General features: G+C 57.9%; 56 protein-coding genes and 2 tRNA genes (2 of these 58 cut by a window edge). 23 read left to right on the plus strand and 35 right to left on the minus strand.

Annotation, left to right across the window (positions count from 1 at the left end; all coding sequences use genetic code 11):
- Together CAL20_RS21795 and CAL20_RS21800 are read right to left on the minus strand one after the other, a co-directional pair.
- Positions 1-150 carry the start of an MFS transporter gene (locus CAL20_RS21795; protein ID WP_094823198.1) on the minus strand. 1212 nt of this gene lie to the left of the window's left edge, so 150 of the gene's 1362 nt are visible here — the first part of the coding sequence; the start codon lies at positions 148-150; its stop codon lies beyond the left edge, outside the window.
- 31 nt (positions 151-181) lie between these two features.
- Positions 182-1414, minus strand: a complete 1233-nt coding sequence (locus tag CAL20_RS21800; RefSeq protein WP_094838997.1) for a metal-dependent hydrolase family protein — start codon at positions 1412-1414, stop codon at positions 182-184.
- 134 nt (positions 1415-1548) lie between these two features.
- On the opposite strand from CAL20_RS21800, the gene CAL20_RS21805 reads away from it, so the two are divergent.
- The 13 genes from CAL20_RS21805 (at position 1549) to CAL20_RS21865 (ending at position 14426) form a co-directional block, all read left to right on the plus strand.
- Positions 1549-2526: a LysR substrate-binding domain-containing protein gene (locus CAL20_RS21805; protein ID WP_256981696.1), complete on the plus strand. Its 978-nt coding sequence runs from the start codon at positions 1549-1551 to the stop codon at positions 2524-2526.
- Between the two features lie 249 nt (positions 2527-2775).
- Positions 2776-3516, plus strand: a complete 741-nt coding sequence (locus CAL20_RS21810) for a GntR family transcriptional regulator (RefSeq protein WP_094823200.1) — start codon at positions 2776-2778, stop codon at positions 3514-3516.
- Positions 3513-4304 (plus strand): ABC transporter ATP-binding protein, encoded by a 792-nt coding sequence (locus CAL20_RS21815; protein ID WP_094838998.1) that lies wholly within the window; start codon positions 3513-3515, stop codon positions 4302-4304. The genes CAL20_RS21810 and CAL20_RS21815 overlap by 4 nt, the downstream gene beginning before the upstream one ends.
- On the plus strand, positions 4301-5071 hold the full coding sequence (locus tag CAL20_RS21820) for an ABC transporter permease (protein WP_094823202.1): 771 nt from the start codon (positions 4301-4303) through the stop codon (positions 5069-5071). Before CAL20_RS21815 ends, CAL20_RS21820 begins: the two co-directional genes overlap by 4 nt.
- A 20-nt stretch (positions 5072-5091) precedes the next feature.
- Positions 5092-6078, plus strand: coding sequence for an ABC transporter substrate-binding protein (locus CAL20_RS21825; RefSeq protein ID WP_094823203.1), 987 nt, complete (start codon positions 5092-5094; stop codon positions 6076-6078).
- Positions 6079-6108: 30 nt separating this feature from the next.
- Positions 6109-7113 (plus strand): zinc-binding dehydrogenase, encoded by a 1005-nt coding sequence (locus CAL20_RS21830; RefSeq protein ID WP_217903951.1) that lies wholly within the window; start codon positions 6109-6111, stop codon positions 7111-7113.
- Positions 7114-7163: 50 nt separating this feature from the next.
- A complete protein-coding gene (locus CAL20_RS21835; RefSeq protein WP_094823205.1) occupies positions 7164-7589 on the plus strand; it encodes a PaaI family thioesterase in 426 nt (141 codons plus the stop codon).
- 83 nt (positions 7590-7672) lie between these two features.
- On the plus strand, positions 7673-9199 hold the full coding sequence (locus tag CAL20_RS21840) for a class I adenylate-forming enzyme family protein (protein WP_094823206.1): 1527 nt from the start codon (positions 7673-7675) through the stop codon (positions 9197-9199).
- A 76-nt stretch (positions 9200-9275) separates the two neighbouring features.
- The gene (locus tag CAL20_RS21845; protein ID WP_094823207.1) at positions 9276-10349 is read left to right on the plus strand and encodes an ABC transporter substrate-binding protein; all 1074 of its coding nucleotides are present in this window, start codon (positions 9276-9278) and stop codon (positions 10347-10349) included.
- Positions 10346-11683 (plus strand): acyl-CoA thioester hydrolase/BAAT C-terminal domain-containing protein, encoded by a 1338-nt coding sequence (locus CAL20_RS21850; RefSeq protein WP_094838999.1) that lies wholly within the window; start codon positions 10346-10348, stop codon positions 11681-11683. Before CAL20_RS21845 ends, CAL20_RS21850 begins: the two co-directional genes overlap by 4 nt.
- Positions 11680-12447: an ABC transporter ATP-binding protein gene (locus tag CAL20_RS21855; RefSeq protein WP_094823209.1), complete on the plus strand. Its 768-nt coding sequence runs from the start codon at positions 11680-11682 to the stop codon at positions 12445-12447. Before CAL20_RS21850 ends, CAL20_RS21855 begins: the two co-directional genes overlap by 4 nt.
- The gene (locus CAL20_RS21860; RefSeq protein WP_094823210.1) at positions 12431-13213 is read left to right on the plus strand and encodes an ABC transporter permease; all 783 of its coding nucleotides are present in this window, start codon (positions 12431-12433) and stop codon (positions 13211-13213) included. The genes CAL20_RS21855 and CAL20_RS21860 overlap by 17 nt, the downstream gene beginning before the upstream one ends.
- Positions 13214-13391: 178 nt before the next feature.
- Positions 13392-14426, plus strand: coding sequence for an ornithine cyclodeaminase (locus tag CAL20_RS21865; RefSeq protein ID WP_094839000.1), 1035 nt, complete (start codon positions 13392-13394; stop codon positions 14424-14426).
- A gap of 23 nt (positions 14427-14449) precedes the next feature.
- On the opposite strand, the gene CAL20_RS21870 is transcribed toward CAL20_RS21865, so the two are convergent.
- The 4 genes from CAL20_RS21870 to CAL20_RS21885 are packed head-to-tail and all read right to left on the minus strand — an operon-like array spanning position 14450 to position 17961.
- A complete protein-coding gene (locus tag CAL20_RS21870; RefSeq protein ID WP_094839001.1) occupies positions 14450-15430 on the minus strand; it encodes a cupin domain-containing protein in 981 nt (326 codons plus the stop codon).
- Positions 15414-16172: an ABC transporter permease gene (locus CAL20_RS21875; RefSeq protein ID WP_218830728.1), complete on the minus strand. Its 759-nt coding sequence runs from the start codon at positions 16170-16172 to the stop codon at positions 15414-15416. Before CAL20_RS21875 ends, CAL20_RS21870 begins: the two co-directional genes overlap by 17 nt.
- Entirely contained in the window at positions 16169-16945 is a 777-nt protein-coding gene (locus CAL20_RS21880; protein ID WP_094839002.1) for an ABC transporter permease, read from the minus strand. Before CAL20_RS21880 ends, CAL20_RS21875 begins: the two co-directional genes overlap by 4 nt.
- On the minus strand, positions 16942-17961 hold the full coding sequence (locus CAL20_RS21885; protein WP_094839003.1) for an ABC transporter substrate-binding protein: 1020 nt from the start codon (positions 17959-17961) through the stop codon (positions 16942-16944). Before CAL20_RS21885 ends, CAL20_RS21880 begins: the two co-directional genes overlap by 4 nt.
- A gap of 138 nt (positions 17962-18099) precedes the next feature.
- Here CAL20_RS21885 and CAL20_RS21890 point away from each other — a divergent pair, with 138 nt between their 5' ends.
- Complete coding sequence (locus CAL20_RS21890; RefSeq protein WP_094839004.1) at positions 18100-19284, plus strand: RNA-guided endonuclease TnpB family protein; 1185 nt, start codon at positions 18100-18102, stop codon at positions 19282-19284.
- Positions 19285-19398: 114 nt separating this feature from the next.
- On the opposite strand, the gene CAL20_RS21895 is transcribed toward CAL20_RS21890, so the two are convergent.
- From CAL20_RS21895 to CAL20_RS21905, 3 genes are read right to left on the minus strand one after another with little or no spacing between them, the layout of a single operon-like run.
- Positions 19399-20283 (minus strand): TauD/TfdA dioxygenase family protein, encoded by an 885-nt coding sequence (locus CAL20_RS21895; protein ID WP_256981698.1) that lies wholly within the window; start codon positions 20281-20283, stop codon positions 19399-19401.
- Positions 20284-20285: 2 nt separating this feature from the next.
- A complete protein-coding gene (locus CAL20_RS21900; protein WP_094839005.1) occupies positions 20286-21101 on the minus strand; it encodes a class II aldolase/adducin family protein in 816 nt (271 codons plus the stop codon).
- A gap of 5 nt (positions 21102-21106) precedes the next feature.
- Entirely contained in the window at positions 21107-21970 is an 864-nt protein-coding gene (locus tag CAL20_RS21905; RefSeq protein WP_218830729.1) for an ABC transporter ATP-binding protein, read from the minus strand.
- 481 nt (positions 21971-22451) lie between these two features.
- Between CAL20_RS21905 and CAL20_RS21910 the strand changes: the two genes are divergently transcribed.
- Together CAL20_RS21910 and CAL20_RS21915 are read left to right on the plus strand one after the other, a co-directional pair.
- The gene (locus CAL20_RS21910; protein ID WP_094839007.1) at positions 22452-23129 is read left to right on the plus strand and encodes a GntR family transcriptional regulator; all 678 of its coding nucleotides are present in this window, start codon (positions 22452-22454) and stop codon (positions 23127-23129) included.
- A 146-nt stretch (positions 23130-23275) separates the two neighbouring features.
- Positions 23276-23473 carry a YqaE/Pmp3 family membrane protein gene (locus CAL20_RS21915; protein WP_094839008.1) on the plus strand — a complete coding sequence of 66 codons (198 nt, stop codon included), beginning with the start codon at positions 23276-23278 and terminating at the stop codon, positions 23471-23473.
- A gap of 64 nt (positions 23474-23537) precedes the next feature.
- Here CAL20_RS21915 and CAL20_RS21920 read toward each other — a convergent pair whose 3' ends face one another.
- From CAL20_RS21920 to CAL20_RS21930, 3 genes are all read right to left on the minus strand, one after another.
- Positions 23538-23795 (minus strand): antitoxin, encoded by a 258-nt coding sequence (locus CAL20_RS21920; protein ID WP_306431405.1) that lies wholly within the window; start codon positions 23793-23795, stop codon positions 23538-23540.
- A 131-nt stretch (positions 23796-23926) separates the two neighbouring features.
- Complete coding sequence (locus CAL20_RS21925) at positions 23927-27952, minus strand: hypothetical protein (protein WP_094839009.1); 4026 nt, start codon at positions 27950-27952, stop codon at positions 23927-23929.
- A 1274-nt stretch (positions 27953-29226) separates the two neighbouring features.
- Positions 29227-29302 (minus strand) — tRNA-Lys (locus tag CAL20_RS21930).
- 306 nt (positions 29303-29608) lie between these two features.
- Between CAL20_RS21930 and CAL20_RS21935 the strand changes: the two genes are divergently transcribed.
- A complete protein-coding gene (locus CAL20_RS21935) occupies positions 29609-30448 on the plus strand; it encodes an NAD-dependent epimerase/dehydratase family protein (RefSeq protein WP_094839010.1) in 840 nt (279 codons plus the stop codon).
- A gap of 48 nt (positions 30449-30496) precedes the next feature.
- Here the strand turns inward: CAL20_RS21935 and CAL20_RS21940 are convergent, their stop codons facing one another.
- From CAL20_RS21940 to CAL20_RS21975, 8 genes are all read right to left on the minus strand, one after another.
- Positions 30497-32848, minus strand: a complete 2352-nt coding sequence (locus CAL20_RS21940) for an AsmA family protein (protein ID WP_094839011.1) — start codon at positions 32846-32848, stop codon at positions 30497-30499.
- Positions 32849-33041: 193 nt separating this feature from the next.
- Positions 33042-33497 carry a YkgJ family cysteine cluster protein gene (locus CAL20_RS21945; protein WP_094823228.1) on the minus strand — a complete coding sequence of 152 codons (456 nt, stop codon included), beginning with the start codon at positions 33495-33497 and terminating at the stop codon, positions 33042-33044.
- A 94-nt stretch (positions 33498-33591) separates the two neighbouring features.
- The gene (locus CAL20_RS21950) at positions 33592-34602 is read right to left on the minus strand and encodes a Bug family tripartite tricarboxylate transporter substrate binding protein (RefSeq protein ID WP_094823229.1); all 1011 of its coding nucleotides are present in this window, start codon (positions 34600-34602) and stop codon (positions 33592-33594) included.
- A gap of 71 nt (positions 34603-34673) precedes the next feature.
- Complete coding sequence (locus CAL20_RS21955; protein WP_094839012.1) at positions 34674-35627, minus strand: SMP-30/gluconolactonase/LRE family protein; 954 nt, start codon at positions 35625-35627, stop codon at positions 34674-34676.
- Entirely contained in the window at positions 35611-36411 is an 801-nt protein-coding gene (locus CAL20_RS21960; protein ID WP_094823231.1) for an SDR family NAD(P)-dependent oxidoreductase, read from the minus strand. The genes CAL20_RS21955 and CAL20_RS21960 overlap by 17 nt, the downstream gene beginning before the upstream one ends.
- Before the next feature lie 57 nt (positions 36412-36468).
- The gene (locus CAL20_RS21965) at positions 36469-37020 is read right to left on the minus strand and encodes a carboxymuconolactone decarboxylase family protein (RefSeq protein WP_094823232.1); all 552 of its coding nucleotides are present in this window, start codon (positions 37018-37020) and stop codon (positions 36469-36471) included.
- Positions 37021-37035: 15 nt separating this feature from the next.
- Positions 37036-37653, minus strand: a complete 618-nt coding sequence (locus tag CAL20_RS21970) for a DUF4286 family protein (protein WP_094839013.1) — start codon at positions 37651-37653, stop codon at positions 37036-37038.
- 264 nt (positions 37654-37917) lie between these two features.
- On the minus strand, positions 37918-38817 hold the full coding sequence (locus CAL20_RS21975) for an amidohydrolase family protein (protein WP_306431406.1): 900 nt from the start codon (positions 38815-38817) through the stop codon (positions 37918-37920).
- Positions 38818-38893: 76 nt separating this feature from the next.
- Between CAL20_RS21975 and CAL20_RS21980 the strand changes: the two genes are divergently transcribed.
- The gene (locus tag CAL20_RS21980) at positions 38894-39793 is read left to right on the plus strand and encodes a LysR family transcriptional regulator (RefSeq protein ID WP_094823234.1); all 900 of its coding nucleotides are present in this window, start codon (positions 38894-38896) and stop codon (positions 39791-39793) included.
- A gap of 14 nt (positions 39794-39807) precedes the next feature.
- On the opposite strand, the gene modC is transcribed toward CAL20_RS21980, so the two are convergent.
- From modC to CAL20_RS22005, 5 genes are all read right to left on the minus strand, one after another.
- Positions 39808-40896, minus strand: a complete 1089-nt coding sequence (modC, locus tag CAL20_RS21985) for a molybdenum ABC transporter ATP-binding protein (RefSeq protein WP_094823235.1) — start codon at positions 40894-40896, stop codon at positions 39808-39810.
- 44 nt (positions 40897-40940) lie between these two features.
- Positions 40941-41618, minus strand: coding sequence for a molybdate ABC transporter permease subunit (gene modB, locus CAL20_RS21990; RefSeq protein ID WP_094823236.1), 678 nt, complete (start codon positions 41616-41618; stop codon positions 40941-40943).
- Between the two features lie 25 nt (positions 41619-41643).
- Positions 41644-42408 (minus strand): molybdate ABC transporter substrate-binding protein, encoded by a 765-nt coding sequence (gene modA / locus CAL20_RS21995; protein WP_094839014.1) that lies wholly within the window; start codon positions 42406-42408, stop codon positions 41644-41646.
- A 122-nt stretch (positions 42409-42530) separates the two neighbouring features.
- On the minus strand, positions 42531-43088 hold the full coding sequence (locus CAL20_RS22000) for a hypothetical protein (protein WP_094839015.1): 558 nt from the start codon (positions 43086-43088) through the stop codon (positions 42531-42533).
- 15 nt (positions 43089-43103) lie between these two features.
- Complete coding sequence (locus CAL20_RS22005) at positions 43104-43598, minus strand: CesT family type III secretion system chaperone (RefSeq protein ID WP_094839016.1); 495 nt, start codon at positions 43596-43598, stop codon at positions 43104-43106.
- 144 nt (positions 43599-43742) lie between these two features.
- On the opposite strand from CAL20_RS22005, the gene CAL20_RS22010 reads away from it, so the two are divergent.
- Complete coding sequence (locus tag CAL20_RS22010; protein WP_094823240.1) at positions 43743-44435, plus strand: hypothetical protein; 693 nt, start codon at positions 43743-43745, stop codon at positions 44433-44435.
- Positions 44436-44499: 64 nt separating this feature from the next.
- On the opposite strand, the gene CAL20_RS22015 is transcribed toward CAL20_RS22010, so the two are convergent.
- The 9 genes from CAL20_RS22015 to CAL20_RS22055 form a co-directional block, all read right to left on the minus strand.
- Entirely contained in the window at positions 44500-45438 is a 939-nt protein-coding gene (locus CAL20_RS22015) for a siderophore ABC transporter substrate-binding protein (RefSeq protein ID WP_256981700.1), read from the minus strand.
- 128 nt (positions 45439-45566) lie between these two features.
- On the minus strand, positions 45567-46328 hold the full coding sequence (locus tag CAL20_RS22020; RefSeq protein WP_094823241.1) for a CPBP family glutamic-type intramembrane protease: 762 nt from the start codon (positions 46326-46328) through the stop codon (positions 45567-45569).
- 5 nt (positions 46329-46333) lie between these two features.
- Positions 46334-46930, minus strand: coding sequence for an aminoacyl-tRNA hydrolase (gene pth / locus CAL20_RS22025; protein WP_094839277.1), 597 nt, complete (start codon positions 46928-46930; stop codon positions 46334-46336).
- 130 nt (positions 46931-47060) lie between these two features.
- On the minus strand, positions 47061-47672 hold the full coding sequence (locus CAL20_RS22030; RefSeq protein ID WP_094823242.1) for a 50S ribosomal protein L25/general stress protein Ctc: 612 nt from the start codon (positions 47670-47672) through the stop codon (positions 47061-47063).
- 137 nt (positions 47673-47809) lie between these two features.
- Positions 47810-48760, minus strand: coding sequence for a ribose-phosphate pyrophosphokinase (locus CAL20_RS22035; protein ID WP_176456590.1), 951 nt, complete (start codon positions 48758-48760; stop codon positions 47810-47812).
- Between the two features lie 145 nt (positions 48761-48905).
- Positions 48906-48982, minus strand: a tRNA-Gln gene (locus CAL20_RS22040).
- Position 48983: 1 nt separating this feature from the next.
- On the minus strand, positions 48984-49913 hold the full coding sequence (gene ispE, locus CAL20_RS22045) for a 4-(cytidine 5'-diphospho)-2-C-methyl-D-erythritol kinase (RefSeq protein WP_094839017.1): 930 nt from the start codon (positions 49911-49913) through the stop codon (positions 48984-48986).
- Positions 49910-50488, minus strand: a complete 579-nt coding sequence (gene lolB / locus CAL20_RS22050; protein ID WP_094823244.1) for a lipoprotein insertase outer membrane protein LolB — start codon at positions 50486-50488, stop codon at positions 49910-49912. The genes ispE and lolB overlap by 4 nt, the downstream gene beginning before the upstream one ends.
- Complete coding sequence (locus CAL20_RS22055; protein ID WP_094839018.1) at positions 50485-52383, minus strand: tetratricopeptide repeat protein; 1899 nt, start codon at positions 52381-52383, stop codon at positions 50485-50487. Before CAL20_RS22055 ends, lolB begins: the two co-directional genes overlap by 4 nt.
- On the opposite strand from CAL20_RS22055, the gene mutM reads away from it, so the two are divergent.
- From mutM to CAL20_RS22075, 4 genes are all read left to right on the plus strand, one after another.
- Positions 52382-53209: a bifunctional DNA-formamidopyrimidine glycosylase/DNA-(apurinic or apyrimidinic site) lyase gene (mutM, locus tag CAL20_RS22060; RefSeq protein WP_094839019.1), complete on the plus strand. Its 828-nt coding sequence runs from the start codon at positions 52382-52384 to the stop codon at positions 53207-53209. The two genes, CAL20_RS22055 and mutM, sit on opposite strands and share 2 nt — an antisense overlap.
- Positions 53210-53498: 289 nt before the next feature.
- Positions 53499-54452 (plus strand): MBL fold metallo-hydrolase, encoded by a 954-nt coding sequence (locus CAL20_RS22065; RefSeq protein ID WP_094839020.1) that lies wholly within the window; start codon positions 53499-53501, stop codon positions 54450-54452.
- 94 nt (positions 54453-54546) lie between these two features.
- Positions 54547-56271, plus strand: coding sequence for an FAD-dependent oxidoreductase (locus CAL20_RS22070; protein WP_094839021.1), 1725 nt, complete (start codon positions 54547-54549; stop codon positions 56269-56271).
- A gap of 12 nt (positions 56272-56283) precedes the next feature.
- Positions 56284-56481 carry a DUF2783 domain-containing protein gene (locus tag CAL20_RS22075; RefSeq protein ID WP_094823249.1) on the plus strand — a complete coding sequence of 66 codons (198 nt, stop codon included), beginning with the start codon at positions 56284-56286 and terminating at the stop codon, positions 56479-56481.
- A gap of 46 nt (positions 56482-56527) precedes the next feature.
- Here CAL20_RS22075 and CAL20_RS22080 read toward each other — a convergent pair whose 3' ends face one another.
- On the minus strand, positions 56528-56978 hold the 3' portion of the coding sequence (locus tag CAL20_RS22080) for a LysR family transcriptional regulator (RefSeq protein ID WP_094823250.1). 446 nt of this gene lie beyond the right edge of the window; the window shows 451 of its 897 coding nt (coding positions 447-897); the start codon falls outside the window, past its right edge — the gene reads right to left on this strand; its stop codon occupies positions 56528-56530.

A 56978-nucleotide genomic window follows, 5' to 3' on the forward strand; every position in this document is an offset into this window, starting at 1 on the left:
GCCCCACTGCGTACGCAGCGAGGGAATGATAAAAGCGATGATGCCGGCGTCCAGCGCCTCAAAAGCCAGCCCGAGGCCGCCGATCATCAGCAGCTTGAAATGAAAGCGGCTGAACGGCAAGCGCTCCAGGCGCTCCGATATAGAAAACATAATGAAATCCGAGAGGGAATGATGAGGCCTGTCAGCAGGCGTTCTTGTAGACTTGGCCGCGTTGCACGATCAGCTTGATCGAGTCGGTGTCTGTGAGCAGTTCGACGTTTTCCAGCGGATTGCCGTCGATCAACAACAGGTCGGCGTAGGCGCCTTCGACCACTTCGCCCAGACGGCCCTCGTGATTGAGGATCTCCGCACCGATCAAGGTGGCTTGCTGAATGGCCTTGGCATTGCCCACGACGCGGCTGCGCAGCACCAATTCCTGGGACTGCATATAGTGGGTTTCGCCCAGCAGGTCGCTGCCAAAACCCATCTTCACGCCGACTTCTTCGAGGATTTCCAGAGCGCGCATGCCATGCGTGCGCACGTCGGCGATCTTCTTGACTGAATCGGCCGGCAAGCCATAGCGCTCGCCTTCGTTGGCCAAGCCCTCGTACGTTATGACCGTGGGCACCATGTAGACGCCACGCTCCTTCATGAGCTGAGCGGCTTCGTGATCGACGAGGTTGCCATGTTCAATCGTGCGCACACCGCACTTCACTGCGCGGATGATGGCGCGCGCGGTGTAGGCATGTGCCATGACGTACGTGTTGGCGTTGTCGGCTTCTTCTACGATAGCAGTCAGCTCAGCTTCGGAGAAACCCAGATTCTGAACCGGGTCATGCGGAGAAGACACTCCGCCCGACGCCATCACTTTGATCTGGGTGGCGCCATTGAGTATTTGCTCGCGCACCGCCCGGCGGCACTCATCAACGCCATCGACCACTTGGCCGATATTGCCGATTTTCCCGGCGCACGAGCAGGGATCATCCAGAATGTCATTACGTGCGCGGAAATCTGCATGGCCTCCGGTTTGAGACAAGGCCTTGCCAGAGCAGAAAACGCGTGGGCCATCGATCAACCCCGACGTCACCGCATCGGCCAGTGCCCAATCGGCGCCGCCTGCATCGCGCACCGAGGTAAAGCCCCGGTCCAACATGCCCTGCATGATGGGCAACGCACGCAACAGCGCCATGGTGTTGGACATGCTCGCCATGCGCCCCAGATTAAAGGACGAGGCCACGACGTGCACGTGGCAGTCGATCATGCCTGGCATGAGTGTCTTGCCCTGAGCGTCGATCACTTCAGCCTCCGGCGACACCACTTCTGAGCCGCCAATCCGGGAAATTAGCCCGTCTTCGATCAGCACATTCTGTGCCTCCTCGAGGACCAACGTACGAGTATTAAGGATCTTGCAATTTTTTACGACGACGGGCTTCATAACGGTAACGATTTAACCAGACAAAATACGACAGGCCGCACTCTACCGCTACAATCGCCTCGAAGGATATGGGGTTCCCCCTTAGAAATTCGACACAAATTTGAACAGCCATATGAGTTTTACTCATACGCCCCATGAGACGCCGCTGCCCCACTCTCTCTGAGCTGAACGCTTTTATCGCCTCGGCACGTCATTTGTCGTTCTCCAAGGCGGGAAAAGACTTGTTTGTGACACAGAGCGCCATCAGCCGGCACATCGCGACCCTGGAAAGTTATCTCGGGCACACACTTTTTTTGCGTACGCCCAACGGACTGCAATTGACGCGAATGGGGACGACCTACCTCAGCCTCATCAGGCCGGCAGTTCGCGCGCTTGAAAGCGCGACCTCCCAGGTAATGACAACTCAGCAATCCGCTCAGTCCCTGAGCTTATCGGTCGCCCCGACATTTGCATCACAGTGGCTGCTTCCCAAACTCAAGACCTTCAGGGCCATTCACCCGGATATCTCCATCAATTTTGTGCGCTATACCGTGGCGGACTATAAAAGCACGGAGCTCGACTTCGATGCGTCTATTGAATACGGCTACGGCGACTGGCCCGATGGCACGGCGACTTATCTGATCGGCCGCGAAACCCGGATCGTGTGCTCTCCCGATTATCTTGATCGGCAACGCATCAAACGCTTTGATGACATCAAGCGCTGCACGCTGCTCCAACACATCGAGATTCCCCAGGCATGGGAAGACTGGTTTACCAGCACCACGGGCGAATATAGCCGCGCCCGCTTTGGGCCCGGCTTCAATCTCTTCACCATGATCATCCAGGCCGCCGCATCCGGCTTGGGCGTTGCGCTCATACCGGATTGCCTCATCGAACGAGAGCTAGCCACAGGCGAACTCGTCGATGTGTTTCAGCAAACATTTGAAGGCTCACTCGGCTATTACCTATGTGCACCGACGTGGCGTAGCAATATGGAAAGCTACGACCTGCTGCGCCAGTGGCTGGCGCATGAGTGCCTGCACGCGCCACGAGCAGACTTGCCGCCAAGCCAAACCGCCAGCAATGAACAATTCGCTGGATGTCGCTATTGCGGCGCAGAACTACCCGCATAATTGCGGCGACGCAAAACGCCGTTTTGCTCCCTCTTTCGCACGCACCATGTGCGGTCAACTTCCTCGAGAAAATCGTGTGAGCAGCTCACGTGAGCCGCTCACAAGTCTTTGATTTATATGGTTTTTACTTATATGCATAGTGCGTATTGATGTTTCACACTTCGCATGTGAGTACCTAGAATGGTCTCATGTAGGCGGTTCTGGAAACATCTGTGAGCTGCCTACACATCCACTCTAGATGCGGCGGCCATGATCTTTCCTCCTGTTTTTTCTGCACCTGCACATGAAGCAAACAGCGCCTTGAGCTTTGGGGATGATGCCTACACCCGCGTGCGGCGCGACATACTTTCTTGCCGCTTGCCTCCCGGCGCATTTGTGACGGAGCCGGAGCTGATGACCAGGTACGGCATCCGCAAGAACAGCGTGCGTATCGCTTTGGTAAGACTGGCCCATGAAGGCTTTGTAAAGTCACGCCCCCGCAAGGGCTATCAAATTGCACCCATTACCTTGCGGGACGTGGAGGAAGTCTTCACGCTGCGCGTGCAGCTCGAACCCCTGGCGGCACGTCTAGCCGTAGGCCGCGTTGACATCGCACAGCTGCGCGAACTCGAGGCCGCTTGCCGAGTGCAACACCCGGTCATGCAATTGAACGATCAGATTGATGCGTTCATGGACGCAAACTCAGCTTTTCATCTGGCCATCTCGGCCGCCTGCGGCAATGAACGGCTGCACCGCACATTGGCATCGCTGCTGGACGAAATGTCCCGGCTGGTCGCGCTGGGATTTGGCGTCCAGAAAACCAAGCCGGAAATCAAGCACGACCATAACGCCTTGATTTCAGCTTTCGAAGACCAGGACGGCAAGCGTGCCGAGCTGATCGCGCGACGACATATTGAGACATTCCAGGCAATGACCATGGAGAAACTTTATGCAAGTCTGGCGGAAACCGGTGCGGCCATTCCTATTAGCGGCCCAGGGAGCTGGCGATGAGCGCCCAACCCGACATCGTATTGGCCGGTAATGCCGCCCGCAGCGCCGCCCCCATCGTGCTGCAGGCGACGCAACTCAACAAGTTTTATGGCTCGCTGCAAGCCTTGCGCGACGTGTCATTCGACGTACGCCGCGGCGAAGTCGTGGCTTTGCTGGGGGCATCCGGGTGCGGAAAAAGCACATTGCTGAACATCGTTGCGGGCCTGGATTCGTTCGATAGGGGCGACCTGGACATCGAAGGCCAGCCCGCCGCGCAGTTCAAGCAGTGGCACAAACTGGCATATATGTTCCAGGAAGACCGCCTGCTGCCCTGGCGCACCGTGCGCGACAACGTTGAGTTCGGCCTGGAGGCCCAGTCCCTGTCCCGCCACGAGCGGCACGAACGTGCAGAACAAGCCTTGCGCACCGTGGGACTGGCCGAATTCGCTCAATCGTGGCCCCATCAGTTGTCCGGCGGTATGCGCAGCCGCGTCGCCCTGGCACGCAGCCTGGTCGTCCAGCCGTCAATACTGCTGATGGACGAACCCTTTTCAAAGCTAGACCCGCACACGCGCAGCCAGATGCATCAGGAACTGCTGCGGATTCAGGCCGACAGCGGTGCCACCATTCTGTTTGTCACGCACGACGTTGAAGAAGCCGTCGTGCTTGCGGATCGCATCGTGCTGCTGGAGCCTCGTCCCGGCCGCGTCAAACAAATCGTCGACGTGCCTTTGGCCCGTCCTCGCCTGCCCACCGACCCGGACACGGCCGAACTAACCCGTCAACTCCGCCTGAAGGTGACACCATGACGCAAACCGCCGGGCGTTCCGTGTGGATTCTGCTGAGTCAGCGTCTGTTCCTCGCCCTGGTCTTTATCGCCATCTGGGCGCTTGCAGCATCACGCATGCCGGCCTTTATCCTGCCCGGCCCCACGAAAGTCTGGACGGCCATGCAGGCCCTGTTCGCCACGCCCACGTTCCTGCACGACATCGGCATGACGCTGTACCGCGTAGCAATGGGCTTTGTCCTGGCCACTATCGTAGGCACACCATTGGGTTTGGCGCTAGGAGCGAATCGTACGCTGGCCAATTTTTTCGAACCACTGCTCTCGGTAATCAATACCGTCTCGTCGGCAATCTGGGCGGTGTTCGCCATCATCTGGTTTGGCATATCAAACGCGACGACGATCTTTGTTGTCTTCATGACCGCCATGCCGCTGATCCTGACCAATGTATGGCAGGGGTCAAAGAACGTAGACAAACAGCATATAGATCTGGCGCGCAGCTTTCGCATGTCGCGCACGCAAATCCTGCGCAAGATTTATCTGCCCACCATCCTGCCCTACTTTTTCTCCGGCGCCCGATTGGCCTTCGGATTCGGCTGGCGCGTGTCGCTCGTTGCCGAAACGCTGGGCTCCTCGGACGGCATCGGATACCGCCTGCGTCAGGCGGCCGATCTGGTGCAAACCGACCAAGTGTTTGCGTGGACGCTCACGCTGGTCTTGCTGATGCTGGCCCTCGAAGGAGGGCTGTTGAAACCGATGGAACGCCGTCTGTTCCGCTGGAAACCGATTTAAAACTCAACGGAGTTTTTGTGATGAACTGGAAAAAGTGTCTGCCCGTCACACTGGCAGCAGCAGCCTTGCTTGCCTCTGCCAATGCCCTCGCCGCCGACAAAGTACGTATCGGCTATTGGAGCAGCGGTGTCAGCCTGGGCTATGGCTCAGTGCTGGAGGCTACCGATTTTTTAAAGAAACAAAACCTGGACGTTGAATTCGTTCGTTTCCCCGACGTCAACGCCCCCTTGCGCGCGTTGGCCTCGAACTCGATCGATCTGGCCTTTGGCGCGCCTGCAGCAGGCGTGTTCAGCAGCGCCGCCGAAGGCGTGCCCATCAAGGTCTTTTCCGCGACGCAGCCTGCCGACGTGCAATTCGTCGTACCTGAAGGGTCGCCGATTACTTCATTGGAACAACTGCGTGGGAAAAAGGTCGGCATGTCGCCCGCCGGCAGTTCTGTGTCTGTCATCGCCGGTGCGGTGCTGGACGGCAACTATGGCATCAAGAACGGCGATTTCTCGCTAGTAGGCGGCAACGAATCCCGCATCGCGCAATTCCTCGCACAAAAACAGGTCGATGCCGCAGCGTTGCGTTCCGTCACGATCGCCCAACTGAGCGAACTGAAAGTTACGCGCCTGGGTACGTTTGCCGACGAATGGAAAAAGCTGACCAAGAGCGACTCTGTGCCCTATATCGGCATCGGCGCCGTGCGTAGCGAATTCATCGCGCAGCATCCCGATGTGGTGGCGCGTGTACTGGCAGGCATGCGCAACACCCTGTCGTGGGGCGAAACGCACCGGGACGAAGTCGTGGAGATCCTGCAAAAGTCCGCCAACCTCCCCGAACAAGATGCTCGCGTCTATGCAGGCCAGTGGTCGAACATGAATCGCGTTGCATTCGAGCCGGCAGATATCGCCACCCTGAAACGCGAGCATCAGGTTTTCACAGAAAGCGGAATGATCAAGGGCGAACTCAAAGACGATCTTTTCGTGACCGGTCCCTACGAACAATCCAAAACCATCAAGTAACACTCCAAAGGAATAGCGATGAGCAAAACCATGAAAGCCCTGCTGTTGAGCGAACACGGCGACCTGGACCAGCTGAAGGTCGTCACCGATAAACCCGCGCCCACCGCCACCGCAGGCCATGTGGTGATTCGCGTGGGTGCGTCCTCATTCAACTATCACGACGTCTTCACCGTGCGCGGCATGCCCGGTATCAAAGTGCCGCTGCCGGTCGTGATCGGCCTGGATATGGCGGGCGAAATTGTCGAAGTCGGTGACGACGTGGCTGACTGGAAAGTCGGCGACCGCGTGCTGGTCAACCCGCTGAATCGCGCCAAAGGCCTGATGGGCGAAATGCTGGACGGTGGGATGGCCGAATATTGCCTGGTGTCCGCACAGCAACTGATCGCCCTGCCCGAGAAAGTCAGCTACGAAGACGCGGCCGCCCTGCCCGTCGCCTATGGCACCGCACACCGCATGCTGATCACCCACAACACCGTCAAGGCAGGTGATCGCGTGGTGGTGTTGGGCGCCAGCGGCGGCGTAGGCACCGCCTGCGTCATCCTGGCGAAACTGCTGGGCGCAGAGGTCATCGCCTGCGCAGGCAGCGACGCCAAAGGCGAGCAACTGCTCAAGATCGGCGCCGACCACGTCATCAATTATCGCGACACCGATTTCTCGAAATGGGCCATCGCGCAGTATGGCAAACCCCAGCGTCGCAACAACGAGGGTGGCGTGGATGTGGTCATCAACTTCACCGGCGGCGACACCTGGGTGCCGTCACTGAAATGCCTCAAGCGCGGCGGCACCCTGCTCGTATGCGGCGCCACGGCAGGCCATGATCCAAAGGAAGACCTGCGCTATGTGTGGAGCTTCGAATTGAACATCAAGGGTTCGAACAGCTTCTACGACGACAACCTCAAGGCCCTTTTGGACATGGTGGCTGACGGCAGCGTCAAACCCGTCATCGATCGCGTCGTGCCGCTGGAACAAGCCGCCGAAGGGCTGGCATTGATCCGCGACCGCGAAGTGCTGGGCAAAGTCATCGTCAAGCCCTGATTTGACGCCCTCTGCGAAATTAATTCCTTGAAAATTTCATTATCGATATCATGAGCGAAACCACACTCCCCACCAAAGAAGATATCCAGGCGCGCTTGCGCCGCGGCCCTTATCACGAGTGGCTGGGCATCGAGGTCCTGTCCGTATCTGAAGGCGAAATCGAGCTGTCTGCCAAATGGCGCGAAGAATGGGTCGTCAATCCCGACGGCGGCTACACCCATGGCGGCATTCTGGCAGCCTTGGTCGATCTGACGGCTGACTGGGCACTCGTATCGCAGACCGGACGCGGCGTTCCCACCATTGACCTGCGCGTGGATTACCACCGCGCTGCGATGCGTGGCGACCTGCACGCCAAAGGCAAAGTCATCAAATTCGGCTCGCAGATTTCGATTGCCGAAGCCTACGTGTACGACGCCGAAGGCAAGCTGCTGGCCAGCGGCCGCGGCGCCTATTCCACGCCCAAGCCCAAGGCGTGATAGCGCGGTGCGTCCGGGTCAACACGCCCGGCGCACCATCCGACCGGCCTTGAATTTTTCTCCATTGCCACGCAGTCCGTATCATGACTACTCTGAAGAACCTCGGTGACCTGATAGACCCTAAGGCCGATCCGCAGCAAATCGCACTGATAGGGCTGGATGGCAAAGCGGGAACGCCCGAGACTGCGCGGCAATATACGTATGCGGAAGTCGATGACCTGGCGCGCGGCGTCGCCCAGGCCCTGCTGTCACAAGGATTCCAGACCGGTGACCGCATCGCCATCCTCGCTGCGAACTCAGTGCCGTATATCGCGACGGTACTGGGCATCATGCGCGCCGGACTCATTGCGGTGCCGGTCAATTTCAAGTTCCCGCCTGCGCTGATCGAATACGTGCTGCAAGACAGCGGCGCACGTCTGGTGCTGCATGATCAAGCCCGCGCGACGGCCATTCCTGATCATATTCCCCGCATCGCGCTGGATACGCCAGAGTTCGACGCGTGGCGCGCCGAGGGCAGCACGCCTTCATACACACCTGGCGATGACGATACGGCGCTGATGTTGTATACGTCCGGCTCCACCGGAAAACCCAAGGGAGTCCGGCTATCGCATGCGGGCCAATGGTGGACCGTCGATACGCGGCGCAAGGCGACCCCCTTGGCATCTGAACGCGCACTGATTGCCGCGCCGCTATATCACATGAATGCGCTCGCCTTGGCCTTTCTGTCGTTGGCCAGCCATGCGACGACGGTACTGCTGCCTCAGTTCACAGCGGCCGCCTACATCGATGCCATCGGCACCTATCGCTGCACGTGGCTCACTGCCGTTCCGCCCATGATAGCGATGATGCTGCGCGAACGCGATCTGCTGGCACGCATCGATCTATCGTCCGTTAAAGTCATCCGCATGGGCTCTGCCCCGGTCAGCGCCAGCCTGCTGACACAGATTCACGCCATGTTTCCGGCCGCGCGTGTCATCAACGCCTATGGCACGACCGAGGGTGGCCCCGTTGTATTTGGTCCGCATCCGGCAGGCTTGCCTACACCGACGATGTCGGTGGGTTATCCGCATCCCTTGGTCTCGGTGCAATTGCAGCCGGGGCCCGGAGACGGCCCGGAACAAGGCATTCTGACGTTGCGCAGCCCCGGTTTAATGCAGGGATATCACCAGCGCCCTGACCTGGCGCTGCCCTTCACCGCCGACGGTCATTACATCACTGGCGACGTTTTTCGCCGCGATGCGGATGGCTTTTACTATTTTGTCGGCCGGCGCGACGATATGTTCGTCAGCGGCGGCGAGAACATCTACCCAGGTGAAGTCGAAAAAATGCTCGAACAGCATCCTGCCGTTCAGCAAGCCGCGGTGGTACCCGTCGACGATGACATCAAAGGCACCAAGCCCGTGGCATTCATTGTGTTGCGCGCCGGCCAACATGCCGACGCCGAACAGATCAGACAGTATGCGTTGGCAAACGCCCCGGCGTATCAGCACCCGCGTCAGGTCTGGTTCGTCGACGCGCTGCCTCTGGCGTCAACGAACAAGATCGATCGTCATCAATTGCTGGCAGAGGCTGCGAGGCGATTGAGCCTGGATCCCCAACACGCGGACTGATCCCGCACACAACACCATGTCGTTTATATCGCGATACAGACTGCAGGTATCGCCGACCGTTTTGAAAGGACTCACCATGCGCTTTACGTTGATCAGCTTGATGACCGCTATCACGGCGATCGCTCCTCTTTCAGCCCACGCGCTGGACGAAGTCACTGTTGCCTTGGCCATTCCGCCCGCCGTGCACGACGGCGCGCCATATGCCGCCGCACAGGAACTCGGATTCTTCAAACAGGAGAATCTGGAAGTCAAAACCATCGTCTTTCAAGGTGCAGGCGCACTGTTGCCTCAGGTCGCCAGCAAACGCGTGACCTTTGGCTATCCGACGTCGGAACCCATCATCTCCAGCTATTTCAGCGGCAAAGACATTCTGCCGCTGCGCTATTTTTATAACGGCGTGCCATCCAATACGATGGAGTTCGCAGTGCTGGCGGACTCGCCGATCAAAACCATCGCCGACTTGAAAGGCAAACAGATCGGTGTGGGCGCGCTGACGTGGGGCACCATTCCCGGCGGACGTGCTGCCTTGCGCACTGCCGGACTCACTCCCGGCAAAGACGTCCAATATGTCGCAGTGGGCGCGCTGGCATCAGGCTTTCAGGCACTGAAGACGGGGCGCGTCGATGCATTGAATTTCAATAGCAGCTGGAACGACATGCTGGAGATGTCCGGCACCAAAATCCGCCGCATTGCCTATCCCGAGGTCTTCAGCGAGACAGCCGGGAATGGTTTCATCACCCATACCGATAACTTCCGCGATCATCCCGATCTGCTGGTCCGGTTTGCCCGCGCCTATACCAAGGCCCAAATCGCGTGCCAGGCTAACCCCGAATATTGCGTCCAGGCATTCTGGCGTGCAAATCCTCAAGCAAAACCTGCGGACGCGGATCCCGCACGCGCGTTGACCGATGCGACCACACTGCTGTCACGCCGCCTGAACCGTGTACTCAACAAACCCGACGGCCAGCCCCGCGTGCCTGGCCAGTACGACCTGACAGCCATTCAAGGCGGTATTCAAGCCATGGCGAACGCAGGCGAGTATCCCTCCGCCGAAGTCCCCATCAACAACATCTTTTCGAACGATCTGATTTCGCAGATCAATGATTTCGATGCGGAGGCAGTACGCCAGCAAGCCCGGAGCGCGAAATGAGTCATCCACGCATTAACGTCAGTCCTCGGGCCGCCGCCGTCGATGTGCGCAGGCAGATTCAACTGATCGGATTCCAGCCAGGTCCGATACAACTCGTGGCAGCCTTGACGCATCCAGATGGCAGCATCTGGCGCAGCACGGCAGATTTTGTCGCGGGCGCTGACGGCATCGTCGATCTGGACGTCCAAGCGCCGCAGCACGGCGACTGGGCCATCGCGGATGCCATGGCAGTCGCTTGGTCACTGCAACGCCAATCGCCTCCCACCGACGCCGCCCGCTCCGAAGAAACCGAAACACTGTCGATTCGGCTATCGGCGCGGAACAACCAAGGCCAAGAGGCGCACGCCGAACTCGTCCAGCGATTTCTCGTAGAGGGCGTCACTCGCCGCGAGATCTCGGAGTCCGGCTTGGTCGGCACCTTGTTTACGCCGGCCACATCCGGTCCTCACCCGGCCATCATCGTCATGAACGGATCGGGCGGCGGAATTCCCAGACAGCGCGCCGCCTTATACGCAGCCCATGGCTATAGCGCGTTGGCATTAGGGTACTTCAAGGCGCCCGGCCTGCCCGACAGCATCGGGAACATGCCGCTGGAATATTTTCAGCACGCACTGTCCTGGGTACATCAGCAGCTGCAACCGGAAAATGGCTTTGTCGCCATCACGGGCCAGTCACGCGGTGGCGAACTGTCGTTGCTGCTGGCCTCGCGCTTTCCCGACCAGATCAGCGCCACCATCGCCTATGTACCGAGCTCGGTGATTCACGGCACGCTGCGTGCAGGCGAACAGGGCCAGGCACCCGACTCCCCCGTATGGACCTGGCAAGGCAAACCGCTCCCCAACGTCTGGCAGAACAACGACCAGGCAGACTGGAGCGCGTTCCATCAGCGCCCGGAAAACGGCGAATCCGTACGTCAGGAACCCGCCTTTCACACACCCATGCGCAATCAAGACGCGGTAGCCGCAGCACGCATCCCCGTGGAACAAATCCGAGGTCCGGTCATGTTGATATCCGGCACAGACGACGGGTTCTGGCCGTCGTCCTGGTATAGCGAGCAGGTCGAGAAAACCTTGCATGACCATCAACACGCCTGGCCGGTCGAACACGTACGTGGCGATGGAGCAGGTCATGCGATAGGTTTACCAAACCTGCCGACAACCCTGATCGCCAAACCCCACCCTGTGGCCCAGGTGGTCTTGACCGGCGGCGGCACGCCCGAAGCCAACGCGCGCGCCAATACGGTCTCATGGTCGCGCGTCCATGAGTTCCTCCGTGCTGCCGTACGCTCGCACCAAGACTCGCAAACCCGGGCCGCTGAGCAGGGGGCACAATGAGCGCCAGCCTGAGTCTTGAAGGTGTCGGGCTGACATATCCAACTCGCACGGGTCTCATTCAGGCTCTGCATGGAATAGACCTGCAGATCGAGGCCGGCGAGTTTGTCGCAGTGCTTGGTCCGTCAGGTTGCGGCAAATCGACTTTATTGAAACTGGCCGCCGGCCTGCTACCGGCGACAGAAGGGGAACTGCGGCTGGCTAACGAACGCATTACTCGACCAAGCCGCCGCGCGGGCGTCGTTTTCCAAAAGCCCAATCTTCTACCGTGGAAAACCGTCCTGGACAATGTGCTGCTACCGGCCACGACACTAAAGTTGCCCGCGGCCCCCGCTCGCCAGCGAGCTCAGGACCTGCTCGAACTCGTCGGGCTATCCGGCTTTGCAGGCAACTATCCCTATGAGCTGTCTGGCGGCATGCAGCAGCGCGTCGGGATCGCTCGCATGCTCCTGCCCGATCCGGATCTATTGCTGATGGACGAGCCTTTTGCCGCCCTGGACGCCTTGAGCCGCGAAGCCCTTACGCTGGAGCTGCAACGCATCTGGAGCACGCAGAAGAAGTCCGTGCTGTTCATTACGCACAGCATTCCCGAAGCCGTATTCCTCGCAGATCGCATCCTGGTGATGTCCCCTCGCCCGGGGCGCATCATCGAAGACTACCGCCCCGGCCTGCCACGTCCACGTACGCTCGACACCCTGAACGACGCCGACTTCACCGCAGCCTGCCATCACTTGCGACGTCATTTCACCCATGCTCAAGCGACTTGATATCACCGCGTTTCTCTATCCGCTCATCAGCCTGGCCGTCCTGGTTCTGGTGTGGCACGTATCGATCGAGATTTTCACCATCCCCGATTACCTGCTGCCGCCGCCGGCATCCGTATTCTCAGCGCTATACCACGGCCTGATTTCCGGAGAGCTCTGGCCGCACATCGCTACAACCTTGGGGGAAACGCTCAGCGGCTATGCGATCGGTTGCGGCCTGGCGGTATTCATGGGCGCATTGCTGGCCGAATCGCGCACCTTTGAACGATTCTTCTATCCCTTGCTGATCGGCCTGCAAGCCATGCCCAAGGTCGCCCTGGGCCCGATCATTCTGGTGTGGTTCGGTTTCGGCATGGCGTCCAAAGTCGTGCTGGTGGCGCTCGTCTGCTTCTTTCCTCTCTTTGTGAATACCGTAAATGGTATCAAGCGCACCGATCCCGAACTGCTGGACGCCTGCCGCGCGTTCTCTGCTTCCCGTCTATACCTGCTGCTGCACGTGAAGCTGCCCGCAGCATCCGGAGAAATCTTCTCCGGCTTGCAGATTGGCGTATCGCTCGCCCTGATCGGCGCTGTCGTAGGCGAGTTTCTCTCCGCACAACAGGGTCTGGGCTACTTGATCGCCTCCGCATCGGTCAGCATGAGTTTGGCGACCATGTTCTCTGGCGTACTGCTGCTCGCCGCCATTGGTTTGACAGGCTCGTTGATCATGCGAGCCATCCATCGGCGCGTTGTTTTCTGGGAAGCGCGCTCCGAGAAAGCCAGACGGTGAGTGCCGCAACTGCCACATTACGGTCGCAGAGGAGTATGCTGACAACAACGGCGGGATCATTACCGTCGATGGCGATACTTGTCCACGCCGATACTTGCGCGCAGGACGTGTCGAGATACGAACGATGTCTTGACCGTCACACCGCGCAACCTTGACGCCTGAACAAGGGAGAGCGACCATGACGCTGCTGCTGACCACCTCTGATGTCGTCTCGCTGATCGAACGTCAAACGCTGCCCCGTTTGCTGGGTCAATTGGAGCAAGCCATTCATGACGATTTCCTCCATTGGCAGGAATTCGACAAATCTGCACGACTGGCAGCGCACTCCCCCAACGGGGTCATCGAATTGATGCCGGTGTCCAATGACCGACTCTATAGTTTCAAGTACGTCAATGGCCATCCCAAAAACCCGCGCTTAGGGCTGCCGACCGTCATGGCGTTTGGCGCGCTGGCCGACATCGCCACGGGAAAACCGCTGCTGATCAGCGAATTGACGCTCACGACAGCACTGCGCACGGCGGCCACCTCCGTCATGGCTGCCCGGGCGCTAGCGCGTAAAGATGCAAGCTCGATGGCCCTGATCGGCAATGGCGCACAAAGCGAATTTCAGGCCTTGGCCTTTCATCACCTGTTGGGGATCGACGAATTGCGCGTTTACGACATAGATCCCGAGGCCACGCACAAACTGGCCGACAACCTCGCAGCCGCACCAGATCTGCATATCATCTTCGCCAATAGCACGGCCGCAGCAGTACGTGGAGCCGACATTGTCACAACGGTCACTGCCGACAAGGCCTATGCCACCATCCTGACGCCCGAAATGGTCGAGCCGGGCATGCATCTGAACGCAGTGGGCGGCGATTGTCCGGGCAAAACCGAGCTGCATCGCGCCATTCTGAACAATGCCCTGACCTTTGTCGAGTTCGAACCGCAGAGCCGTATCGAAGGCGACATCCAACAAATGTCCGCCGATTTCCCGGTAACTGAGCTATGGCGCGTGCTCAGCGGAGAGGCGTCGGGCCGGATCGAAGCTAGCGACATCACGATTTTTGATTCGGTTGGCTTTGCCTTGGAAGACTATTCCGCACTACGTCTGCTGTATGAACACGCCAATCAACAGGGGATAGGTCGCGACGTCGCGCTAATACCCGAATTGCAGGATCCCAGGAATCTGTATTCGATAATACAGGCGCAGGTTGCGATTCAGGAATAATCCATTCCCGATGGCGAGCGTACTCAATCCGCATGCCTTCCTAGAAACTCGAACCCCATCGTGCGGGCCTGATAGTACAGGCCGCCATCCTGCACGATCAAAAATGCCGCGCGCGTGTCACCATCATTGTGATGCGAATGCGGTGCGCCGGCCGGCGTGACCAGTGTCGCACCGGCCGTCCACTGGCATTGCTGCTCACTCACTCGTGAATGGCACCGGTCTGCGGCCACGACCAAAGTCAGGGCAGCGGAGTTATGCCGATGCGGCGACTGGTGGCAATGCGCGGGCAAGGTATTCAACGACAAGGTCAAATTAGGCATCAGATTGCGGCTGTCTTCATGCGCCTGCGCCGAAAACACCACTGCCATCCCTGAGGTGCCGGCATCCGGCACGGTTCTGTAGATCGTCTCGACCTGATCAGCGATATCCTGGGCCCGAAACAATACCGCCCCAGCGTCGCGGCCCAACGACGCTGCAGCAACCGCGCGCAAGCCGTGATGGGCCAGCATAGGCTCATCGGTTACCAGCCATGCGACGCAGGCGGCACCGCCGGTATTGGCCACGATATGCGCCCCGGCCGGCAGATACAGCACGTCACCTGTACCGACACGCTGATCCGCCTCTCCATCCAGATTCACGACCTGCATCGATCCGTGCATGACGTACCAGATGGAACCGCTGGCGGTAAAGTTCGCCGCCAAAGTTTCGCCCGCATTAATGCGGGCGTACCTGGCCAGCATGAAAGGGGTTGTCGCAGGGTATGGCGTAGCCAAGGCGGCTGACTGATCGCATTCAACATAGCCTGTGGCGGCGCCGTCCCGCTGAGCCGCCGCGATGGGCTCAGAGAAGATTCCTGCGGGTACTTCAGGCAAGCTGATATTGAACGCATTTGCCGAATTAAAGTATCGCGCGCGGCGTTCGGCCGCGGAGAGAGGCCGGGCGGCCTTTCCCGCTGGCAAGGCCGCCATAGATTGCCCACATACGGACTCACTTCCAGAAGACATAACGCTTTTCCAGAAAATTGATCGTGCCGAAGAAAATCAAACTCGCTGCCGACGCGACGAAAATTGCGGACCATACTTGCACGAAATCGATTTGCAGTACCGCTTGGTATATGGTCCATCCCAAACCGCCCGTTGCCCCCAGCATTTCGGTAACGATAGCCACGATCATGCTGCGTACGGTCGAGACCCGCATACCGGCCGCCGTCAGGGGGATAGCGGCCGGCACCCGAAGGCGCCACAAGATAGCAGCACGATCGGCGCCGAAACTGCGCATCAGATCCACTGCTCTCTGATCGACGCGATCCAGACCGGCCAAAGCATGCAGAAACACGGTAAAGCCCACGGCCAATGCCACCATGATGACCTTGGATTCCGGACCAATACCAAACCACAGCAGAATCAGCGGCGCATAGGCCACCACCGGCACGGAGTTCAACGCGGTAGCCGTAGGCAGCAACACGCGGCGGGTGGCCGGCAGCATCGTTAGAATCACAGCCAGCAGCATTCCACCGGCAGATCCCAGAAAAAATCCGCCTATGGCCTCCATCAGCGTCATCGCCGCCGCATTGCCCAAGGCCGTTCGCTGATCCACGATAGCGGCCAGAATACTGCTGACGCTCGGCAATACGTAAGCAGGCAGATTAAATACCCGCGCCGAGGCTTCCCACAGTATCGCCACACCTGCCAGCCCCATCAGAGCACGTGAAGTGGCCCGCGACGGACGTAAACGATTGAGGTTCACAGCTCGCTTCTCCAGAAAACCACGCGACGCTCTGCCAACGCGACCAGACCATAGAACGACGTCCCCAACAGTCCTGACATCAAAATCGCCGCCCATAAGGCAATGACCTGCTCGTTGTACATCGCCTGCAGCAGCAATACCCCCAGCCCCGTTGTATCGCCAAACCATTCTCCGGCGATGGCGCCCAGCAGGCTTAACGTGCATGCCAACCTCAATGCCACGAAAATCTGCGGCAACGCGGCAGGCAATTGCAAGCGGAACAAGAGCTGCCAGCGCGTCGCGCCAAAGCTTCTCAATAGATCGACCTGCCGTTGATCGACGGCGTCCATGCCATTCAATGTATTCACGGTGACAGGGAAGAACGTCAGATAGAACGCAATCAATGCCTTGGCCAATATGGTGTTGCCGAACCACAATACGACCACAGCGCCAAATGCGATCACCGGTATCGTCTGCGAAATCACAAACAAGGGGAAAATCAGTTCACGCAGCGTGCGCGACTGTTTGAACAGCACGCCGTTGGCCACGCCGACCACCACCCCCATGGCAAAACCGAGCAACGTCTCGCTCATCGTTCGAAGAAAACCCGCGATATACGCGTCTGGAACGGCGACGATGGACATCACGATGTCCGACAGTCGCGGCAGGTAGTACGGTTTGATGTTGCCCATCACCACCACGGCCTCCCACAGCGCGGCGGCAATCAGAATGGCGGCCGCACCGCGCAGCGTCGTCAGTGCAGCGGACCGGAGCATCGCGGCCGCCTTGCTCATGGACGTCGCTCCTCGACGGGAATGGCCTGCAGAAAGCGGCCGTCAAATGCGGTGGTCACATCTACGGGTTTGGTGAGCACCTTGTTCTTCAGCAAGAACGCCTCGGTCGCTTCAATGGCTTTAGGGTCGATCCAGAACAATCCTTCGGTCTTCGCTTTCCCCTCCACCATCAAACGATAGGCTTCCGTGAGCATGAATTCCTGATGGGCGCGATCCAGCGTAGGGGCGACTTTCATCACCGCATCGACTGCTTCCTTAGGATGCGCCATCGCATCGCGCCACCCACGAATGGACGCCCGCAAGAACTTCGTAATCAGCTCAGGCTGATCCTGTGCCGTTTTCCTGGACACGATCAGCGTATCGCGCGGAAAGGTCACGCCATAGTCCTCGGCCACGAAAGTACGCAGATTGTCCGCCCCCATCCGCTGCTTGATCGTGTAAAGCTCGTTGTACCAAGTCGCAGTGGCGACATCGACGTCCCCGTTGACGAATGGTGTGACGCTGACCTGTTGAGGCTGGATGTCTACCTTGCTGCGGTCCACGCCGTTGTTCGCCAGCATGCCGAACAGCACATAATTCGCACCGGTGAACCAGGCAGTCACTTTCTTGCCTTCGAAGTCCTTCAACGTCTTGACCGGGCCGTCTTTGCGCGTCACGAAGACAAAGGGCGTCACCTGATGAGAAACACCTACCGACACGATAGGCATGCCTTTATCGATCGCCGCCATCACGCTGTCAGTGCCGCCGGACAGGCCGAACGTATCTGCCCCCGTAGCAACCAGATTCTCGGTCAGCAGATTGGGGCCGCCGGGATTGATGGTCAGATCAATGCCCTCGTCCTTGTAGTAGCCCTTCTCCAAGGCGTAATAAAAGCCCGCGAATTGCGTCTGCGGCAGCCATTTCAAGCGCAGCGTTGCTTTCACCAGATCTGCGGCCTGCGCAGCGACAGGGGCCAATACAGCCAGCCCCAACGTGGCCGAAGCCGCCAATACCGCCAATGTGCGTCGTTTGTTCATCCATTGCTCCGAGGAAACCTCGGCATTCATGCCGGGGAGATAAAGGGCGCAGCCGTAAGGCTGCAAGATCAGTCTGATTTGAGTTTTCAGCTGGATAAATATCCAGTTTTTTAGCCTGGCGTCGATAGTATCTGGGGCATGCAAACCAAACGTGCCTACCGATTCCGGTTCTATCCGACGCCCGCGCAAGCGATCACGCTGGCTCGCACGTTCGGGTGTGTACGTGTGGTCTACAACCACATGCTCAACTTTCGATCGACCGCCTGGGCTGAGCGACAAGAGAGTCTGGGGTATCACGCCACCTCTGCAGCCCTGACGGCACTGAAAAAGTGCCCAGACTACGCGTGGTTGAACGAGGTCAGCAGTGTTCCGCTGCAGCAGGCACTGCGCCATCTGCAAACGGCGTTTGTCGGTTTCTTTACCAAACGAACGGGATATCCTCGCTTCAAACGCAAGGATGGCTCGCAATCGGCGGAGTACACCGCCAGTGCCTTTAGATGGGATGGCCGCTCGCTCAAGCTGGCGAAGATGGCTGAGGCGTTGCCCATCCGCTGGTCCCGTCAGATTCCCAAAGCCGCCAAGGTCACTACGGTCACCGTCAGCACGGACGCAGCGGGCCGATACTTTGTCAGCCTGCTGTGCGACGACGTTGTAGCGCAGAGAGCGCCTACGTCGAACTGCGTCGGGATTGATCTGGGCCTGTCTCATTTTGCGGTGCTCTCAACAGGAGAAAAAGTCGATGCACCACAGATCTTTCGTAGGCATGAAGTTAAGTTGGCTAAGCTGCAGCGCCGGCTGGCTAGAAAACAAAAGGGATCGGCTCGCCGCGCCAAGGCGAAGCTGAAAGTGGCCAAGCTGCATGCAAAGATCGCAGACACCCGCAGGGATTTCCTGCACCAGCTTTCTACCCGGTTGATCCACGAGAACCAAGTGATTGCCGTAGAAAGCTTGTCTGTATCCAGCATGCAGAAAAACCGCTGTCTTGCTAAGTCCATCGGCGATGCCGGATGGGCGGAGTTTGTGAGGCAACTTGAATACAAAGCGCGTTGGTATGGGCGTGAGTTCGTGCGGGTAGATCGTTGGTATCCGTCGAGCAAACGCTGCCATGTTTGCGGATATGTGTCACCGAAGCTGCCGTTGAGCATGCGACATTGGTCCTGTCCGCAATGCAACGCAGACCACGACCGCGACATCAACGCGGCGCATAACGTATTAGCCGCCGGGCTGGCGGTGTTAGCCCATGGAGAAACGGTAAGACCTGAGTGCATGAGTGATGATGTGCAACGGCTCGATTCTGTGAAGTGGGAATCCCTTTCCTTCTAGGGAAGGGAGCAGTCAACATGATCCCGGCAAGTGCCACAAAGAAGATAGGAAGAAAAGCATCGAAGAGGCGTTCTCCGGTCCATCACGGACGAGCGTGGATCCCGGCCCCTCGCGTCAAAATGGCCGTGAGCCCGCCACCGTCGTTCTGTGCATGACGCGGCGATACTTGTTGTCGTCATAGGGCGTGGCGCAATGCATGGTGCAACGGTTGTCCCACAAAATCAAATCACCCTGCTGCCAACGATGGCGAAACACGAACTCGTCCTTGATCGCATGTGCATTCAGCTCGGCCAGAAGCGCCTCAGATTCTGTTTCCGGTAAATCATTTATGCACTTCACGATGTCCTGGCCCACATACAACGACAGCCGTCCTGTTGTGGGATGGGTACGCACCACGGGTTGAATCACATCTGGCGTACGTGCCTTTTGCTCTTCGGTCAGCGGCGCACGATCGGCAAAGGCCTTGCCGTAATAACCCGCATACGAGTGGGTGGCGCGCAAATTCCGGATACGGTTCTGCATATCGGCCGGCAACCCCTCGTACGCCAGATGCATGCTGGCAAACAAGGTGTCGGCCCCCTCTGGCGGCACCTCGACGGCATATAACAGCGATCCCATGCTGGGCTCGGCGACATATGACAGATCCGAATGCCAGTTCCAGCCTTCTTTGTGATTACCGATAGGCTTTCCGTTTTCACTTACGTTGGACAGCACATAGATTTCAGGCAGGCCGGTTGTCAAAAACTGCTTCAGCACATGCGTCATCAGTGGGCCGAAACGGCGGCTGATTTCAACGTGGCGCTCATTCGACAGTTTCTGATTTCGCAGCAGAATGAGGGAATGTTTATCCAACTCGTCGACCAAAGCATCGATGGCGTTGTCGCTATCTGGAGACGACAAATCCAGATCCATCACCTCCAGACCAAAACCGGGATGCAAGGGTTGGGTATTCAACACAATGGGTTCCTCAAACGTAGGCATGAGCGATGTGGAAAGCATGATTAATTCCGATAAGAAGGATCCTGACGATCCAATTGACGAATGAACGCAGGCCACTCGCGCTCGCCGGCTACCAAGATGTCGCCTTTCATTTCCCAGAACTGTCTGGCGGCTTTTTCGCAGACCTCGTGCGGCGGCAGGACCAGCGGACCCGCCCCTCCCGCCACCGAGGCCTGCATCTGCAGCTGTATCTGTGCAGCGCGCTCGAAGTAGTACAGCAGCATGAAGGCTTCGCCCGGCGTGCGTCCCACAGTCAACAGACCGTGATTGCGCATCAACATGACCGGATGCTGGGCGAAATGCGCGATCAAGCGTTCCTGCTCGTCCAGATCGATCGCCACGCCCTCATAGTCGTGAAACGCCTGGCGTTGATAAAAACGCATCGCGAACTGCGACAGCGGCAACAAACCATCCCGCTGGGCAGAGACGGCGATACTGGCATCCGAGTGTGTGTGCAACACGCAGACCGCATCATGACGGCTTTGATGAATGGCACCATGGATGACAAAACCTGCGGCATTGACCTGGTAAGGCGAATCGCAGAGCTTTTGACCATGGACATCGATACGCACCAGGCTGGATGCCGTGATCTCCTCAAACAGCATGCCGTAGGGGTTAATCAGAAATTGATCATCCTTTCCCGGCACGCGCAACGAAATGTGGTTGTAAATCAGATCGTCCAAGCCTAATTTCGCCACCAGGCGATAGCAGGCCGCAAGGGACACACGGGCTTCCCATTCGGCTTCTCCATACTGCTCTCGGCCGAGCTCGACCGTACCGGATGCCAATTGAACAGGCTCTAAGGTGATATTCAACATGGCGTTCAATGCCCTCCTTTGCTGCGCTCACTGGCTGTGAAGGACTTCATGCTTTCTTCTTCGATCGCCTCCAGCAGCACGCGCTTGAGCTTCATGAATTCCCCAGATGTCACGATATCCGCGCGACGTGGGCGCGGCAGGTTCACTACCTGCTCCATCTTTACCTGCCCAGGCCGCGACGTCATGACCAGCACGCGATCCCCGAGAAAGATCGCCTCGTCCACGTCGTGAGTAATGAATAAAATCGTGCGCCGATGCTTTTGCCAGACATCGAGCAACCACCGCTGCATCATCGTGCGGGTCAGCGCATCCAGCGCGCCAAAGGGCTCATCCAATAGCATCAGATCGCGGTTGAACATGAACGTCCTCATCAAGGCGACGCGCTGACGCATCCCACCGGACAACTCATGTGGATACTGTTTTTCAAATCCCGCCAAACCAAATTCGGGCAACATATCCAGCGCAGCGCGCCGTGCATCAGCGCGGCGCGCGCCTTCAAGCTCTACAGCCAGGATGGCGTTATCGATCACCGTCCGCCAGGGCAACAGCAGATCGCGCTGCGGCATGAAGGACACTTTGCCCAACAAGTCCCTGGCTTTGCAGGGCTTGCCCAGGAATTCAATGCGCCCGCCTTCATCGGGCTCTTCCAGACCGGCAACGATATTGAACAGTGTGCTTTTCCCGCAGCCACTAGGGCCCACCACGGTGACGAACTCGCCGGGGGTGATGGACACACTCAGGTCGCTCAGTGCGCGTGTCTTGCCAAACGTTTTAGACACTCCGCTCAGCGTTAATAACGGCGCAGACAAACCCTGGGCCAGATCGGGCAGCGCAGCAGCAGTGCGGCTATCCGGGTTGACCGAATACATAGCTCGTGAGGCTAATGAATGCGCGGTCATACGAAGCCTGCCTGTGCCAGCGTGGCCAACGTCCCTTTAGGCCCAAGATTCATCGTTCACCTTCCTTCCGAATTGTTTGTATGCATAAACATTGACTATGTATTCCCCGAATACGAACACCATCGGTAAGTCGTCGTTCCATGCTTATCAAGCAATACCTGTGCCAGCATTTTTTGCCGAAAAACCGAGCTATCGGGCTGGGACTGAGCTAACTTGGTGCACTTTCTGGTGCATACTTGGCTCGATCTGGAGCATCTAATTATTTATTTCTTGTATACATTAGCCGCTAAAATGGGGTGAACGATGACGCCGGGGCTTCGCCCGCCCCGTGTTCTCCTCCGCTATATTTAGAGAGACCGAAGTGAAGTTAGACTTCTCCCCATCAACAACATCATCCGCACCGTCCATCACACCCCGTACACGGACGGCGTCGCCTCGCCATCAGCCGGACATGAAACCCGTTCAGAACCGCTCCGAACAGATTCAGCAAACATTGGAAGCCGAAATTTTTTCGGGAAAACTCAGTCCGGGCGCACGTTTGGATGAAGTCGAACTCGCAGAACGCTTTCAGGTGTCGCGCACACCCGTACGCGAAGCACTGCGGCACCTGGCCTCGGGCGGCCTGATTCAAATGCGCAACCGTCAGCCCGCCTTGGTAGCGACGCTCTCTGCACACAAACTCGTGGAAATGTTCCAGGTCATGGCAGAGCTGGAAGGCCTATGCGCCCGTATGGCAGCCCGCCGCATCACCCCCGCGCAGATTGCCGAGCTCAATCGTTTACACGAAGCCCTCATCTTGCTGTCAAACACGGATCGGGTCGAAGAGTTCTATGACGTGAACCGGCAATTTCACGAGCTGATCTACGAAGCTTCGCAAAATGAATTTCTGGCTGAGCAAACCCGAGCGCTGCGCAATCGCATCGGCGCCTATCGCCGCCTGGTCACGCACAAGCCCAGCCGTCGCGAGGGCACCATCAGCGAACATGCGGAGGTCTTGCGCTGTATCGTCGCTGGCGAAGAGGACGCCGCGGCCAACGCGATGCGCGGACATGTGAACCTGTTGGGTGAGAAACTGCTGGATTTCATCGCTCTGTTTCCTAAAGGCTCCGAGTCCGAATTCGCCGGATGAGTCCGTGCGTATCAGAATTTGGGTGCGCATAGCGCGGCGCGTATTTGATATTGAAAGACATCCAGACCTAAGATCTACGCGAGATCTTTCTCGGTATAGCCTTATGATGCGCGGCACATCCCTAGCAACCTAAATAGGAATTCCAAATGCGTTTATTGATTGCACTGATCCTGCCATGGCTTACGTTCTTTACCATCGGACGGCCCATTTCGGGGATTGTGTGCCTGATTCTCCAGATCACCTTGATCGGATGGATCCCCGCCGCGATCTGGGCGGTCTACTCGCTCAGCCAGTACAAGACTGACAAGAAGATCGAAAAAGCGTTGGGGACGAGAGCGGACTAGAGCGGACTCGGTCGCAGGGCCGTTCTGATGTAGTTGGAACCCACGGAAAAAACGCAGGGGCGAGTCATTGCACCTTGCTGCGGCGCAGTTCCGTCATGGCGATGTCGGTAATGCTGCCGCCCTCTACCTCGCCGCGCTCAGCCTGAGCCAAGCGTTCATTGAGCAAGGCCTTCAGTTCGTAGAGCGCCTGTTCCCTCATCGACTGAGGGAACAGGCGCTCGAGGGCGTACTGCTTGATGGTTTTACCTTCCAGGGTAGCCATCGTCTTGAGGGTCTGGTGTTGCTGATCGGTTACATCCATGGTCAGGCAGCCCATGAGCATACCTCTTCCTAGACTCAGTTTTGATCTGACATGCTCTGTTCAATCAGTCGAGCAGAAAGCGCCCCGTCCCGGCCATCTGGCTTCCGTACCCCAACTCGTTTATGGACGTTGAAGAGCTTAGCTATTTATCATTAAGGGTCTGACACGTCCAGAATGAATACATCAATTAACCCCTTGAGTTCTGTCGGTAGCGTTGTTTCGATGCTGCTCTTTAGTTCCTGCGCACTTCTAATCCCATGGCACTTGCGGTTCGCAACCTTTTCGTTCTCACCGAACCAGATCACGACGAAAATCCCCTGTCGCGCTGCGTCTGGATGGATGGAGTAACGTTCATGTAATTGAGCAGAAGCAGCTGTGTAGAGATCTTTATGCCACTGCCCTTTTACCTCCGTAACAAGCAACTGCCGTCTGCCGCCAATCATCTTGGTTACCGTAAAATCACTTCGGTTAGTATCCTTTAGTTGATGTTCTAACGTCACCGAGATACCTTGCGGCTCAAGCCTCAAACTTAGACGTTCAGCAATAATTTCAGTGCACCGTTTCTCACCCAACCTCTCATTTTTTTCATAAAAGCGATCGACGGAATTAAATTCTCCTCCATCTATTACTTCCTGAAAGTACTCAAGCTCCTCGATCACGAGTTGACGCAGCCCCTCCACAGTCACGACCGCATCTGCGTCCAGTCGATTTACGATTTCCGGAGGCGTTGGTGGTTTGAAATCCTTAAGTGCTTTCTTCCTAACCTGACCGGCCTGTATGCTTTTTAAATCCTTGTGCAGGCTTACGAAACGCAGGTCAGCGAGAAGCCTATCGAGAACGGGAATCGCATCATCTGGATCGTCTAAGCTGAGTGACCAGATTACCTCAGTTAAAAAACGGTATGCGCTCTCTTCTGTGGGGCTGCCTGTCCCCCAGTGGCTCGGCAGCTCTACCTGAGGCCATTTTTCAATGAAGGCGTCTAGAATAGCTTCTACCTTAACTGACGTGAGCTTGGGCCAATATGAATGATCTTGATGGCTCATCCGCCCAGACCGTTCGTAGAGTAGGTGTATTGTGTCTCTATTTGATTTCAACCAGCTCAGGTATATTTCAGGATCGTCGTTCAGAAAATAAAAAGCACGTAGCGACCAGAAAGCGCGCTTTTGTTCGATGTATTCATTGTTTTCTAGGCTGAGTTCATCGAATTCGAAACGTCCACGAGACGCCACAATGATTTCTATTAGGTCGGTGCGATTACCGTGCTGAGCAGCAATCTCAAAAAGCGTATCCAATGGTTCAAGCGCCAACCCACGAAAATGCCTGAGCCATTCAATTGACAACGCAGCACGTAAATGCCTAAAAGCCTCGTCATCCCTGAGTAACCATACGTCTGAACAAGTACACCTGTCCTGTGCGAGCTGTGGCTCAACGTACTGTCGGAGAAAACTTTCGGCACTGCCGGCATCAGTAAAGATTAGTCTGTCAATTTCTGTCTTTAGTGCATCCTTATCTTCTTCAGATACTGCGCTGTAGCCCATATTAATGCCCGTTCGCAGCGCCCTTAGGAGCCGAAGATCAACGTCGTCTAGGTCGCCTTTGGTACGTAAAATTTCCAAACAAGCGGCATGTAGAATCTGCACCGAATGAAGGTATTTTGAAGCACACTGTAGCTCAGCAAGCTTGGTTAGATCCGGAACATGCGAAGCTATGAAATCGAGACAATTTCTCAATGCATTTTTAACGAGTGCCTCATCACCAAATTCGCACACGATTTTGTCTGGTTCGTTGAGCACTAACTCGGCAAATCGAACAAGACAACTCCAATGACGTCCACTTTCGATAAGCTCTCGGTTTTCTTTGACATACGTGATGTTCCTTTCTCGGATGTCGTTTTCTTTCCTACGCTGGCGCTTTATCTTTCGAGTGCGACGGAATCGCAACAACTGGCGATTCTCATTATGTTGCTGCACCATTGCTCTATTGGTTTTAACCCACTCTCGCATGAAAGATGGTTTTTCCAATGCTTGCTCGCGCATATGTCGTCGCAAGCTATTTACGCCATGTTCTTCTTGATTCTGATAAAAACGGTGCGCAGCAATGAAACTCGCCCATAAATCCGAGTTGCCAGTTTTAAATGCCAGATCAACCACAAATCTGTAGTCATTAGAATGAAAAGAAAGACCAGAATGGGAGAGCCAATCAAACTTATATATCTTAGTATTGTGAATCTGTTCGCGGTCGGTCAGCTTGCCGAATACATGCGCAATAATTCCTTGGCGCAAGTTATCGCTTTCTTGGAGCACTTGGACAGCCTTGCTTTGGTCTGCGACTTTGCCCGCATGGAAGTTCAGGTTTCCGACCCATTGCCAAACTCGTATCGGGTCAAAAGGCGGCTTGGCTAGATCAAAATATCGATCCAACATTGATCCGACCACCTTGCTTATGCCAGTTAGACAATCACACTCGTAGGGGCGTTCGCCACAATTACAAGCGAGGTTGTCGGTCAACTCGTCCAAGAGCCTCTCAATAATCGCCACGTCTAGTGTGGTGATTAACCTTTTCACGAAGTGGCGCGAGCCGATTATGCGCTCATCGTGCTCGCGGTGACCTGGATAAAGCGTCGAGCAGGCCCGAAAAAAGTCTGCAAGATATGCCAGCTCGAATGTTTGCGGGCCGAGTGCTTCGATAATCTTCGTAGCTACATTGAGCGACGTATGGCTGGCCTGAGAAATAAGAACAGCTAAATCAGAACGATGATCGTAGTCTACGATTCCGAGTAAACACTCACTTGCCAAAAACCGCGTGTTCTCGTTTTCACCTGAGGCTAAAGCGAGTTGGCGCAAGCTGTCTCTCAGCAGACCAAGTGCTGACGAACCTGCCAAAAGCTCAAGAATGAGATCGCGCAAGTGTCCGTCACTGCCGATGCCCAGAAGCGGTTTGATCTCCTCGACAACATCTGTAGTGAAGAAACCTGCAACACTAAACCTACGCCAAAAATCTCCCCTTCGAAAATAGGGATCTTTGGTTTCTATCACTTTCAACTGCTTTACCAGCAAGAGTTTTGACGAAGGCTCTAACTGGGACGGATCGCCGTTCGCAAGGACCGCATAAGGATCAAGTTCGATTGCAGCTTCTTGTATAGGCCTGGCGCCGATTGCTGCCATCCAACCCAATAGCCCCCGGAGTTCATCTCGCACTGTGCCATTTGGGGCGATAATAGGCAGACATTTTTGAAGCGTCAGAGGATCAACTGGATTTGCTATCCGCTTGACCAGATAGCTGGCCGCACAGTACTCGGCAATAATTTTATGGACTGGACGATGCTGATCCGAGTTATCACCGGGCTTAAAAAGTCGACTTGCTAGGATGTCGTTAACCGCCGTATTGCCGTTAATTAATGACGCCAATAAGGGGTATGTCCTGCCTTCCATAGCCTCACTTGTGCTAACGCCTTCGACACCAGACAATAAGAGCTTGGCGAAAACTTCCGACGAGAGGTCGATCTTTTGGGTGATCGAAAGTATCGGATTGACCCTAGCAATATTGTTATTTACCTCTTTGGCCAGACGCTCGACCGCTTGTGAAAAGATCGATCGTTTATCAGTAAAGTGCCTTCCGCTTTCGATGTAAGCATCAGCAAACAGTTTGAGAAACTGGGGGTTTGGAAGCAGCATTTCCAAGCTAAATCGAGCAACTTCCGCCTGAAACGATGCGAAGTCCTCTCCCTTTGCATGATGCTCAAAGATTGCTCGCTGCTCCTCTTCGTCGAACTCGCATAGCCTAACTATCAGAGGAGGTTGTCCAAGAAAGTTTTCAAATGCGTTGGTGGCGGAGTTATCCCACTCGCTAGACCGGCTCGATAAGTAGACATGAGTTGGAGTGGCAGACTCAGCTTTTCCTAGAAGTTGGTAAATGCCAGAGTTATCCACTTTAGCTAGTTCATCGAATGCGTCAATCACCAGCGGAATATTCTTTGCCCCGATTTCTCCATATCTGAATTTGCTCGCCGTAAAGACTACGGCACCCAACTGCTGTGCCAAACTACCCATAAGCTCAGTTTTCCCGGCGCCGGGCTCGGCCAAAACAACAACATAAGGCGAAGCGGAGATTAGCTCGTGTTCGGTATATGTTTTACCGTTACTCAAGAGTTTGCGCGGAAGGTAAAGAGTTGAACTCATAGGAAAAATATGCGGTACCGAAGCGTCACAAATATTTCAGGCAATCATTTGTAGCTGGGCACCCTCACCAAGCTCTCTTTATGGACGATAGCACGTCGTTCTCGCTCAGCGGCTGCCTCGAAGCCATAATCCCAAACGTAGTCACGCCATAAGAGTGGAGGGATAGATGGGTTTTACCAAGACCACTTCTGGCCGAGAGCAGCAGTTGCGAGCACAACACTATCGGATCTGAGGGTGCCTGTCAGATTAAGTCTGAGTTAGTTCAGCCAATGACGGCAGAAAATGCTCAAGATTTCGTTTCCCCGGCTGGATTTTTCGTGTACCTATTGGCATCCTTGGCACCCTTCGTGGCGCGCTTGACGGTCTCACGACTGACATTGAATAGGTGAGCCGGGTCACGATTCGACATTAGTTTTTTTTGCACGAGTTGAGCGTGACTTCCGGGAACCATTCTCAACTTTCGTGACTCGCTGGTTTGTGCCGTTACTCAAGTTCGCCCAACTTGGCCGCCGCCTCGGCCTTGTGCACCCGAGCCAGGTGATGCCGGTAATGTTGCCGGAGATGACGAACAGCACCGGATCAGCCATCAAAATCCTTGTCGCACGGCTTAATTCTGGCCTGGAAATAGCCCAGTTTGCCTACCTCCCAAGCGGAAGCGGCAAAGATGTTCTCTGTAGTGGAGCGACAGATACGCAGCGCCGCCAAGCTCCTACGTGAAGCTAAACCCGAAAGCCCTTCAAGCCGTAGAGGCACTGACTTTGAAACGCTGCCCCCTCAACGGCCTCGGCCGCGCCATTGAAAGGCAAGAGGACAGCAGCACCGCGCGAGCCCGTGCCACTGGTTTCCGAGCACGGCCGCGACGCCGCCTTGTGGGTGCGTAAGTCGAAAGTTTCAAAAAAAGAAAATTTCTTTCGGAGACCCGTTGGGCAGCGTGCCGAGGGGTAGGCAGGAGAAGTTACCCTGCACTAGGCCGGACAGCCATGGCAGCAGCAGACGCCACACAGAGCCTCACTGGCACCAATCTGGCGACAACGCGGCGACAAACAATCCTAAGGCGTGACGAGTCGTTTACCCCTTGGCGAGGCTGTCTGAAAAGACGTGCCGAGTGGGATATTGTCTTTACGAATCACTTGCTTAATGCAAAAAACCTACCCGAGAGGGTAGGTTTTTACGAGACAATACGCGCACTTGCATCGAGCAGGTGGTGACAACAACCTTTTGGTATCTTTCCGTCCCGTCATGCGGGTTAACGCGCTGATCTCGTTAAAGAATTCTGGTGGGCTGTGAGTGGCTCGAACACTCGACCTACGGATTAAGAGTCCGCTGCTCTACCAACTGAGCTAACAGCCCTGATCTGTGGAACACGAAAAACGCGCGCCAGCAGTCAAGAGGCGAAATTATACATGCTTCGCAATAACTGTTCAAACCAGCCGATAACGTACGCAAACTGACGCCTAACTTACAAAAAGAGGCTCGCTTCTGCGTCATATATCCGGGATTACGCTGAACCCCCCTGACTGCTATTGACAAGGCAATACACCCTGTCCGATGATTCATTCCCACTTGTACGACGACGTACAAGACATCAGTCTCATGCCCTGCGACCATTACCCTCGTCCGCAGCGATACCAGGACTGCGCGACCGGAGACAACACCATGAGCAGTACCCCTGCCCAATCCCGTTTGTTCAACCGCTTGCTATTGACCGGCGCAGCTGGCGGTGTGGGCCGTGCTATCCGCCCGCTGCTGGCGGCGCAAGCCAAACACGTGCGCTTGTCCGACCTGCCCGCGGCGCTGACCGCTCAGGTAACGAACCTGGCTCCCCACGAAGAAGCCGTCCCTTGCGATATCTCGGACCGCGCAGCGTTTGACGCGCTGGCAGCCGACTGCGACGCCATCGTGCATCTGGGCGGCGTATCCGTCGAGCGTCCGTTCGAGGAAATCCTCGAGGCCAACATCAAAGGCGTATTCAATCTGTATGAGGCGGCGCGCCATCATGGCATCAAGCGCATCGTGTTCGCCAGTTCGAATCACGTCACCGGCTTTTACCGCCAAAACGAGACCATAGACGCGCATGCCCTGCGCCGACCCGATGGCTATTACGGCGTCTCCAAATCGTTTGGCGAAGACATGGCGCAGCTGTATTTCGACCGCTATGGAATCGAAACGGCCAGCATACGCATCGGCTCGCTGTTTCCCGAGCCGGCAGACCGGCGCATGATGGCGACATGGATCAGCTTGAACGATTTCGACGCGCTGCTGCACCGTTGTCTATATACGCCCGACATCGGTCACACCGTCGTCTACGGCATGTCGAACAATCGCACGGTGTGGTGGGACAATCGCTATGCGGCCAAGCTCGGCTACGCCCCACGCGATACGTCGGAGATCTATCGGGACAAGATCGAGGCGCAACCTGCGCCGCCACCCGATGACCCGTCGATGGTTTTCCAAGGCGGCAAGTTCACCGTCGCCGGGCCGTTCGAGCCGCAATAAATCTGCTCGGCAGTGCCCAGTGCTCGGCGCGTCGGCACCGAGCGCCAGCTATTTGGATTTCGCCTTGCCCTGGGACGAGGAGGCCTTGGCCGGCTGGCGCAATTGCTGCATCATTTCGCTGCATGGTTTTTCTTCCTCGCCGGAGCTGGGCGCCACCAGCGCCAGCAAGCTCGCCACAGGCGTCAACAGCACACCCAACGCGACCGCGCCCGCACCGCGCGCGGCCAGCGGCAGCACCTGCACCCCCGCGTCGGGATTGGCAAAGGTACCTTTCACATACAGCGGTGAACGCAGCGAAAACAAGCGAATGCCTTTGCTTTCGGGCGAAATGTCCAGATCGAGCGTCTCTTCCTTGAAATTGACATTGCCCGCTATCTGCACAATAGCGTTTTCCGTGTCGAAGACGAACACGCGTGGCGTCATGACGCCCTGCTTCATATTCAGATCAGCCGCACCGCAATTGATCTTCACCTCTTCGTCACCGAACAATTTGCTGATCACGTAGTTGCCGACGTTCAGGCCGGCAATCTCCATGAGCCCTTTGCTGATGACACCGTCATTGACCAATAGGCGGGCATCGCCGCTTGAGGTACCGAGCAAAGCCGCAACGGAATTACCCGCGCCTTTCAATGCCACATCTCCATTCAACTGGCCCAAGGCCTGCTGCATGGATTCAACGTTGGGAAATAGCTGCTTCAATCGCAAGCCTCGCACTGCGACCTTTGCGTCGCCGGTCATGGGCGTTTTGGCGCCATCGAGCTTCAAGTCAGAGTTGATCGTGCCACCGGCAAAGCCAAAGCGTAATGGGTCCAGCGTGAGCAGGCCATTATCCAATACCAGATGCACGTCGAGTTTGCTGATCGGCCTTTTTTCGTCATAGACGATACGACCGGCAGTTAACGTCACATCTGCGTCCATGTCACGCCATCGATCGGTACGGAATTGCTGCGTGGGCAGAACTTTTTCGCCCGAGGATTTGGCCTTGTCATCGCCTTTGGCGGCGGTCTTCTTCCCGGCGTTAGGCTCAACGCCGATCAGCGGCCCGAGGTCTTGCATCCGCAGTTGATTCGAGTTCAATTCGCCGGTGAGTTTGGGACGCGGAACGCCAAGTTTGAACGTCAAATCTCCGTGCAAGTCGCTCGCCCCGACTTTGCCGTTGAAATCGCGATAGTGAAACGTGGCGCCGTCAGGCTGTTTGAGTCGCGCGCTCAAGCGGCCATCGGTGGCGTACCGCGGCGTATCCGGCAAGGTCACGCCAATCAGTGGGTACAGGTCCGACATCGTGGCCCCAGACAAGGCCAGGCGCAAATCCAGCGCCCCGAGATTCGCAGGATCGGTCAACGTACCGGCTACTGCCACATGCGTATCGCCAATGGTGACGTCGGCCTGCAAAGGAAAAGGCCGATTGGGATCTTTGACAGCCAACATGCCGCCGATCTTGCCGTCGCCTTTCAGGGGCAGTTGTTTGTAGCGACCTTTTACTTTCCAGCCGAAGACATAATCGTCGGGAACGGCGGCGGCGGTCTGACTGGCCGCTTGCGTGGCGTTAGCGCCGTCATCGCCGCTAGCTGGCGGCTTGGTAGCCAATTCGGCTTTCGTCGCTGCCGACGGCACACTGGTGGGTTTGGCCTCTGAACTCTGGCCGGCGGACTGCTGGGCGGCAGGAACTACGGTGGAAGGAGTCGGCTCTGCCGGTTTCACCGCTGCCGATTTTTCGCCTGCCTTTGTTTTCTCAGCTTTGGCCGAGGATTTGTCGTCTTTTTTGGCGTCGTTGCCAGCACCCTCTTTTTTCTCGCTGGAGCTGGGTTTACCCGCGATAGCTTCGTAGGGGATGGGCTTGCCCAGCGGATCGATCTGCGCGTGGAGGTCCGCGTGCAAGGTCTCGTCACGGAAGGCGATCTGCCCCTGGTCAAAGCCAATTTCGTCTATATCGATTTTCCACTTCGAGGGCTGTCCGTCGCCTTCGGGAAACGTAAATACCCAATTGGTGCGGCCGTCCCGCAAACGTTCCAGATTCGCCCGGGCGCCCATCAATTGGATTTCACGAATGACGACATGCTGAGTCAGCAACGGCAGCGGTGACAGCGTGAATTCTGCACGTTTGAGCGATGCCATGTCCGGATACTGGCCCCAAGGCGGGTTGCCCACGGTGACGTCGTTCAGCGCCACATGAGGCCACGGTACCCAGCCCTGCCAGCCTGGCATATCGTCGGGACGCCGCCATTGCACCGTCACATCCCCATTGACGGCGAACGGACGTCCGATCGCCTCGGAAACCTTGGTATTAATGGTGGGCTTCAGGTAGTTCCAATTAAAAAGTGCGATGGCAACTACCAGGGCCGCCACCACGAGAATGATGACGCTACCCAGCCCGATAAGTACTTTCTTCGTACGCGTCATGGCTGCATTCCTTTGCCTGACCCGCCTCACGCAGCCTGGCTTTCCTACCCAGGGTATAGGCAGATCCGGGAATCATTGCCAGAGAATGTATACGGATTTTTCTAAATCTGCCTGAACGGCGCAACCGCTCATGCCGAAAACGTAAGGCCATTCCCTGTGCAATGACGATGGGATGATCGCGGTACAGCAAGTTTCAGGCCGCAGCAGGATGAATGGGGGTGAAAGGCCCCTGCGGATCGTTTTCGGCGTCGGGGCGAGGGGCAATGGGAGGTAAGCCAAGCTTGGCTCGCAGCCGCTGGCAATCGGGATTGACGGACCCATCGGGCTGCCAGACCTCGAACTCGCGGCACGGCGTGGGCCGCAAGGAATAAATATCGCAATGAATCCCGGGCTGGCCCAGTTCTCCGCGCAACGCGACACAGCGCCCTCCGCCCTTTTCCGTACCGGCCATGCAGACCCGCAGCGGGCTGATGGGACGTACCAGCGCCAAAGGCACGGTCCCGCCGTTTTCGCCGGCGACCTCGCCGCAATAGAACGACACCCGAAAATGCGCGCAACAGGCGCCACAGCTCAGGCAGGGATTGGCATCATCGCCACTCAAGGTGGCGGGAGCAATAAGCTCGACGGGATTCGGCTGTAGCCGGGTCATGATGGAGGGCGCCAGAAAAGGCCAAGGGACGGCCGGCAGTGTAGCCAGCGGCTTGGTCTATTTCAAGAGGCAGCCTTCCACCGATACAGGCGCCTCAGTTGTCGACGGTAATCCCCTCTGCCCGGATCAAGTCACCCCATTTTTTGGTGTCGTCACGCACCAGATCGGCGAACGCTTGCGGGGTGGTCGGCGACAGCTCGACTCCCGTCGTCTCGGCATAGGCTTTCAGCTCGGGGGTCTGCAGGACTTTGGCCAGGACGGCGTTCAGGGTAGTAACCGTATCGGCGGGAGTGCCCTTCGGCGCGAACACGCCGTACCAGTTATTGGCATAAACATCAGGAATGTTCAGCTCATCAAATGTCGGCACATCGGGCAGCACACTGGAACGCTTGGGCGCGGCAATTGCCAACGCTTTTGCTTTACCAGACTGAATATGCGGCATCAGCCCGGACACATCGCCAATGAAACCATCCACTTGCCCACCGATGGTATCGGTGATGGCGGGGGCGGCGCCCTTGTAGGGCACATGCAGGATCTTTCCCTTGGTGGAAAGCTTGAGTTGGACGACCGCCATGTGCGGCATACTGCCCACACCGGATGAAGCCATCGACAAACCGTCGTTCTTGACCTTTGCCACGAACGCCTTTGCGTCAGGATAGGGGCTCTTTGCGCCAACCACCAATACCTCCGGCACGGAAACCAGCAGCGACACGGGCGCGAAGTCCTTGATAGGGTCGTAAATCAGCTTTGGATACAGAGCGGGATTGATTGAGATCGCGCCAACAGAACTCAAGAACAAAGTCTGGCCGTCAGGACGGGCACGCGCCACGTACGAGGCAGCAATCGCACCGTTTCCGCCGGGCTTGTTCTCGACCAGGACGGGATGCTTCAGCTCTTTTTCCAGCTGCGCCGCAACGATGCGAGCCAGAGAATCTGCGGGGCCGCCGGCAGGAAAGGCGACCACCAGACTCGTCGTGTTTTGCGCTTGCGCACTCACGGCCGCAGCGCCTAATACGGCAGCTGCTGAATATTTGAATAAACGGGATATGGACAAATTCGTCGCGCTCAAGCGCTTGACTACACGTCCGTAGAGTAGGTGGAACATGATCGTCTCCTGTCTGATTATGGGGTGCAGCTCACTGCCATGCACGCTGCGAACTGCAAACAAAGTTGAAGCTACAGAGCGGTAGCGCCCTGAGTGTTAACAAATAAGGAATAGATCGACGTGCACGACGCCATGAACAAGCGGTTGCGATGCTTGCCGCCGAAACACAGATTGGCGCAACGCTCAGGCAACGCGATACGCCCCAGCAATTCACCCTGCGGGGAAAACACACGTACGCCGTCCAGCTCGGCCGTACCCATCCCCCAGCCACACCAAAGATTGCCTTCGATATCTACGCGGAAACCGTCAGGCGTTCCATCGCCAGCATCGAACAGCACTCGCGGTGGGCTCAGACTGACGCCATCGTTCGCCACATCGAGCACCACGATATTGCGCGGCCGCGAGCGAGACTCGATGACGTACAAATGCCGTTCATCGGGTGAAAATGCCAGCCCGTTAGGCCCCTGTACGGTGTCGCACATCAAGCGGATTTCCTGACCATCCGGACTGATGCGATAGATCGCCGCAGGCAGTTCCTGCTCGGCTTTCTCGCCCTGGTAATAGCCGATGATGCCAAAGGGAGGATCGGTAAACCAGATCGAACCATCTGACTTCACCACCACATCATTCGGCGAATTCAAGCGCTTGCCTTGATAGTGGTCGGCCAATACCGTGATCCGGCCATCATGCTCCGTACGCGTCACGCGGCGGCCCAGGTGCTCGCACGTGATCAGGCGGCCCTGTCGATCCCGGGAGTTGCCATTCGCATGGCCCGACGCGTGGCGCCAGACATGCGTTTGCTGACTGACCTCATCCCATCGCATGATGCGGTCGTTCGGCACATCGCTCCAAAGCAGATAGCGTCCATCACCGAACCACACCGGCCCTTCCGCCCAGCGGCTACCCGTGGCCACGCGCTCAACGGCTGCCAACGGCAGCACCAGTTTCTCGAAACGGGGATCCAGTGCAAGCACTGCCGCATCGGGATAACGCGTGGGCGCTGCCCGTTCAATCGCATCGTGCACTCATGCCTCCATCGACGATGATTTCGGTCGCGGTGACGAAGCGAGCCTCGTCCGACGCCAAGAACAAGGCTGCATTGGCCGTATCCATGCCGTCACCCATGAACGGCAGCGGAATACGTGACTGCCGCTGCGCCAGCAATGCATCCACGTCGCCTCCGGCACGCTGACCGGCCAGGCGCACCTCGACCATAGGGGTATGCATCTGTCCTGGGATGACGGTATTGCAGCGAATATTCTGCTTGGCGTGCTCTATCGCCACCACGCGCGAGAGTTGAATCACACCGGCTTTCGCACTGGCGTATCCCACTTGCGCCGAACCCGTCCAGCGGATGCCAGAGGTCGATGCAATGTTCACGATGGCGCCGCCGCCTTGAGCCTGCATCCGGGGCAATACATGGCGGCAACCGAGGTATACGCTTTTCAGGTTGAAATCGAGCTGGCTGTCCCAGGTGTCTTCGTCCAAGGTCACCGGGCCGCCTTTACGCGATCCACCTACGTTATTGACCAGGATATCGACGCGCCCCCACGTATCCACGCAGGCTTGGACCATATCGCGCACGGCATCGGAATCCGTCACGTCCGCACACCAGGTCGTGATCTGTCCTCCGACCTCGCGCACGCGGGTAACGGTTTCCTGCATTGCACTTTCGTCACGATCGACGGCAAAGACCTGCGCGCCCTCTTGCGCGAATCGATAAGCAATGGCGCGGCCATTGCCCCAACCTGGACCCACGCTGCCCGCGCCCGTAACGATGGCTACCTTGCCTTGCAAACGGCCTGTCATGATCTGTCTCGCATAATGTTGTTTTCGTTAAAAAAATGCGGCGTCGAACAACTACCCTCAACGCCCGAAGCTGATCGTGCTGCCATCCGGCGGTTCGATCTCGAACACATTGATCGTCATCGAAATCAATGTGTAGTAGCCGGTGATGCCGACCAGGTCCACTACACTGTCAGTTCCCAACACGTCGATCGCTTCCTGGTACAAGGCGTCTGGAACGCGACGGGTCTGCAGCAACGCGCAGACGAAGCGATACACCACCGACTCGTCTGCTTGCGTAAACACGGGCTCATCGCCCACGCGTATCTGCTCGGCGACGCCGGCATCCAGGCCCGCCTTCAGCGCGATCGGATGATGTGCCCACCATTCAAACGATGCCTGCCACCATGCAGCCATCGTCAAGATGGCCAACTCGGATAATCGCGGCGGCAGGCTGGAGTCATAGCGGCAATACTGCCCCAACGCCTGTGCGTGCTCTGCCAGGCCCGCACGATGCAGCCAAATGGCTAGCGGCCCGCGAACTTTGCCACGTGGCCCGGAGGCGATAGCGTCGTAGATGCGGCGTTGATGCTCGGAAAGGTTTTCGAGTTCAGGAGGATTGAGTCGTGGCATATTCGGGCCCTCTACCTAGTCTTGCACCAGACGAAACATGGTGCGTTTGGTATTGATGAAATTCGGACGGACGCGATCGCTCCAGGATGTCGCACGCACTGCCAACCAGGCGGGCGACCCAAAGGCTTCGCGTTGTGCCAGGTCATAGCAGGCGTAATAGCGCGGCGAGCTGTTTTCAGCGAGATAGCGGCGCGCCCTCACCGTGCCTGGTACGGCGGCTAACCCCGGCAGATGCTCAGTCTCATACCAACGATCAAAATCGGCTTCTGCGCCGGGCTTGATATCGGTCTCGACCATGTAAAACCACGGGGCTGCTTGTCCCGCGGAGTGCCCTGCCACATCGGTGGTCAATGCCAGGCCTACCACCAACGCTCGAGGGTGCAACTCGCGCAGAGCCGCCTGCATAGCGTCGAGGTCGGTATTGGAATCGCTGCTCGCGCGTGTATCGGTGCTGCCGCCAGCATTGATACCTGCGTTGGCGTCGATGCCAGCGGGCGAGTACCACCACACATAAGTTTCGTCGTGATCCACCGCGTGATAGATGCGTAAATCCGTTTGCGTCGCGCCGGGCAGCGCCAACACGGCGGTCTCGCTCAAGGTCTCTTCCGGAAATTTGATTAGTATTGATTTCATCCATTACTCCGACAAACCTCGGCATTCATGCCGGGGAGGAAAGGGGCGCAGCCGTAAGGCTGCAAGATTGGTCTGATTTGAGTTGGTGTCTGGATAAATATCCAGTTTTCTGGCTTGGCTTGGATAGTATCTCGGGCATGCAAACCATTAGCCGCCGGGCTGGCGGTGTTAGCCCATGGAGAAACGGTAAGACCTGAGTGCATATGATGTACAACGGCTCGGTTCTGTGAAGTGGGAATCTCTTTCCTTTAGGGAGGGGAGCAGTCAAGAGCCGAATCGATACAAGGTGTGGGGGTTATCAACCAATATCTGGTGCTGCATGGCGCGATCGGGGCAAAGACGCAGAAACGTGTTGAGCAACTCGCCGTCATCCGGCATATCGCCGGCCACATTGGGATGCGGCCAGTCCGTGCCCCATAGCAGGCGCTCCGGCATTGCCTCCAACAAGGCGGCCACCAAGGGCTCGGCATCTGCAAAAGGCCGTTTCCCATGGCTGGAGACACGATCCAGCCCGGAAATCTTGACCCAGGCATTCGGGTGGTCGCGCAATGCCAGCAGCGCCTGAAATGCGTCGTTCGCTACGCCTTGCGAGGCAGCGACCCGCCCCATGTGGTCGATCACGAAAGGCACCGGCAGGCGTTTCAGGCGCGGCAGCAGGTCCATGAGCGACGCTTGGTCGGAATGAATACACACATGCCATCCCAGCGCAGCGATCCGAGGCGCCACCTGAGCCAATTCATCCCAGCCTCCGTTGGCGAGATGGGCGACGAAGTTGTAGCGCACGCCTCGCACACCACGGGAATCCATATCCTCCAGCTCGCGCTCGTTGACCGTGGGGCGTACCAGCGCAATGGCGCGATACTGCCCTGCCCCTTTGTCCAGCGCGTCCAGCGTGGCCGACATGTCGTAGCCATGGCAACCAGGCTGGACGATCACGCCGCGGCTGAATCCCAGCTGCTGATGCATATGGCGCATCTGTTCAAACGAAGCATCGGGAGGCGTATAGGGGCGATCCGCCGCATAAGGAAAAACGTCGGCCGGCCCAAAGATATGGAAATGGCTATCGCAAGCCTGCGCCGGTAAAGCTTGGCTGGCAGGCGTAATCTGAGCAAGAGGAGGCGCGCAATCGGGCATGGGAATCGTGTAGCTGTCGGGAATTCGCATGATGCGCAGTCCGCGCCCGGCCGGCAATGAGACTTAGCGGACTTCTGATATAGCAAAAACGTATACCATTGTGTCTATGGATCTCAAGCAAATCCGCTATTTCATCGTGGCCTGCGAAATGCGCAGCCTGTCTCGCGCCGCCGAGGTGCTGGGACTGTCACAGCCCTCGCTCAGCCGGCAGATCCAGTTGCTGGAGGCGGAACTGCGCCATCATCTGCTGATCCGCACCGGCCGTGGCGTTGAGCCCACGCCAGCCGGCTTGCGTTTTCTGGCGCATGCGCAGACGTTGGATGATCTGGCGCAACATGCGAAACACGATATGCGCGCCTTTGCCTCGACCTCTCAGGACAAGGTCCGTCTCGCCATGCCGCATCGCGTGGCGCGTCGATTGGCGCCCCACATCATGCAGGCATTTCGCCGCAAACACCCTGCGGCTGCACTGACACTGGCAGAGGGTTTGAGCCTGGAAATGAACGAATGGCTGGTCAAAGACCGCGTCGACTTGGCGCTGCTGTACGACCCGCCCCCATCGACGCTGGTGCGCTACGAGTCGGTCTACCGCGAAGATCTCGTCCTGGCCTACACGAGATCGTGCCGGCCGGCCCCGCCGTCCAGCGTTCGCGCACGGGATCTGGGGCGCTATCCCCTGGTATTGCCTAGCGCCCCAAACACCATCCGGGCACTGGTCGAGAAAACCTGCCGCGAGCTCAATGTATCGTTAGACGTCATCGCCGAAGTCGATGTGGTGCACACCATTCTGGAAACCATGACCCAGGACAGTCTGTACACCATCCTGCCGCGATCGGCGTTACACGACATCCAAGGGCGAGATGATCTGATCTGCTCGACCATCACAGATCCCGTCATCATGAATAACCTGACCCTGGCCACCCCCGATCGTCAGAGCCTGCCGCCGCTGGTCGAGTCCACTGCTGACATCATTCGCGGTCTGGATATGCAGCATCTGTTTGCGTGAGCGGTGCTCATCGATCAAGCCAACACCGATACCGCTTTGATCTGCGCCCAGGCATGCGTGCCCGGCACCAAGCCTAATTGGTCACGCGAATAACGGGTAATCCGCGCCAATAATGGGGTGCCGTCGGCATCCAGACGCACCAGAATGTGGTCAGGATGATCGGCGGACGCCATGTCCTGCACGCGCACAGGGATCACATTCACAATACTGCTCTGCTCTGGATGCACGAGCGTGATGCTCACGTCACGCGCCTTGACGGCCAAACGAGCAGCGGTACCCGGCGGCAAGCGCCCGTGCACCACGCGCAAGCACGACACGCTGCCGGGTAATCGCACAGACATCAGCTGATAGCCAGGATCGAATCCGGCGACTGTTCCAGACACCACGACAGAAGCGTCATCCGCCATGGCCAATGGCAAATCCAGACGCGTCAGCATCTGCGCAATCGCGCCGCTCGCCATAGCCCGCCCGGCGCTCAACAACACCAGGTGGTCGGCCAGGCGCGCTACCTCGTCGGGCGAGTGACTGACATAGATCACGGGAATATCGAGCTCGCCATGCAGCCGTTCGAGATAAGGCAGAATTTCCTGTTTGCGCGCGACATCCAGGGACGCCAAGGGTTCATCCATCAACAACAGACGGGGGCTGGTCAACAGCGCCCGGGCGATCCCGACACGCTGGCGTTCGCCGCCAGACAGCCCGGCAGGCATGCGTTCCAATAGATGAGCGATCCCCAGCAGCTCCGCTGCCTGCAACAGATCGACGCGGCGCTCTGCCGCAGGAATACGGTTCAGGCCAAACGCCAGATTACGCTGGACCGTCATATGGTCAAACAGACTGGCCTCTTGAAAAACATAGCCCAGCGATCGGCGATGCGTCGGTACGGCAATCCCGGCCTCCGTATCCAGCCAGACCTCGCCATTGATGCGCAGATAACCTCGCGACACCGGAGCTAACCCGGCCATACACCGCAAGCACGTCGTCTTGCCCGAGCCGGAATGCCCATATAACGCCGACACGCCGCGGCCCGGCAGAGCCAGATCGACGTCGAGCGAAAACCCGGCGTAGTCCACGCGAAAGCGGGCTTCGATACCCGTACTCATTGGTGTGTCAGGGGCAGGCGGATGTGACATGTGTGGTCCGCCCGTCACCACAGCGACGCAGTGCGCCGGCGCGTATACAGCAACAGCAACACCACAAATGCAAACGCGACCATGCCCCCTGCCAGCCAATGCGCCTGCGCATATTCCAGCGCCTCGACATGATCATAAATCTGCACGGAGACAACGCGCGTTTTGCCTTCGATGTTGCCTCCCATCATCAGCACGACGCCGAACTCACCTACCGTATGGGCAAATCCCAGAATCGCAGCCGTGATAAATCCAGGCCGCGCCATCGGCAACACAATGGAAAAAAAACAGTCCCAGGGGCTGGCTCGCAATGTGGCCGCGACCTCCAGCGGACGGCGCCCGATGGCTTCGAAAGCGTTTTGCAGGGGCTGCACCACAAAGGGCAACGAGTAAATGACCGACGCGACCACCAGCCCGGCAAAGGTGAACGGCAATATCCCCAAGCCCAATGACTGCGTGACCTGACCAATCCAGCCGTTGGGCCCCATCAGCACCAGTAGATAAAAACCCAGCACCGTCGGCGGCAATACCAGCGGCAAGGCGACTACGGCGCCGATCGGGCCTTTCAGACGGGACCGGGTATGCGCCAGCCACCAGGCAATGGGCGTGCCAACGATCAACAACAACACGGTCACCAGAGACGCCAGTTTCAACGTCAACCAGATTGCGGCCAAATCGGCGGAGTCTAAGGGCATAAGAGACAGGGACGGCGAGATACGCCTATTGTCCGCCTAATTGGTACCCGTAGGACTTAATAATCTCGGCGGCTTTGGGGCCTTTCAGGTATGCCGCGAACTCCGCAGCCACGGGATTGTCTTTGCCCTTGGCCAGCACCACGGCGTCCTGTTTGATGGTGTCATGCAAATCACCCGGCACGATCCACGCCGAGCCGGAGGTCAGTTTGCCGTCCTTGTAGATTTGCGACAAGGCGACAAAGCCCAGTTCGGCGTTGCCCGAGCCGACAAATTGCTGGGCCTGCCCAATGCTCTGTCCCTCGACAATTTTGGGTTTCAAGGTGTCGGCCAAGCCGAGCTTTTGCATCACTTGCACAGCAGTCAAGCCATACGGCGCGGCTTTCGGATTGGCGATCGCCACATGCCGGAATGCATTTTTCTTTAAGACACCGCCCTGATCATCGACATAACCGGGCTGGGCGGACCACAACGCCAATGTCCCTACCGCATAAGTAAACCGCGAGCCCGGCACGGTATCGCCTTCGGACTCGAGTCTGGCAGGCCGATCATCATCGGCGGCCAGGAACACCTCGAAGGGCGCACCGTTCTTGATTTGCGAATAAAACTGGCCCGTGGCGCCAAAGGAGGCTCGAACCCGGTGGCCCGTGTCCAACTCGAATTGCTTGGCGATGGCCTGCAACGGCGCAGTGAAATTGGCGGCGACGGCGACTTGCACCTCTGCGGCCAACGCGGATGTGGATACAGACAACAGACCAGCAGTCAAAACGACGGCAAAGCGCATGGCAGCCATGACAGAGTCACCCTACAAAAGAAAGCACTGTGATTTCGCTATATACACAACTATATAACGAAATCTACATCATGCCATTCATTGAAAGTACCTGATCGGCCGTCTGCGCTAGTCTCCTCTGCTTATTTTCCTATCGGGAGCCAACCTGAGTTGGAGTAGAGCATATCCGCAGCGACCAGTACCTGCGCAAGAGCACTGCCTGTGCAAGCGACGCTGGTTACCAGTTTTCCACCAGAAAGGACCACGCCTGGCACATCGCCTTGATACGCCCGCGAGACCAGCGTCGCCGCTGTCACTAACCTCCCGGTCATAGCCTGGTAATTTGCGGCCCCTATCCCGATGCCTGCTGCCGACTGCACCGCACGGTCCGCCAAGGCCGTCACATTCAAACTATTGGCCACCGCTGACAGCGCACTCGGGCTGAAAAGGCCGCTTGTCATACAGTTGGCGACAGCGATCGCTGTAGAACATGTACCGAAAGCGGCCAAGACGGAGTCCTGCGCCATGCTGCCCGCGTTTCGCAGGCTTTCCCGGCTCGCATGCGCCACCGATTCGACGCTCAGTACGTCCGCTACCAGCTTGACCAGATCGCAGCCGAGGTCTTTGACGTCCTTCGGGAAATCGGGGTCAATGTCATACATGCCGGGCACCACTGACCCGCCAACAGAAGGGAATTGCATAATCGATCCGTCCTTTTAAGCCACGTCAGTAGGATTCGTTGCCGATGCCACAACAGACGGATCGGCGACAGAGGCAAGAGCCAGTATCGGCTCCAGCTCGCCATCGCGAACAGCAGCCGCCAATGCATCGACATGCTCGGCAAAAGCAATCAGCACGCCGGTAAATGCCGGCTCGGTCCAACTCGTCTCGTTCGGCATCCACGTCAGTTTCAGCAAAATTTCGTGGGTCACCGGCGCGACGCCCACGCTGGCCATGCCTGACAGACTCGTTGCCATATTGACCATCAGCAACGCTCGGAGGGTGCTGGCAGGCACCGTCTCATCGGCCATACCTAGGATGCCGGTAAAGATCAATCCCATCGGGACAGGCGCCGGCGCAACGCTAAAGACGTTCCCACCCTTGGTCGTCAAGGCAAGCATGCCGTTCTGATCGATGACGATTGGGATTCCTAGCGCTTGTTCGAGAGAACTTCCCCAATCACGTAAACGTGCAACCGAGTCCGTTGACATTATGCGTATCCAAAAAAAGCAGAGAACGCTGCGTGAGTAACCACGGATTACATAAGGTTCCGGCGATGAGTTGTCGTTGATTTGTGGAACCCAATCGGGAAACAGGCCACTCACGGATTCCGTTAATCTGCAACGCACGAAGACATGATGCAAACAGAATCGTCTGGCCGGCTGGGTTTGTGCTTTCTCTTATTGACTCTTGTCGCTCTGTGCCCCAAGAGCGTATCGGCGTCATCATGGTTTGTCTCTCCCCAAATTGGCACGCAAGGGGTGAGCGCACAGGTGGGGTATCGATCTGATCATGATTTCAGCCTACGCGCCTCTTGGAACCAGTTTGGTTTTGACAGATCGTTCAAGCTCGACAATGTCGAATACGATGCGGATATCCATTTGAAATCCCTCGGCTTGTTGTTTGACTACTATCCGCTGGACAATGGTTTCCATGTGACCGCGGGCTTGTACAGAAATAACAACCACATTTCTGCGAGCGGCGTTCTCGATCGTACGTTCTCTCATCGCATCGGCAATCACGTGGTCCAGATAGACGGCAAGCAATTAGGGAAAAGCTCGGTCAGGGTCGACTATGCGCCAGTCGCCCCCTATCTGGGAATCGGATACCACAACGTCACAAAAGAAGGATTCAGCTTTGCAGCAGATATCGGCGTGCTCTATCAAGGCAACGCCAGAGTCAGCGCTGAGCCGCCTGAAAAGCTGCGCAATGTCAACATTCAGCAAGTGAGAGACGGTGTGAACCAGCAAAAGCGTGAAATCGAAAGAATGGCGAACAAGGTGCGTTGGTATCCCGTCGTAAGCGTCGGGGTCGCTTATACCTTCTAAGAAAAAAGGCGGGTATTGCTCCCGCCTTTTTGGTCCCGCTGATAGGCACGCTAGTGGCGTACGTTTACTTCATGGCCTCTAGCATGTCGGCGGCAATCGTCTGCACATTCGATACGCCCGTCGTCACTACGTACCACGCGTTCGGATCCGCGTAGTAGACGTGGCCCGTCTTGTAGGCACGCGTCTGACTCAACGCCGGGTGTTTAGCCAAGGTATCGGCAGCGGTTTTTTTACCTCCATTGATGGCGCCGCGATCCAATACGATGAGCCAATCGGGATCGGCCTGGGTCGCCTTGGCGAGCGTCTCGGCTCGCTTGGCGGCGGCGGCCTTCGCTGCGGGAGACCCGGGCTCTGGACGGGGCTGCGCTGAGGCAGCGGGATCTGCCGGTGGCAACACGGCGCTCAACCCGGACAATTCATATGCGTATCCAAAGCGCTCCCCCGGCGCGTGGGTCATCACATTGCCGTTGATAACGAACAGAAAGAGGCCGGTTTTGCCTTTGGTCACCGCATGTAATTGCTCTACGGTCCCATTGAGTTTGGAGACGGCCGCCCTGGCCTGGGCTTGCTTATCAAAGGCTGTGCCGATAGCCTCGGTACTAGCCGTCACCGAGGAAAGAAATGCCCGTGGATCTGCGGAAAAACTGATGGTCGGTGCGATATTCTGCAGTTCGGGCAGCGCTTTTTGAGTACGTCCGCCAGCGATGATTAAGTCAGGCTTGATCTGTTTCAACAACGCGTAGTTTGGCTCAAACAGCGTACCGACGACTGTCGTCTTGCTAAAGCCGGCCAGTGCGCCCTCGTAGGTGGACGACGGTACGCCGACAACAGGGATGCCCAAGGTATGCAGCGTATCCAGCACACCGAGATCGAAGGTCACGATTTTTTCTGGCGTGGCAGGCAACACCAGAGGAGCCCCCAGGCCATTTCCTTGCGGCAATTCAAAGGCAAATGAAGAAAACGAGGCCAGCGCCGAGGCGGCCAGCAATATCCGGGATTTCACAGCGAAGGTACTCCTTGTGCGAGCGTGACGACATCGCCACTGCTTTCTAATGATATTGATTATCAATATTCATTGTATGGGCAATACCCGTAAAGCTTACAAAGAGCTAAACACGCTGAAACAACTGATTATCCCGTTCTATTCAAGACCAGCATGATGATCAATATCGGGCCGGAATTGAAAATGCCATGCAAAAGAATGGCTGCGCCGATGCCTCGCCGCACGCGCATCCAGCCCACTACCAATCCCGCCGACCATTGAGGCAAGACCAGCATAGGCAACATCCAATAGGGAACATCGGCCAGGCGGAAATTATTCAGATGCACCGCGGCGAAGATCAGTGCGGACAAGTGATAGACCCAGCCGAAGCGCCAACGGTAATAGCGACGCCAATCCATCTGCCAGCCTGATCGTTTGATATGGCCACGCCGCAGTGGCAGGCTGGCCAGCAATATGACTGCAACAGCCCATGCGATCGTCCATCCCTGCACGCCCCACAACAAAGGCGGCAACATGGCAGGACACACCCATAAAGCCTGGCGAGGCCGGCGCAAGCCATAGCGAAACAGCATTTCCTCGATCAATGGCGCCCACAAGATCGCGGTCAGCCACGGGATCGCGGCGGGATCCATACGATGCGCTGCGCCGCCGGAGTTCGCCGCCAGAACGGCGAGCGGCCCCAATGCGATGAAGTTCAGCAGCCACAACACTGCAGCCCAGGCGAGCAGACGGCCGAGCGGAATGCCCGGCCACCAATCGCTGGCTAATCCGCTGCTGGCGCGGCGGCCCGGCAAACGGCGCAAATCCGGCTGGCGAAAAAAATGCCAGAAATCGGCGAGCTCTTGTCGGAATCGCATCTTGCCTTGCGGAGTGGCCGGGGTCGTGTTCATTTCGCTCAGGCCGAATTACCGCTATGCAACTCGCGCGTGGCACGCTCTATATCGCCGTCCAACATAGCCGGCACGACGACGCGGCAACGGCGAATCACCTCGTCGATAGCGGTCTGCTCGTCTCGACGCGGCGGATGCAGAACAAAATCGGCGACCTGCTGTGCCAGGCCCAATGAACGAGGATGACCGATACCGATGCGCAGGCGCCAGAAATTCGGACTGCCCAGCGCGGCCTGGATGTCTTTCAGGCCATTGTGGCCTGCATGGCCGCCGCCCTGTTTCAATTTCACTTGACCTGGCAGCAGATCCAGTTCGTCATGCAACACCAATATCTGTTCGGGCGTGAGCTTGTAAAACCTCGCCAATGCGCCCACCGACTGCCCCGAGCGGTTCATGTAGGTGATGGGCTTGGCCAGCAATACGTTTTCGCCGGCGTGACGCGCTTTGGCGACCAGACCAAAGAAACTCTTTTCCAGGCTGAAGCTGGCATGCAAATCATCAGCCAGATGGTCGGCCAGCCAGAATCCGGCGTTATGACGGGTGGTTTCGTAATCCGGACCGGGGTTACCCAGGCCCACGATGAGACGGATAGCAGTAGACATGGTGAGCATGATAAAGGGGAACGGTCGTCTTTTGCCCTCGTATCGCTGCAAGGCAAAAAACAAAACCCTGCGAATGCAGAAGCATACGCAGGGTTTGCGCTAGCGCTCGGCTCAGGCCGAGCACAAAGGCTTAGGCTTCAGCAGCAGCTTCGCCTTCGTCATCGGCAGCAGCACCGCCGCCTTTGACCAAAGCCGTGGCCAACAACGGGTTGGCATCACCACCGTGCGCGACATAGCTCACGCCCTTGGGCAGCTTGATGTCGGCCAAGTGCACCGAAGCGCCGCCCAGCAGGTCAGCCAGGTTGACTTCGATGAACTGAGGCAAGGCGGCCGGCAGGCAGGTGATTTCCAGTTCGGTAACCACGTGGCTGATGATGGCGTTGCTCAGCTTGACGGCGGGCGATTCGTCGCCGTTGATGAAGTGCAGGGGCACCTTGGTGTGCAGGGCTTGGCTGGCATCGACGCGTTGGAAGTCGACGTGCAAGACTTGCGGCTTGTAGGCGTGCCATTGAACCGAACGCAGCAGAACGGGTTCTGCCTTGTTGCCGTCGACCTGCATTTGCAGGATCGAGGCGTGGAATTCTTCTTTGCGCAGGGCGTGGAAGATTTCGTTGTGGTCGAGTTCGATGTTCAGGGGGGCAGCCTTACCGCCATAAACGATGGCAGGAACGCGGCCCGCGCGGCGCAGGCGGCGGCTCGCACTCGAACCCTGGACGCTACGCGCAGTGGCATTGAATTTCATGGATGACTCCAGACAATCTGGCAGTGGCGACACTGCCGGTTAAGTGACACGGCACGCGACATGCGTACCGTGTTGTTCGCCCCCCTGCCGCGACCAGCAAGCGGGCAAATTCGAAATTGGGACCGACGTCGATAACGTCAGTCGGTAAACAGCGAACTGACCGACTCGGCGTTGGAAATACGCAGAATGGTTTCGCCCAACAGCGCCGCGCAGGACAACTGGCGGATCTTGCTGCTGGCTTGGCCTTGTTCGGACAGCGGGATGGTGTCGGTCACGACCAGTTCGTCGAGCTCGGAGCTCTCGATGCGGTCGATCGCGCCACCGGACAACACCGGGTGCGTGCAATACGCGTAAACAGCGCCGGCGCCACGGTCTTTCAGGGCCTGGGCGGCCTTGCACAGCGTGCCGGCGGTATCCACCATGTCATCCATGATGATGCAGGTACGGCCATCGACTTCGCCGATGATGTTCATGACCTCGGACACGTTCGCACGGGGGCGGCGCTTGTCGATGATGGCCAGGTCGGCTTCGAGCTGCTTGGCCAACGCGCGGGCACGCACCACACCACCGATATCGGGCGACACCACGACCAGGTTGGAGAAATTGCGGCGCCAAATGTCGCCCAGCAAAATCGGACCGGCGTAAATGTTGTCGACCGGAATGTCGAAGAAACCCTGAATCTGGTCAGCATGCAGGTCCATAGTCAGCACGCGGTCAACGCCGGCGACCTGGAGCATGTTGGCTACGACCTTGGCCGAGATCGCCACACGTGCCGAACGCGGGCGGCGGTCTTGGCGGGCATAGCCGAAATACGGAATGGCTGCTGTGATGCGGCCAGCCGAAGCGCGGCGCAAGGCATCGACCATGACCATGATTTCCATCAGGTTGTCATTGGTAGGTGCACAGGTGGGCTGCAAAACAAAAACGTCTTTGCCGCGCACGTTTTCGTTGATTTCAACCATCACCTCGCCATCGGAAAATCGGCCGACGGTCATTTTGCCGAGCGACATATCCAGATGGTTGACTACGTCCACAGCCAGGCGGGTGTTGGCTGTGCCGGTGAAGATCATGAAGCTGTCGTTTGCCATGATGGAAGCTGCTGCGATGGTCGGTTAAGACGCGAAAACGTGTACTGCTATACGAAGACACGCCGGAAATCCGGCAAATAAAAAAGCTGCTGAACCGAGGCCAGTGTCTGACAGGCGCGTTCAACAGCTTTTTTATTGAAATTTTTGGCTGGGGAGGAAGGATTCGAACCTTCGCATGCCGGAATCAAAATCCGGTGCCTTAACCAGCTTGGCGACTCCCCAACTATCTTGCGATCCAGTCCCGCAACGGGTGTTCAGCTAACCCGGGACATACCCGTATCAATCTGAACCCGACTTGCGTGTTGCTAGTTAATTTACCAGCGACGCGCATTGTAGCGGTAATTTCGTGCTCCGCCAAAACGGCCTGTCTGGCTGTCGAAAACTGGGCGAACAAACACGCACCAGACCCCGACATGCGGACGTGGATACCACGCCCCGATAGCCACTGCGCTGCCTGAGAAACCTCTGGATAGCGCCGGTAAACCACCGGTTCCAAGTCGTTTCTGCCGAAAAATCCCGGCGCCGCCTGCCCTGAAGCATCCGCACCAAAACTTTGTGAAGCAAGAAAGTCCGCTATTGTGACGGAAGAAGAATCTCTTGTCAAATCCGGATCGGAAAAAATATTTGCGGTGGGCACGCTCGTGTCAGGTTGGGCGACCAGATAGGTCGCGGCAGGCAGATCCAGCGGAGACAGGATTTCCCCGACACCCTCGGCGAAAGCAGATTGCCCGAACACAAACACCGGGACGTCAGCGCCTAACGGCAAGGCCAAAGCCATGAGCTCGCGGCGTGACAGGCCCGTACCCCACAGACGATTCAATGCAATCAGTGTCGAGGCCGCATCGCTGGACCCCCCGCCCAGGCCCCCGCCTTGAGGAATCTGTTTTTCGAGAGCGATATTGACCCCCTGCCGAACGCCGGTCGCCCGTTGCAGCGCGCGGGCCGCGCGCACTGTCAGGTCTTGCTCGGGGGGCACGCCGGGCAGTTCTGAAACGCGCTCGATGCGGCCATCGCTGCGCGCTTCGAAATGCAGCGTGTCACATAGATCAATGAACCGGAACGCCGTCTGCAGCAGATGGTATCCATCGGCACGGCGGCCGAGCACATGCAGAAATAAATTCAGCTTGGCCGGCGCCGGAACGTCATACATCATGGCTGATCAACCGCCAGCCGTACCGCAATGCGGCGGCCCGGCTCGGCACGCTGCAACACCAGCAGGCCAGGGCCCTGCGTGTCGTAACGCGACAGACGGGCTTGCCAGCCGTCTTGCTGGAACGAGACGGGATGACCCAATTCGTCACGCTGCACATCCATGGCCGACGTATCGGCAACACGGCCACGCATCCAAGCGCGCAGATTCGATACAGGAATCGGGCCGCCGAGGGCTTCTTCGGCCAATTCGTCGGGGTTGCGGGCCTCGTAAACGGCGCCGTCGGCCTTGGTCAGCGTGGCGTGTCCTGGGCGTCCTTCGACGCGCGCCTCGATAGACCCTAAGGGGGAGGTCAGATCCAGTCGATAGCGGCTGCCATCGTCGTGCCAGTTGAATCCGCCCTGCACGGCCTTCTGTTGCCCATCGGACTCTGTGACGGTGATCGCGAAACGGCCGTTACGGGAGAACGCGCCATCGCCCGTACTCAAGGGCGCCTCGGGCACGCTGGTGCACGCCGTCACCAAAGCACAAGCCCCCACAAACAGCCAGGCGCGCAATCTTGTGAAACTCCAGGTCATTTCGCGCCCTCAAGCTTCACACCGAGCCGTTTGGCGGTGTCTAACACCGTACGGTTTTTCGGATCTTTTTTGAACCCGGATTGCAATAATTCCGTAGCTTTTGCGCGTTGCCCCTGGGCCCATAGGACCTCAGCCCAATGAGCGGCAATATCGGGCTCGGGCTGTTGCGCATAGGCGCGCGACAAGTAGTCTGCCGCCGCCTGACTATCGCCCATACGGAATTTGACCCAACCCATGCTGTCCAGCACAAATGGATTGTCGGGCAGCAACTCGAGCGCCTGGGTAATCAGGTCCAAGGCCTCGGGCAAACGCTCATTGCGATCGGCCAGGGTATAACCCAAGGCGTTGTACGAATGCGCATGATCGGGATCGAGCGCGATGACCTGCCGCAGCTGTGTTTCCAGTTCTTTATAGCGCCCCTGGCGTTCGTACATCATCGCCAGTTCGTATTTGATCTCTATCGTGTCGGGCTGAGCCTGATTGGCCGCCTCCAGGACCTTCACCGCCTCGTCGATGCGATCCGCGTCGCGCAATATCTGCGCCTTGGTCAGCACGCCCTGAATCTGGTCGTCTTCGTCATTGGGCTGCGCAGCGTCGACCATCGTCAGCGCCTCGTTCACACGCCCTTGTTTGGCGCGCAATCCCGCCTGACGCATTTGCGCTGAATAACGCAGTGCAGGATCGTCGATCTGGCCCAACTGTGAGATCGCCTCGTCGTATTGGCCTTGGTCCTCGGCGATACGCGAGAGCAGAACGCGCGCATCGGCCTCGGCGGCGCCGGCATCGGTTGCCCCTTCGGCGATGGCCTCCTGGCGTTGATTCTGGACGTCCAGATACTCCTGGAGCAGTGCGCGCGCCTGGTCTTTCCGGTCGGCCTTGTACGCCAACTGCGCCTGCAGGTACAGCAGATCGAAGTCCTCCGGTGCGCGGCGCGACATCAATTGCAGCTCGGTCAACGCCCCATCGTAATTTCCTCGATCAGCCATCAGTCCCGCCAGAGACAAATGCAATTTACGGGCATCAGGATGTTTGGCCAAAAAAGCGCGCGCCTCGCTTTCCGCACGGACCGGATCGACCCGTGCGCCATATTCCAGCACGCGTTGCGCGGCGGCTTCCGAATTCGGATCGGCCCGCAATGCGGCCCGCGACTCGGCCACGGCGCGGGCGTCCTCGCCGGCGGCCTGAGCCACATCGGCCAGTGCCAGATGTGCCTCGGGCAGCTTGCGCACCTCGGGGCTGAACGACTCGTTCAAAATCCGCAACGCCAGGCGGCGGTCGTTGAGGCGGCTGAGCACCCCGAGCGCCTGGGCAATCGCGGCGGGCTTGTTGGGAGAGGCGTCAATGCGATTACGCAATGCCGCAGACAACCCCGTCGTTTCACCATTGGCGGCGGCCAAAGCCAGCTCAGTGGAACTGGCCTCCAGATCGCGAGGCGCCTGGCTCGACCAGGTCCGCGCAGCCGCTAAAGCGCCCGGAAGGTTTCCCCCCGCGAGTTGGAATTCGAGAGCACGACGCGCCAGACGGGGGTCGCCGGTTTCCTGGGACAGCCCCAACAAGGTCGTTGCCGCCGTGTCGTACATGCCGCGTTGCGCCGCGATTTCGGACGCCATGATGCGAAAGAAGATGTCGCCTGTCAGAGACACATAAGGCAGTTGGCCTGGCCGCAAGCGTATGACCTGGGTCTCGGGGGCTCGCGGCTGAGTGCCCATACGCGGTCCCGTGGCATCGCCCGGAACGGCACCGGCAGCCAGCGCCGGTAGTGGCTGTAAGCCCGCCAGCGCACACGCCAGCACGAAAGTTAGGTAATGAACTAATTTGAATGACGACTTCACACGACCCGCCCGGTTAATGGCACAATCATCTGTACAACGTTTGATCATCTTACACTGGCTCATGCCGGAACTCCCCGAAGTCGAAACAACGCGTCGCGGAATCGACGCCGTCATTACCGGCAAGACGCTGCGCCGCCTGGTCGTACGCGAGCCCCGCATGCGCTGGCCTATCCCGGCCGACCTGCCCTCGCTGGTGTCGGATCGTACTGTCCTGGAATGTGCGCGCCGCGGCAAATATCTGTTACTACGTTTCGAACATGGCACGCAGATCGTGCACCTGGGCATGTCCGGGTCGCTGCGCAGCGTGCCGTCTGACGAGGCCCCGCGTAAACACGATCACGTCGATTGGATTTTTGAGCACGCCACGCTGCGGCTGCACGATCCACGCCGTTTTGGCGCGGTGCTGTGGCACCCGGACAGCGATGGGCCGATTGTTGCCCATCCCTTGCTGGCTAAGCTGGGGATCGAGCCTTTTGATCCCCGCTTTGACGGGAATTGGCTGCATCAGCAGTTTCGTGGCCGCAGTATGGCCATCAAGCAGGCTTTGCTGGCGGGCAGCGCCGTGGTCGGCGTAGGTAATATTTACGCTTCGGAAAGCCTGTTTCGCGCGGGCATCGACCCCCGCACACCGGCCAGCCGGGTTTCCCTGGCGCGCTGCACGAGGCTGGCCGACAGCATCCGGGCCACACTGGCCGATGCGCTGGCCTCGGGCGGCAGCACCCTGCGCGACTACGTGGGCGCGACCGGGCAACCGGGCAGCTATTTCGATATCCATGCCGCCGTCTACGAACGTGACGGTCAGCCCTGCCGGGTTTGCGGCACGCTGATCCGGCGATTGGTTCAAGGCCAACGCGCTACTTATTACTGCCCGCGCTGTCAACGGCGATAAGCCGCCTTCCGCGCCCTGCATACCCTCCTGCCCCGGATAGCCCGCGCCTGCCCGCCGTAGCAGACGGTTCGCAATCAAGCGATGGGACAGCCGCGTGGCCATGGCACCTCTTTGCGGCGGTCGCCCGACACGGCGAACGACCATCCAGATGAGAGCCTGATTTCGCCCACTTGCCACGGACTCGTCGCTGAAATTCGTTTATAGCGAATGTATTGCATAAAAACGAACTGCAATTTAATATTGCCTCCATCGTCGCGGCCCGTCGGCCGGAATAAGACAAGGAGACAACGTGAGCAAACAATTCGCTTCGCACGCTGACATGGCCGACAAGGTCGTGTCGTTCGACAAGCTGTCCGACAACGCCTATGCCTACACCGCCGAGGGCGACCCGAATACCGGCGTCATCATTGGCGACGAGGCCGTCATGGTGATCGACACCCAGGCAACTCCCGTGATGGCACAAGACGTCATCCGCCGCATCCGCGAGGTCACCGACAAGCCGATCAAATACATCCTGCTGTCGCACTACCATGCGGTGCGGGTGTTCGGCGCCTCGGCCTATAACGCACAGGAAATTCTGGCCAGCCGCGACACGTACGACCTGATTGCCGAGCGCGGCGAGCAGGACAAGGCCAGCGAAATCGGGCGGTTCCCCCGTCTGTTCCGTAATGCCGAGTCCATTCCTCCCGGCCTCGTGTGGCCCACGATGACTTTTCAAGGCGCCATGACGGTGAATCTGGGCAACCTGGAGGTCCAACTGTTGCAAGTCGGACGCGGCCACACCAAGGGTGACACCATCGCCTGGCTGCCCGAGCAAAAAATCCTGTTTGCAGGCGATCTGGTCGAATACCAATCCACGCCCTATTGCGGCGATGCCTATTTCCGCGACTGGCCCGGCACCTTGGATACGCTCGCGCAATTCAATGCCGAGAGAATGGTCCCCGGCCGCGGCCCCGCATTAAAAAATGCCACCGAGGTCCGGCAAGGGCTGGCGGGTACCCGCGCATTTCTGACCGATCTGTACAGTGCAGTGAACCGCGGGGTCGCCGATGGTAAAGATCTGAAGACGATCTATCGCGAGGTTTATGACTTCATGCAGCCTCGCTATAGCGACTGGGTCATCTTTGATCATTGCATGCCGTTCGATGTATCGCGCGCCTACGATGAGGCCACCGGCTACGACGATCCGCGCATCTGGACGGACAAGCGTGATATCGAGATGTGGAAACAGTTGGAAGGCTGATACTGCTGCATCGCTAGGCTCGCGCACGTCTCCCGTCAGAGGAGATGGCGACGGGCCGTGATGAGCGAAAACGCTCGTCATCAGGAGACCATGCGTGACCGATATCGATTATCAGGCGTTGGAATTCGCCTATCTAAAACATTCAGATCAGACAGCTCCCGCGCCCGCATCGCATCGCGTGATCGTGGTGGGTGCCGGACCTGTCGGCCTGACGACGGCGCTGGATCTGGCGCAGCGCGGCGTATCGGTCGTCGTGCTCGACGATGATTGCAAATTATCTACCGGATCGCGCGCCATCTGTTTTGCCAAACGCACCTTGGAAATCTGGGATCGCCTGGGCATAGGCGAACGGATGACTAGCAAGGGCGTGTCGTGGAACGTCGGCAAAATATTCTTTCGCGATCAGGAGGTATGGCGTTTCGATCTGCTGCCCGAGCACGGCCATCGACGTCCGGCCTTTATCAATTTGCAGCAATACTATGTCGAAGGCTTTTTGTACGAAGCTGCTGCGGCGCATCCATTGATCGATCTGCGCTGGAAAAACAAAGTGGTGGGCGTTACGCAACAGGCGGGCGGCGTCGATTTGAGTATCGAAACGCCTGACGGCTCGTATGAACTGCATGGAGAATGGGTGGTCGCATGCGATGGCGCACGTTCGCCCATTCGCAAGCTGCTGGGCCAGGAAAGCCATGGCCGTGTTTTCAAAGACCGGTTCCTGATTGCCGACGTGAAAATGCACGCTGATTTCCCGGCCGAGCGGTGGTTCTGGTTCGATCCGCCTTTTCATCCGAATCAATCGGTGCTGCTGCATATGCAGCCTGATAATGTGTGGCGAATCGATTTTCAACTAGGATGGAATGCCGATCCCGTAGAGGCGATCAAACCCGCCAATGTCCTGCCGCGCATCCGCGCTCTGCTGGGCGCCGAGGCACAATTTGAATTGGAATGGGCGAGTGTTTATACCTTTGCCTGCGAACGCATGGACGCGTTTCGTCACGGGCGCATTGTGTTTGCAGGCGATGCCGCGCATCGTGTCTCGCCCTTTGGCGCACGGGGCGCAAACAGTGGTGTGCAGGACGCTGAAAACCTGGCGTGGAAATTGCAAGCGGTCGTGGCCGGCATTGCACCCGAAACCTTGATCGATACCTATGCCACAGAGCGCGAACACGCTGCTGACGAAAACCTGTTGAACTCGACGCGGTCGACCGATTTCATTACGCCCAAGAGCGCGGCCAGCCGGCATTTCCGCAATGCGGTCTTGAACCTGGCGCGCGAGCATGCTTTCGCGCGCGGCCTGGTCAATAGCGGAAGGCTGTCATTGCCCAGCACTTATGTAGACTCGCCGCTGAATACGCGTGACGCAGATGTTGTTGAAGCGACAGGTCGCGTAGCCCCTCAGAATAATGCCAGCGCATTTACGGGCCGCATGGTGCCGGGCGCTGTGGCGCTCGATGCGCCCGTTCGTGATGCGCAAGGCAATGAATCCTGGTGGCTATCGTATCTGGATGGCCGCTTTGTGCTGGCGCTGTTTTGCGGCGCCGTCACGCCGGACACCGCCACGCTGGAAGCATTGCGGCGTCTGGCGCACGGCACTGTACCGGTACGCATCGTACTGATCAGCGATGGCAGCGCTGCGTTGACCGTTCCCGACGATTTCACTGTTGTGCAGGATGAGCGTGCCTGCCTGAGACAACGCTATGACGCACGCCCTGGCACTTGCTATCTGGTGCGCCCCGATCAACACATTGCCGCACGCCGCCGCGAGTTCGACGAGACTGTCATGACCGGCGCACTGCACCGCGCCCTGGGCCGGGTTTGAAGGAGTTCCGCCATGCCCCTCATTGTTGAACCCAACTTAGCCGTTCCGGATGCTTTTTACGAGACGCTGATCGATGCGCATAGCGGCCTGACGGACGAACAAAGTGCGGAAATGAATGCTGCGCTGATTCTGCTGTTGGCCAATCATATTGGCGATATGGAGATCATCCGCGAGGCACTGCAGCGAGCACGTCAGTCGGTGCAACCTTGATCCCCGCGGCTGGATCCGCCGGCACGGGGGTCCGGCCAGTCCGGCTCTAGGCGTCGTCGAAACATGCCAGCAAGGCTTTGACCCGCGCACTGCGGCCTTTGCGGCCCGGCACCAGCAATATGACCGGGGCGGATTCTAATTGCCACGTCGGTAATACGCGCACCAGCGTGCCACGCGCCACGGCGGCCTCGGCATCCCATTGCGAGCGCACCACCATACCCAGTCCCTGCTCGGCCCAGGCTCGCGCCACATTGCCGTCGTTAGAAACGTAGGCGGCTGTCACCCGCACCGTCTCAAAAGCCTTTTGCCCCGCCGTGCGCCGCCCCGGCCGGCGAAACCGCCACAAGGTGACATCCTCGTCATTTTCACGGATACAGATACAGCGATGATGCAGCAGATCGCGTGGCTCGCGCGGCATGCCGAACTCTTGCAAGTATTGCGGGCTGGCGCACAGCCAGCGCTCGTTGGCAGCCAGGCGCCGTGCTACCCACGACGAG

This window comes from Bordetella genomosp. 4, from assembly GCF_002261185.1.
Lineage (GTDB): Bacteria > Pseudomonadota > Gammaproteobacteria > Burkholderiales > Burkholderiaceae_B > Bordetella_A.

Coding starts and splice junctions, on each gene's coding strand:
- CAL20_RS21980 (WP_094823234.1), top strand. CDS start 38,894: ATGGATCTCAAGCAAATCCGCTATTTCATCGTGGCCTGCGAAATGCGC.
- CAL20_RS21840 (WP_094823206.1), top strand. CDS start 7,673: ATGACTACTCTGAAGAACCTCGGTGACCTGATAGACCCTAAGGCCGAT.
- CAL20_RS21855 (WP_094823209.1), top strand. CDS start 11,680: ATGAGCGCCAGCCTGAGTCTTGAAGGTGTCGGGCTGACATATCCAACT.
- modA (WP_094839014.1), bottom strand. CDS start 42,408: ATGGCTGCCATGCGCTTTGCCGTCGTTTTGACTGCTGGTCTGTTGTCT.
- CAL20_RS21940 (WP_094839011.1), bottom strand. CDS start 32,848: ATGACGCGTACGAAGAAAGTACTTATCGGGCTGGGTAGCGTCATCATT.
- CAL20_RS21975 (WP_306431406.1), bottom strand. CDS start 38,817: ATGCGAATTCCCGACAGCTACACGATTCCCATGCCCGATTGCGCGCCT.
- CAL20_RS21880 (WP_094839002.1), bottom strand. CDS start 16,945: ATGAGCAAGGCGGCCGCGATGCTCCGGTCCGCTGCACTGACGACGCTG.
- CAL20_RS22030 (WP_094823242.1), bottom strand. CDS start 47,672: ATGAAATTCAATGCCACTGCGCGTAGCGTCCAGGGTTCGAGTGCGAGC.
- modB (WP_094823236.1), bottom strand. CDS start 41,618: ATGCCCTTAGACTCCGCCGATTTGGCCGCAATCTGGTTGACGTTGAAA.
- CAL20_RS21895 (WP_256981698.1), bottom strand. CDS start 20,283: ATGCTTTCCACATCGCTCATGCCTACGTTTGAGGAACCCATTGTGTTG.
- CAL20_RS21910 (WP_094839007.1), top strand. CDS start 22,452: ATGAAACCCGTTCAGAACCGCTCCGAACAGATTCAGCAAACATTGGAA.
- CAL20_RS22000 (WP_094839015.1), bottom strand. CDS start 43,088: ATGCAATTCCCTTCTGTTGGCGGGTCAGTGGTGCCCGGCATGTATGAC.
- CAL20_RS21865 (WP_094839000.1), top strand. CDS start 13,392: ATGACGCTGCTGCTGACCACCTCTGATGTCGTCTCGCTGATCGAACGT.
- lolB (WP_094823244.1), bottom strand. CDS start 50,488: ATGACCTGGAGTTTCACAAGATTGCGCGCCTGGCTGTTTGTGGGGGCT.
- CAL20_RS21950 (WP_094823229.1), bottom strand. CDS start 34,602: ATGTTCCACCTACTCTACGGACGTGTAGTCAAGCGCTTGAGCGCGACG.
- mutM (WP_094839019.1), top strand. CDS start 52,382: ATGCCGGAACTCCCCGAAGTCGAAACAACGCGTCGCGGAATCGACGCC.
- CAL20_RS21815 (WP_094838998.1), top strand. CDS start 3,513: ATGAGCGCCCAACCCGACATCGTATTGGCCGGTAATGCCGCCCGCAGC.
- CAL20_RS21860 (WP_094823210.1), top strand. CDS start 12,431: ATGCTCAAGCGACTTGATATCACCGCGTTTCTCTATCCGCTCATCAGC.
- CAL20_RS21820 (WP_094823202.1), top strand. CDS start 4,301: ATGACGCAAACCGCCGGGCGTTCCGTGTGGATTCTGCTGAGTCAGCGT.
- CAL20_RS21825 (WP_094823203.1), top strand. CDS start 5,092: ATGAACTGGAAAAAGTGTCTGCCCGTCACACTGGCAGCAGCAGCCTTG.
- CAL20_RS21870 (WP_094839001.1), bottom strand. CDS start 15,430: ATGTCTTCTGGAAGTGAGTCCGTATGTGGGCAATCTATGGCGGCCTTG.
- CAL20_RS21965 (WP_094823232.1), bottom strand. CDS start 37,020: ATGCCACGACTCAATCCTCCTGAACTCGAAAACCTTTCCGAGCATCAA.
- ispE (WP_094839017.1), bottom strand. CDS start 49,913: ATGATGTATGACGTTCCGGCGCCGGCCAAGCTGAATTTATTTCTGCAT.
- CAL20_RS21960 (WP_094823231.1), bottom strand. CDS start 36,411: ATGACAGGCCGTTTGCAAGGCAAGGTAGCCATCGTTACGGGCGCGGGC.
- CAL20_RS21900 (WP_094839005.1), bottom strand. CDS start 21,101: ATGTTGAATATCACCTTAGAGCCTGTTCAATTGGCATCCGGTACGGTC.
- CAL20_RS22075 (WP_094823249.1), top strand. CDS start 56,284: ATGCCCCTCATTGTTGAACCCAACTTAGCCGTTCCGGATGCTTTTTAC.
- CAL20_RS22010 (WP_094823240.1), top strand. CDS start 43,743: ATGATGCAAACAGAATCGTCTGGCCGGCTGGGTTTGTGCTTTCTCTTA.
- CAL20_RS21920 (WP_306431405.1), bottom strand. CDS start 23,795: ATGCTCATGGGCTGCCTGACCATGGATGTAACCGATCAGCAACACCAG.
- CAL20_RS21800 (WP_094838997.1), bottom strand. CDS start 1,414: ATGAAGCCCGTCGTCGTAAAAAATTGCAAGATCCTTAATACTCGTACG.
- CAL20_RS22020 (WP_094823241.1), bottom strand. CDS start 46,328: ATGAACACGACCCCGGCCACTCCGCAAGGCAAGATGCGATTCCGACAA.
- CAL20_RS21830 (WP_217903951.1), top strand. CDS start 6,109: ATGAAAGCCCTGCTGTTGAGCGAACACGGCGACCTGGACCAGCTGAAG.
- CAL20_RS21925 (WP_094839009.1), bottom strand. CDS start 27,952: ATGAGTTCAACTCTTTACCTTCCGCGCAAACTCTTGAGTAACGGTAAA.
- CAL20_RS21890 (WP_094839004.1), top strand. CDS start 18,100: ATGCAAACCAAACGTGCCTACCGATTCCGGTTCTATCCGACGCCCGCG.
- CAL20_RS22005 (WP_094839016.1), bottom strand. CDS start 43,598: ATGTCAACGGACTCGGTTGCACGTTTACGTGATTGGGGAAGTTCTCTC.
- CAL20_RS21945 (WP_094823228.1), bottom strand. CDS start 33,497: ATGACCCGGCTACAGCCGAATCCCGTCGAGCTTATTGCTCCCGCCACC.
- CAL20_RS21810 (WP_094823200.1), top strand. CDS start 2,776: ATGATCTTTCCTCCTGTTTTTTCTGCACCTGCACATGAAGCAAACAGC.
- CAL20_RS21905 (WP_218830729.1), bottom strand. CDS start 21,970: ATGTATTCGGTCAACCCGGATAGCCGCACTGCTGCTGCGCTGCCCGAT.
- CAL20_RS22035 (WP_176456590.1), bottom strand. CDS start 48,760: ATGGCAAACGACAGCTTCATGATCTTCACCGGCACAGCCAACACCCGC.
- CAL20_RS22055 (WP_094839018.1), bottom strand. CDS start 52,383: ATGAGCCAGTGTAAGATGATCAAACGTTGTACAGATGATTGTGCCATT.
- CAL20_RS21805 (WP_256981696.1), top strand. CDS start 1,549: ATGAGACGCCGCTGCCCCACTCTCTCTGAGCTGAACGCTTTTATCGCC.
- CAL20_RS21835 (WP_094823205.1), top strand. CDS start 7,164: ATGAGCGAAACCACACTCCCCACCAAAGAAGATATCCAGGCGCGCTTG.
- pth (WP_094839277.1), bottom strand. CDS start 46,930: ATGTCTACTGCTATCCGTCTCATCGTGGGCCTGGGTAACCCCGGTCCG.
- CAL20_RS21935 (WP_094839010.1), top strand. CDS start 29,609: ATGAGCAGTACCCCTGCCCAATCCCGTTTGTTCAACCGCTTGCTATTG.
- CAL20_RS21885 (WP_094839003.1), bottom strand. CDS start 17,961: ATGAACAAACGACGCACATTGGCGGTATTGGCGGCTTCGGCCACGTTG.
- CAL20_RS21845 (WP_094823207.1), top strand. CDS start 9,276: ATGCGCTTTACGTTGATCAGCTTGATGACCGCTATCACGGCGATCGCT.
- modC (WP_094823235.1), bottom strand. CDS start 40,896: ATGAGTACGGGTATCGAAGCCCGCTTTCGCGTGGACTACGCCGGGTTT.
- CAL20_RS21915 (WP_094839008.1), top strand. CDS start 23,276: ATGCGTTTATTGATTGCACTGATCCTGCCATGGCTTACGTTCTTTACC.
- CAL20_RS21850 (WP_094838999.1), top strand. CDS start 10,346: ATGAGTCATCCACGCATTAACGTCAGTCCTCGGGCCGCCGCCGTCGAT.
- CAL20_RS21970 (WP_094839013.1), bottom strand. CDS start 37,653: ATGAAATCAATACTAATCAAATTTCCGGAAGAGACCTTGAGCGAGACC.